This is a genomic window from Kitasatospora sp. NPDC086009 (assembly GCF_044540385.1).
Classification (GTDB): Bacteria; Actinomycetota; Actinomycetes; order Streptomycetales; family Streptomycetaceae; genus Kitasatospora.
Genome location: NZ_JBITSA010000025.1, coordinates 1 through 52,798 on the forward strand (window position 1 = coordinate 1; position 52,798 = coordinate 52,798).

59 protein-coding genes (1 of these 59 cut by a window edge) are annotated in these 52,798 nt (G+C 74.5%); 32 read left to right on the top strand and 27 right to left on the bottom strand.

What is annotated here, in order from left to right; genetic code table 11:
* The first annotated feature begins 334 nt into the window (after positions 1 to 334).
* Positions 335 to 769 (top strand): hypothetical protein, encoded by a 435-nt coding sequence (locus ACIF6L_RS35065; RefSeq protein ID WP_329486969.1) that lies wholly within the window; start codon positions 335 to 337, stop codon positions 767 to 769.
* Positions 770 to 914: 145 nt separating this feature from the next.
* On the opposite strand, the gene ACIF6L_RS35070 is transcribed toward ACIF6L_RS35065, so the two are convergent.
* Together ACIF6L_RS35070 and ACIF6L_RS35075 are read right to left on the bottom strand one after the other, a co-directional pair.
* Positions 915 to 1,877: an electron transfer flavoprotein subunit alpha/FixB family protein gene (locus ACIF6L_RS35070; protein ID WP_396492646.1), complete on the bottom strand. Its 963-nt coding sequence runs from the start codon at positions 1,875 to 1,877 to the stop codon at positions 915 to 917.
* A 50-nt stretch (positions 1,878 to 1,927) separates the two neighbouring features.
* The gene (locus tag ACIF6L_RS35075; protein WP_329490785.1) at positions 1,928 to 2,713 is read right to left on the bottom strand and encodes an electron transfer flavoprotein subunit beta/FixA family protein; all 786 of its coding nucleotides are present in this window, start codon (positions 2,711 to 2,713) and stop codon (positions 1,928 to 1,930) included.
* A gap of 390 nt (positions 2,714 to 3,103) precedes the next feature.
* Here ACIF6L_RS35075 and ACIF6L_RS35080 point away from each other — a divergent pair, with 390 nt between their 5' ends.
* Both ACIF6L_RS35080 and ACIF6L_RS35085 read left to right on the top strand, forming a co-directional pair.
* The gene (locus tag ACIF6L_RS35080) at positions 3,104 to 3,472 is read left to right on the top strand and encodes a PadR family transcriptional regulator (protein ID WP_329486972.1); all 369 of its coding nucleotides are present in this window, start codon (positions 3,104 to 3,106) and stop codon (positions 3,470 to 3,472) included.
* Entirely contained in the window at positions 3,469 to 4,056 is a 588-nt protein-coding gene (locus ACIF6L_RS35085) for an HAAS signaling domain-containing protein (protein ID WP_396491649.1), read from the top strand. The genes ACIF6L_RS35080 and ACIF6L_RS35085 overlap by 4 nt, the downstream gene beginning before the upstream one ends.
* Here ACIF6L_RS35085 and ACIF6L_RS35090 read toward each other — a convergent pair.
* The 4 genes from ACIF6L_RS35090 to ACIF6L_RS35105 form a co-directional block, all read right to left on the bottom strand.
* Positions 4,053 to 4,871, bottom strand: a complete 819-nt coding sequence (locus ACIF6L_RS35090) for a family 1 encapsulin nanocompartment shell protein (protein WP_396491650.1) — start codon at positions 4,869 to 4,871, stop codon at positions 4,053 to 4,055. The two genes, ACIF6L_RS35085 and ACIF6L_RS35090, sit on opposite strands and share 4 nt — an antisense overlap.
* Positions 4,868 to 5,971, bottom strand: coding sequence for a Dyp-type peroxidase (locus ACIF6L_RS35095; protein WP_396491651.1), 1,104 nt, complete (start codon positions 5,969 to 5,971; stop codon positions 4,868 to 4,870). The genes ACIF6L_RS35090 and ACIF6L_RS35095 overlap by 4 nt, the downstream gene beginning before the upstream one ends.
* Positions 5,972 to 6,259: 288 nt before the next feature.
* Positions 6,260 to 6,892: an FMN reductase gene (locus ACIF6L_RS35100; RefSeq protein WP_396491652.1), complete on the bottom strand. Its 633-nt coding sequence runs from the start codon at positions 6,890 to 6,892 to the stop codon at positions 6,260 to 6,262.
* A complete protein-coding gene (locus ACIF6L_RS35105; RefSeq protein WP_396491653.1) occupies positions 6,889 to 7,995 on the bottom strand; it encodes an LLM class flavin-dependent oxidoreductase in 1,107 nt (368 codons plus the stop codon). Before ACIF6L_RS35105 ends, ACIF6L_RS35100 begins: the two co-directional genes overlap by 4 nt.
* A gap of 261 nt (positions 7,996 to 8,256) precedes the next feature.
* Here ACIF6L_RS35105 and ACIF6L_RS35110 point away from each other — a divergent pair, with 261 nt between their 5' ends.
* Positions 8,257 to 9,018, top strand: coding sequence for a PP2C family protein-serine/threonine phosphatase (locus ACIF6L_RS35110; RefSeq protein ID WP_396491654.1), 762 nt, complete (start codon positions 8,257 to 8,259; stop codon positions 9,016 to 9,018).
* 90 nt (positions 9,019 to 9,108) lie between these two features.
* On the opposite strand, the gene ACIF6L_RS35115 is transcribed toward ACIF6L_RS35110, so the two are convergent.
* The gene (locus tag ACIF6L_RS35115) at positions 9,109 to 11,610 is read right to left on the bottom strand and encodes a collagenase (RefSeq protein ID WP_396491711.1); all 2,502 of its coding nucleotides are present in this window, start codon (positions 11,608 to 11,610) and stop codon (positions 9,109 to 9,111) included.
* Positions 11,611 to 12,066: 456 nt separating this feature from the next.
* Entirely contained in the window at positions 12,067 to 12,639 is a 573-nt protein-coding gene (locus ACIF6L_RS35120) for a DoxX family membrane protein (RefSeq protein WP_329486979.1), read from the bottom strand.
* A gap of 221 nt (positions 12,640 to 12,860) precedes the next feature.
* Between ACIF6L_RS35120 and ACIF6L_RS35125 the strand changes: the two genes are divergently transcribed.
* Both ACIF6L_RS35125 and ACIF6L_RS35130 read left to right on the top strand, forming a co-directional pair.
* Positions 12,861 to 13,454: a TIGR03086 family metal-binding protein gene (locus tag ACIF6L_RS35125; protein WP_380390568.1), complete on the top strand. Its 594-nt coding sequence runs from the start codon at positions 12,861 to 12,863 to the stop codon at positions 13,452 to 13,454.
* Between the two features lie 116 nt (positions 13,455 to 13,570).
* Positions 13,571 to 14,032: a hemerythrin domain-containing protein gene (locus ACIF6L_RS35130; RefSeq protein WP_329486981.1), complete on the top strand. Its 462-nt coding sequence runs from the start codon at positions 13,571 to 13,573 to the stop codon at positions 14,030 to 14,032.
* A gap of 67 nt (positions 14,033 to 14,099) precedes the next feature.
* On the opposite strand, the gene ACIF6L_RS35135 is transcribed toward ACIF6L_RS35130, so the two are convergent.
* The 6 genes from ACIF6L_RS35135 to ACIF6L_RS35160 form a co-directional block, all read right to left on the bottom strand.
* Positions 14,100 to 14,888, bottom strand: a complete 789-nt coding sequence (locus ACIF6L_RS35135) for a VOC family protein (RefSeq protein ID WP_396491655.1) — start codon at positions 14,886 to 14,888, stop codon at positions 14,100 to 14,102.
* Positions 14,889 to 15,123: 235 nt separating this feature from the next.
* Complete coding sequence (locus ACIF6L_RS35140; protein WP_396491656.1) at positions 15,124 to 15,939, bottom strand: class I SAM-dependent methyltransferase; 816 nt, start codon at positions 15,937 to 15,939, stop codon at positions 15,124 to 15,126.
* A gap of 52 nt (positions 15,940 to 15,991) precedes the next feature.
* Positions 15,992 to 17,044, bottom strand: a complete 1,053-nt coding sequence (locus tag ACIF6L_RS35145; protein WP_396491657.1) for a dipeptide epimerase — start codon at positions 17,042 to 17,044, stop codon at positions 15,992 to 15,994.
* Positions 17,041 to 18,180, bottom strand: coding sequence for a pyridoxal-phosphate dependent enzyme (locus ACIF6L_RS35150; protein ID WP_396491658.1), 1,140 nt, complete (start codon positions 18,178 to 18,180; stop codon positions 17,041 to 17,043). Before ACIF6L_RS35150 ends, ACIF6L_RS35145 begins: the two co-directional genes overlap by 4 nt.
* On the bottom strand, positions 18,177 to 19,028 hold the full coding sequence (locus ACIF6L_RS35155; protein ID WP_352296037.1) for a Rossmann-like domain-containing protein: 852 nt from the start codon (positions 19,026 to 19,028) through the stop codon (positions 18,177 to 18,179). The genes ACIF6L_RS35150 and ACIF6L_RS35155 overlap by 4 nt, the downstream gene beginning before the upstream one ends.
* On the bottom strand, positions 19,025 to 20,371 hold the full coding sequence (locus tag ACIF6L_RS35160; protein ID WP_396491659.1) for an ATP-grasp domain-containing protein: 1,347 nt from the start codon (positions 20,369 to 20,371) through the stop codon (positions 19,025 to 19,027). The genes ACIF6L_RS35155 and ACIF6L_RS35160 overlap by 4 nt, the downstream gene beginning before the upstream one ends.
* Before the next feature lie 179 nt (positions 20,372 to 20,550).
* Here ACIF6L_RS35160 and ACIF6L_RS35165 point away from each other — a divergent pair, with 179 nt between their 5' ends.
* From ACIF6L_RS35165 to ACIF6L_RS35185, 5 genes are all read left to right on the top strand, one after another.
* On the top strand, positions 20,551 to 21,108 hold the full coding sequence (locus tag ACIF6L_RS35165) for a GNAT family N-acetyltransferase (RefSeq protein WP_396491660.1): 558 nt from the start codon (positions 20,551 to 20,553) through the stop codon (positions 21,106 to 21,108).
* Between the two features lie 135 nt (positions 21,109 to 21,243).
* Positions 21,244 to 21,909, top strand: a complete 666-nt coding sequence (locus ACIF6L_RS35170) for a TetR/AcrR family transcriptional regulator (RefSeq protein WP_396491661.1) — start codon at positions 21,244 to 21,246, stop codon at positions 21,907 to 21,909.
* 123 nt (positions 21,910 to 22,032) lie between these two features.
* Positions 22,033 to 23,553: an MFS transporter gene (locus tag ACIF6L_RS35175; RefSeq protein ID WP_359811282.1), complete on the top strand. Its 1,521-nt coding sequence runs from the start codon at positions 22,033 to 22,035 to the stop codon at positions 23,551 to 23,553.
* A gap of 254 nt (positions 23,554 to 23,807) precedes the next feature.
* Entirely contained in the window at positions 23,808 to 25,418 is a 1,611-nt protein-coding gene (locus ACIF6L_RS35180) for a cytochrome bc complex cytochrome b subunit (protein ID WP_396491662.1), read from the top strand.
* Between the two features lie 79 nt (positions 25,419 to 25,497).
* Positions 25,498 to 25,938 carry a PPOX class F420-dependent oxidoreductase gene (locus ACIF6L_RS35185; RefSeq protein ID WP_352296051.1) on the top strand — a complete coding sequence of 147 codons (441 nt, stop codon included), beginning with the start codon at positions 25,498 to 25,500 and terminating at the stop codon, positions 25,936 to 25,938.
* A gap of 156 nt (positions 25,939 to 26,094) precedes the next feature.
* Here the strand turns inward: ACIF6L_RS35185 and ACIF6L_RS35190 are convergent, their stop codons facing one another.
* Positions 26,095 to 26,298: a hypothetical protein gene (locus tag ACIF6L_RS35190; protein ID WP_359839378.1), complete on the bottom strand. Its 204-nt coding sequence runs from the start codon at positions 26,296 to 26,298 to the stop codon at positions 26,095 to 26,097.
* Positions 26,295 to 26,564 carry a DUF1876 domain-containing protein gene (locus ACIF6L_RS35195; RefSeq protein WP_329486993.1) on the bottom strand — a complete coding sequence of 90 codons (270 nt, stop codon included), beginning with the start codon at positions 26,562 to 26,564 and terminating at the stop codon, positions 26,295 to 26,297. Before ACIF6L_RS35195 ends, ACIF6L_RS35190 begins: the two co-directional genes overlap by 4 nt.
* 157 nt (positions 26,565 to 26,721) lie before the next feature.
* Between ACIF6L_RS35195 and ACIF6L_RS35200 the strand changes: the two genes are divergently transcribed.
* The 3 genes from ACIF6L_RS35200 to ACIF6L_RS35210 all read left to right on the top strand — a co-directional run bounded on the left by ACIF6L_RS35200 (position 26,722) and on the right by ACIF6L_RS35210 (position 29,030).
* Entirely contained in the window at positions 26,722 to 27,594 is an 873-nt protein-coding gene (locus tag ACIF6L_RS35200; protein ID WP_396491663.1) for a YndJ family protein, read from the top strand.
* Positions 27,591 to 28,145 (top strand): DUF1990 family protein, encoded by a 555-nt coding sequence (locus tag ACIF6L_RS35205; RefSeq protein WP_396491664.1) that lies wholly within the window; start codon positions 27,591 to 27,593, stop codon positions 28,143 to 28,145. The genes ACIF6L_RS35200 and ACIF6L_RS35205 overlap by 4 nt, the downstream gene beginning before the upstream one ends.
* A 258-nt stretch (positions 28,146 to 28,403) precedes the next feature.
* Entirely contained in the window at positions 28,404 to 29,030 is a 627-nt protein-coding gene (locus tag ACIF6L_RS35210; protein WP_396491712.1) for a hypothetical protein, read from the top strand.
* A gap of 80 nt (positions 29,031 to 29,110) precedes the next feature.
* Here the strand turns inward: ACIF6L_RS35210 and ACIF6L_RS35215 are convergent, their stop codons facing one another.
* The 3 genes from ACIF6L_RS35215 to ACIF6L_RS35225 all read right to left on the bottom strand — a co-directional run bounded on the left by ACIF6L_RS35215 (position 29,111) and on the right by ACIF6L_RS35225 (position 31,083).
* Entirely contained in the window at positions 29,111 to 29,869 is a 759-nt protein-coding gene (locus ACIF6L_RS35215; protein ID WP_359810764.1) for a zf-HC2 domain-containing protein, read from the bottom strand.
* Complete coding sequence (locus tag ACIF6L_RS35220) at positions 29,866 to 30,420, bottom strand: sigma-70 family RNA polymerase sigma factor (RefSeq protein ID WP_396491665.1); 555 nt, start codon at positions 30,418 to 30,420, stop codon at positions 29,866 to 29,868. Before ACIF6L_RS35220 ends, ACIF6L_RS35215 begins: the two co-directional genes overlap by 4 nt.
* Before the next feature lie 72 nt (positions 30,421 to 30,492).
* Positions 30,493 to 31,083, bottom strand: a complete 591-nt coding sequence (locus ACIF6L_RS35225; RefSeq protein ID WP_396491666.1) for a hypothetical protein — start codon at positions 31,081 to 31,083, stop codon at positions 30,493 to 30,495.
* Positions 31,084 to 31,306: 223 nt separating this feature from the next.
* On the opposite strand from ACIF6L_RS35225, the gene trxA reads away from it, so the two are divergent.
* The gene (trxA, locus tag ACIF6L_RS35230) at positions 31,307 to 31,696 is read left to right on the top strand and encodes a thioredoxin (RefSeq protein WP_352296069.1); all 390 of its coding nucleotides are present in this window, start codon (positions 31,307 to 31,309) and stop codon (positions 31,694 to 31,696) included.
* 156 nt (positions 31,697 to 31,852) lie between these two features.
* On the opposite strand, the gene ACIF6L_RS35235 is transcribed toward trxA, so the two are convergent.
* Positions 31,853 to 32,509 carry a TetR/AcrR family transcriptional regulator gene (locus tag ACIF6L_RS35235; protein ID WP_396491667.1) on the bottom strand — a complete coding sequence of 219 codons (657 nt, stop codon included), beginning with the start codon at positions 32,507 to 32,509 and terminating at the stop codon, positions 31,853 to 31,855.
* 168 nt (positions 32,510 to 32,677) lie between these two features.
* Between ACIF6L_RS35235 and ACIF6L_RS35240 the strand changes: the two genes are divergently transcribed.
* On the top strand, positions 32,678 to 34,261 hold the full coding sequence (locus ACIF6L_RS35240) for an APC family permease (protein ID WP_396491668.1): 1,584 nt from the start codon (positions 32,678 to 32,680) through the stop codon (positions 34,259 to 34,261).
* A gap of 18 nt (positions 34,262 to 34,279) precedes the next feature.
* Here the strand turns inward: ACIF6L_RS35240 and ACIF6L_RS35245 are convergent, their stop codons facing one another.
* A complete protein-coding gene (locus ACIF6L_RS35245; RefSeq protein WP_359810757.1) occupies positions 34,280 to 35,239 on the bottom strand; it encodes a YafY family protein in 960 nt (319 codons plus the stop codon).
* 131 nt (positions 35,240 to 35,370) lie between these two features.
* Here ACIF6L_RS35245 and ACIF6L_RS35250 point away from each other — a divergent pair, with 131 nt between their 5' ends.
* The 5 genes from ACIF6L_RS35250 (at position 35,371) to ACIF6L_RS35270 (ending at position 40,436) form a co-directional block, all read left to right on the top strand.
* Positions 35,371 to 36,135 carry an alpha/beta fold hydrolase gene (locus ACIF6L_RS35250; RefSeq protein ID WP_396491669.1) on the top strand — a complete coding sequence of 255 codons (765 nt, stop codon included), beginning with the start codon at positions 35,371 to 35,373 and terminating at the stop codon, positions 36,133 to 36,135.
* Between the two features lie 253 nt (positions 36,136 to 36,388).
* The gene (locus ACIF6L_RS35255) at positions 36,389 to 36,853 is read left to right on the top strand and encodes an OsmC family protein (RefSeq protein WP_329487004.1); all 465 of its coding nucleotides are present in this window, start codon (positions 36,389 to 36,391) and stop codon (positions 36,851 to 36,853) included.
* The gene (locus ACIF6L_RS35260) at positions 36,850 to 38,289 is read left to right on the top strand and encodes a dihydrolipoyl dehydrogenase family protein (protein WP_396491670.1); all 1,440 of its coding nucleotides are present in this window, start codon (positions 36,850 to 36,852) and stop codon (positions 38,287 to 38,289) included. Before ACIF6L_RS35255 ends, ACIF6L_RS35260 begins: the two co-directional genes overlap by 4 nt.
* Positions 38,290 to 38,455: 166 nt before the next feature.
* Positions 38,456 to 39,550: a WD40/YVTN/BNR-like repeat-containing protein gene (locus ACIF6L_RS35265; protein ID WP_396491671.1), complete on the top strand. Its 1,095-nt coding sequence runs from the start codon at positions 38,456 to 38,458 to the stop codon at positions 39,548 to 39,550.
* 106 nt (positions 39,551 to 39,656) lie between these two features.
* A complete protein-coding gene (locus ACIF6L_RS35270) occupies positions 39,657 to 40,436 on the top strand; it encodes a GNAT family N-acetyltransferase (RefSeq protein ID WP_396491713.1) in 780 nt (259 codons plus the stop codon).
* 23 nt (positions 40,437 to 40,459) lie between these two features.
* On the opposite strand, the gene ACIF6L_RS35275 is transcribed toward ACIF6L_RS35270, so the two are convergent.
* Positions 40,460 to 41,344: an EamA family transporter gene (locus ACIF6L_RS35275; protein ID WP_396491672.1), complete on the bottom strand. Its 885-nt coding sequence runs from the start codon at positions 41,342 to 41,344 to the stop codon at positions 40,460 to 40,462.
* 53 nt (positions 41,345 to 41,397) lie between these two features.
* Here ACIF6L_RS35275 and ACIF6L_RS35280 point away from each other — a divergent pair, with 53 nt between their 5' ends.
* Both ACIF6L_RS35280 and ACIF6L_RS35285 read left to right on the top strand, forming a co-directional pair.
* Positions 41,398 to 42,261 carry a MurR/RpiR family transcriptional regulator gene (locus tag ACIF6L_RS35280; RefSeq protein WP_396491673.1) on the top strand — a complete coding sequence of 288 codons (864 nt, stop codon included), beginning with the start codon at positions 41,398 to 41,400 and terminating at the stop codon, positions 42,259 to 42,261.
* Between the two features lie 223 nt (positions 42,262 to 42,484).
* A complete protein-coding gene (locus tag ACIF6L_RS35285; protein ID WP_352297176.1) occupies positions 42,485 to 43,519 on the top strand; it encodes a LacI family DNA-binding transcriptional regulator in 1,035 nt (344 codons plus the stop codon).
* Between the two features lie 27 nt (positions 43,520 to 43,546).
* Here the strand turns inward: ACIF6L_RS35285 and ACIF6L_RS35290 are convergent, their stop codons facing one another.
* On the bottom strand, positions 43,547 to 44,335 hold the full coding sequence (locus ACIF6L_RS35290; RefSeq protein ID WP_396491674.1) for an alpha/beta fold hydrolase: 789 nt from the start codon (positions 44,333 to 44,335) through the stop codon (positions 43,547 to 43,549).
* 121 nt (positions 44,336 to 44,456) lie between these two features.
* Here ACIF6L_RS35290 and ACIF6L_RS35295 point away from each other — a divergent pair, with 121 nt between their 5' ends.
* From ACIF6L_RS35295 to ACIF6L_RS35305, 3 genes are read left to right on the top strand one after another with little or no spacing between them, the layout of a single operon-like run.
* A complete protein-coding gene (locus ACIF6L_RS35295; protein ID WP_396491675.1) occupies positions 44,457 to 45,053 on the top strand; it encodes a hypothetical protein in 597 nt (198 codons plus the stop codon).
* The gene (locus ACIF6L_RS35300; protein WP_329487015.1) at positions 45,050 to 45,496 is read left to right on the top strand and encodes an SRPBCC domain-containing protein; all 447 of its coding nucleotides are present in this window, start codon (positions 45,050 to 45,052) and stop codon (positions 45,494 to 45,496) included. The genes ACIF6L_RS35295 and ACIF6L_RS35300 overlap by 4 nt, the downstream gene beginning before the upstream one ends.
* Positions 45,493 to 45,882 (top strand): ArsR/SmtB family transcription factor, encoded by a 390-nt coding sequence (locus ACIF6L_RS35305; RefSeq protein WP_396491676.1) that lies wholly within the window; start codon positions 45,493 to 45,495, stop codon positions 45,880 to 45,882. Before ACIF6L_RS35300 ends, ACIF6L_RS35305 begins: the two co-directional genes overlap by 4 nt.
* 24 nt (positions 45,883 to 45,906) lie before the next feature.
* Here ACIF6L_RS35305 and ACIF6L_RS35310 read toward each other — a convergent pair whose 3' ends face one another.
* Positions 45,907 to 46,419, bottom strand: a complete 513-nt coding sequence (locus ACIF6L_RS35310; protein WP_396491677.1) for a GNAT family N-acetyltransferase — start codon at positions 46,417 to 46,419, stop codon at positions 45,907 to 45,909.
* A gap of 87 nt (positions 46,420 to 46,506) precedes the next feature.
* Between ACIF6L_RS35310 and ACIF6L_RS35315 the strand changes: the two genes are divergently transcribed.
* The gene (locus ACIF6L_RS35315; RefSeq protein WP_396491678.1) at positions 46,507 to 47,634 is read left to right on the top strand and encodes a hypothetical protein; all 1,128 of its coding nucleotides are present in this window, start codon (positions 46,507 to 46,509) and stop codon (positions 47,632 to 47,634) included.
* Positions 47,635 to 47,787: 153 nt separating this feature from the next.
* Positions 47,788 to 48,765 (top strand): hypothetical protein, encoded by a 978-nt coding sequence (locus ACIF6L_RS35320; protein WP_396491679.1) that lies wholly within the window; start codon positions 47,788 to 47,790, stop codon positions 48,763 to 48,765.
* An 80-nt stretch (positions 48,766 to 48,845) separates the two neighbouring features.
* Here ACIF6L_RS35320 and ACIF6L_RS35325 read toward each other — a convergent pair whose 3' ends face one another.
* Complete coding sequence (locus ACIF6L_RS35325) at positions 48,846 to 50,066, bottom strand: glycosyltransferase (RefSeq protein WP_396491680.1); 1,221 nt, start codon at positions 50,064 to 50,066, stop codon at positions 48,846 to 48,848.
* 248 nt (positions 50,067 to 50,314) lie between these two features.
* Here ACIF6L_RS35325 and ACIF6L_RS35330 point away from each other — a divergent pair, with 248 nt between their 5' ends.
* The gene (locus ACIF6L_RS35330) at positions 50,315 to 50,500 is read left to right on the top strand and encodes a hypothetical protein (protein ID WP_396491681.1); all 186 of its coding nucleotides are present in this window, start codon (positions 50,315 to 50,317) and stop codon (positions 50,498 to 50,500) included.
* Between the two features lie 31 nt (positions 50,501 to 50,531).
* Here ACIF6L_RS35330 and ACIF6L_RS35335 read toward each other — a convergent pair whose 3' ends face one another.
* Both ACIF6L_RS35335 and ACIF6L_RS35340 read right to left on the bottom strand, forming a co-directional pair.
* A complete protein-coding gene (locus ACIF6L_RS35335; protein WP_396491682.1) occupies positions 50,532 to 51,434 on the bottom strand; it encodes a cation diffusion facilitator family transporter in 903 nt (300 codons plus the stop codon).
* A gap of 1 nt (position 51,435) precedes the next feature.
* Positions 51,436 to 51,708, bottom strand: coding sequence for a metalloregulator ArsR/SmtB family transcription factor (locus tag ACIF6L_RS35340; protein ID WP_352297190.1), 273 nt, complete (start codon positions 51,706 to 51,708; stop codon positions 51,436 to 51,438).
* Between the two features lie 210 nt (positions 51,709 to 51,918).
* Between ACIF6L_RS35340 and ACIF6L_RS35345 the strand changes: the two genes are divergently transcribed.
* From ACIF6L_RS35345 to ACIF6L_RS35355, 3 genes are all read left to right on the top strand, one after another.
* On the top strand, positions 51,919 to 52,119 hold the full coding sequence (locus ACIF6L_RS35345; RefSeq protein ID WP_396491683.1) for a hypothetical protein: 201 nt from the start codon (positions 51,919 to 51,921) through the stop codon (positions 52,117 to 52,119).
* A gap of 41 nt (positions 52,120 to 52,160) precedes the next feature.
* A complete protein-coding gene (locus ACIF6L_RS35350; protein WP_329487023.1) occupies positions 52,161 to 52,538 on the top strand; it encodes a YciI family protein in 378 nt (125 codons plus the stop codon).
* A gap of 72 nt (positions 52,539 to 52,610) precedes the next feature.
* A protein-coding gene (locus ACIF6L_RS35355) for an RNA polymerase sigma factor (protein WP_396491684.1) crosses the window boundary here: on the top strand, positions 52,611 to 52,798 show its beginning. Its footprint extends 1,087 nt past the window's final position; the window shows 188 of its 1,275 coding nt (coding positions 1-188); the start codon lies at positions 52,611 to 52,613; its stop codon lies off the right edge, out of view.

Below are 52,798 nucleotides of genomic sequence, written 5' to 3' on the forward strand. Positions count from 1 at the left end.
CCGCCGCGAACGGAGCGATCTTCGCCTCGGCCAGCGAACGCACCGCCTCACGCAGCATCTCGTGCTCCTCGGAGATCCGGAAGAGATCGAAGTCCTGGCTCATGATCGGCACTCCTGTTTCGCGACGGTACTCAGTACCCTTCATTATGCATGCGCGTAGCAAAAAGGGAACTCAGTGCCTTCCCAGGGCGGTACTGAGTTCCCTATCCTTTTGCTGGCGTACGGAGGCCGTATCGCGGACGTACGCCGAGGACACACCCCGGCCGCCCGCCGGCCGTACGCCGGCGACGCACAGCGAGCCGGCAGCCCAGTCCGAGTGCAGGGAGATGACACCGTGGTCCACTCAGCCATCGACGCCGACATCGACAGCACCCCGCTGTACTTCCAGCGCTGTACGTGGTGCAGCAACCCGACCTTCCAGCGGCTGCTCTGCCCCACCTGCGGCTCCACCGACCTGCGCCTGGAGCGCAGCCAGGGCACCGGCGTGGTGCGCCGGTGCGCCGTCGAGCAGGCCAGGACGCCCCTGGCCCGGCAGAAGTCGCTGATCCGGATGGCCGAGGGCTTCGACGTCTGGTGCATCGTCAGCGGTCTGCGCAGCACCGTCCCGGTGGGCACCCGGGTCCGGCTGACCCCGGCCCCCGACTCCGACCAGCCGGAGCTCACGCTGCTGCCGCAGGAGGAGCCCGAGCGGGTGCAGCCCGTCGAGCCGCGCCCGCTGCCGCCGAACCAGGGCGGCTTCACCCAGCACCTGGCGGCCTGCGCCGAGTAGTCCGCACACGTGCCGCGGGCGTCGCGGAGCAGGCCTGGACCACCTGCGGGACGCACGCCGCGCGGGGCAGCAGCGGATACGCCGGAGGGCGTGGCACCGGGTACTCGGTGCCACGCCCTCCGGCGCGTCGTGCTCGGTCGTGCGGTCAGCCCTTGCGGGCCTGGACCTCGCCGGTGAGCTGCGGCAGCACGGCGAAGAGGTCGCCGACCACGCCGTAGTCCGCCAGCTCGAAGATCGGGGCCTCCGGGTCCTTGTTGACGGCCACGATGGTCTTCGAGGTCTGCATGCCGGCCCGGTGCTGGATGGCACCCGAGATGCCGTTGGCCACGTACAGCTGCGGGGAGACCTGCTTGCCGGTCTGGCCGACCTGGTTGCTGTGCGGGTACCAGCCGGCGTCGACGGCGGCGCGCGAGGCACCGACGGCCGCGCCCAGCGCGTCGGCCAGCTCCTCGACCACGCCGAAGCCGGCCGCCTCGCCGACGCCGCGGCCGCCGGAGACCACGATCGCGGCCTCGGTCAGCTCCGGGCGCCCCGAGGAGACCCGCGGGGTGCGCGAGGTGACCTTGGCGGCGTTGCCGGTGAACTCGACGGTGACGTTCTCCACCGCGCCCGCGGCCGGAGCGGCCTCGGGGGCCACCGCGTTCGGCTTCACCGTGATGACCGGGGCGCCGTTGCTGACGCGCGAGTCGACGGTGTACGAGGCGGCGAAGACGGCCTGGGTGGCGACCGGGCCGTCGGCGCCGGCCCGGAGGTCGACGGCGTCGGTGATGATGCCGGAGCCGATCCGCAGCGCGACCCGCGCGGCGACCTCCTTGCCCTCCCCGGAGGAGGTGACCAGCACCGCCGCGGCACCGGTCGCCTTGGCGATCTGGGCCAGCGCGTCCACCTTCGGGACGACCAGCTGGTCGGCGAACTCCGCGCCGTCCGCGACGTACACCTTCGCCGCACCGAACTCGCCGGCCTTGGCGGCCAGGTCGGCCGCGGCCGCACCGGCGCCCAGCACGACCGCCGACGGCTCGCCGATCCGGCGGGCCAGGGTCAGCAGTTCGAGGGCCGGCTTGCGGACCGCACCGTCGGCGTGGTCCACCAGGACGAGAATCTCAGCCATTGCTCAATGTCTCCGTACTTCGCTGTGGGCTCGTGATGGGGGGCGGAGGCTCAGATGAACTTCTGCTCGGCGAGGAACGCGGCGAGCTGCTTGCCGCCCTCACCCTCGTCCTTGACGACCGTGCCGGCCGTCCGCGCCGGACGCGCCGTCACCGACTCCACCGCCGTCCACGCACCCGCCAGACCGACCTCACCGGCCTCGATGCCCAGATCGTCCAGGTCGAACGACTGCACCGGCTTCTTCTTCGCCGCCATGATGCCCTTGAACGACGGGTACCGCGCCTCACCCGACTGGTCCGTCACCGACACCACCGCCGGCAGCGCCGCCTCCACCAGCTCCGTCGCCGCGTCACCGTCACGACGGCCCTTCACCACACCGCCCTCGACCGACACCTCCGACAGCAGCGTCAGCTGCGGCACACCCAGCCGCTCCGCCAGCAGCGCCGGCAGCACACCCATCGTGCCGTCCGTCGACGCCATACCACCGATCACCAGGTCGAACCCGGTCTTCTCCAGCGCCTTCGCCACCACCGCCGACGTCCCGATCACATCCGTACCGTGGATGTCGTCGTCGTTCACGTGCACGGCCTTGTCCGCACCCATCGACAGCGCCTTGCGCAGCGCGTCCTTGGCGTCGTCCGGCCCCACCGTCAGCACCGTCACCTCGGCATCGCCGTGCGCCTCGGAGATCCGCAGCGCCTGCTCCACGCCGTACTCGTCCAGCTCCGACAGAAGGCCGTCCACACCCTCCCGGTCGGTGGTGTGGTCGTCCGCGAAACGACGGTCACCCGTCGCGTCCGGCACGTACTTCACACAGACAACGATCCTCAAGCTCATGAGCGGTTCTCCTGATACGGGTGCACTGGTCCATGGCCTCAGGTCATGCCCAGGGTACTGAGTGCCAAGTCCGGCCCGGCCGCGCCGCACGCGGAGCGGGCGCCACCTGGACCGGCATGCCGTGTCGGCTCTCTTCGACTGGCGTCAGAGGCTCGCCTCAGAGAATACGGCACTCAGTACCCCGCGTAAAGGAACTCAGTACCCTTCGCCCGTCGCCGGGGAGCCCGGGGGCACCCCGGGCGCCCGCGAGCATCGTCCAGGACCCCGCGCGGAATCCACCGGACCCTCCGGGCGGGCCTCCGCCGGGGCCACCCGTCCGGCGGCTCCCGACCGGGCCGGACGCTCGCGGCGTGCTGCGGCCATCACGCCCTGCGTGCTACCTTGCTTTGCATGGTAGCTGGCAATGCAAGCATCCCCGCGGCGGACGGGCCCGTGGCGAGCCAACTCCGCAAGGGGGTGCTGGAGTACTGCGTCCTGGCCCTGCTCCGGGACGGACCCCGCTACGGCGTGGAGCTGCTGGCGGAGCTCGCCCGGGTCGAGGTGATGGCCACCAGCCAGGGCACGATCTACCCCCTGCTGTCCCGCCTCCGGCGGACCGGGCTCGCCGACACCCACCTGCGGGACTCCGAGAGCGGGCCGCCGCGCAGGTACTACACGCTGACCGACGCCGGCCGGAGCGCGCTGGAGGAGTTCACCACGAGCTGGCCCTCCTTCCGCGCCGCCGTCGACCACTTCCTCACCCCTGGAGAGACGCCGTGACGGACACCCTCGCCCACCCCCTCGTACGGGACTACCTCTCCTCGGTCGAGGCGCTGACGGCCGCGCTTCCCGAGCTCCACCGCCGGGAGCTGCTGGCGGACCTGCGCGAGCACATCGAGGTGGCACTGGCGGACGCCGGCCACCTCGACGGGGGCGGCGTGCGCGGCGTACTGGACCAGCTGGGGGCGCCCGGCGAGATCGCGGCGGCCGCGCTGGCGGAGGAACCGGGCGACGACCGGCCGGTGCCGGAGAGCGGCGGGCGGACCGCGGTCACCGCCGCCCTGATCGCCGTACCGCTGCCGGCCGCGCTCGTCCCGGTGATCGGGGCGCCGCTGGGACTGGTCGCCGCGGTCGTCGGGCTCGTCCGGTTGTGGAAGTCCCCGCAGTGGTCCCGGCGGGAGAAGCGGGAGGCGACGCTGCTCGCGCTCTCGCCCGTCCTGGTCCTCCCGGTGGTCGCGGCAGTGCTCTCGGTGGTGCTCGGTGGCCTGAGCGCGCGCACGGTGACGATCGCGCTCCTGGTGACCCTGGCCCTCCCGGTGGTGGCGGCCGCCCGGCTGGTCCGCTCGGCCGCCCGGCTCCGCTAGGGCAGGTCGGACAGGCTCCGGCCGACCAGGGCGACGGCGGCCTCGGCCGTGTAGAGACGGAAGGTCAGCGACTCCTGGAGGTAGAGGTCGACCGAGTCGGCGGTGTGGGAGAGGTAGCCGACCGAGATGTCCTGGCCCAGGACGAGTTCGAAGTCCCCGCCACGGGCCGACAGCAGGAAGGCGCCCTCGATGGCCGGGGCCCAGATGATCTCGCCGTCGAGAAGCCGGGCGATGTGCGCCGCCACCGGGTAGCCGTGGTCGCTGGTCTCGCTGACCGCGGTGAAGGCGTCGGCGCCGAGCAGCAGCGCGTAGGGCCCGCCGACTCCGGCGAGGCGCAGCGCGGAGAGCGCCCTCGCCACCGCGTTCGGGTATTCGCGGACGTCCGCCGGGAGCTGGATCGCCGGGTTGCTCGCACCGGCGCGGATGCCCTCGATGGCGGCGGCCCGGTACCCCTCGAAGACGGCGCGGTCCTCGGCGAGGGCGATGGTGCGGGCCGCGTCCTTGACCGGCTGCCAGTCGGAGTCGCGGGAGCCGCGCTCGACGTCGTCGACGGCGGCGCGGCTGACGGTGAAGGGTACCTGGAGCTCGACGACGGGCTGGGAGTCGCGGGCGTGGGCGAGCACCCCGTCGGCGGGCGGGGTGATGCCGGTCAGGTGGCCGGTGCCGACGGCGGCGAGGGTGGTGCCCTCGGGGCCGCTCAGGTCCACCACCCGGCGGCCGGCGATGTGGAGCTTGAAGGTCTGCCGGGCCTCCTCCTCGATCTCCTCCCAGGCCGCGGCGGAGACGGGGGCCAGGTCGCGGTGCAGATTGCTCATGACGGAGGGGTCCCTTTCAGGCTGCCGATGCCGAGCGAGCCGTCGGCGGCGGAGGGGGCGGTGGCGGTACTGGCGGTGTCGGTGGCGGTACTGGCGGTGGCGGTACTGGCGGCGGTGACCTCGGCCGGGGCGCCGGCGGGAGCGGGCGCGGCCGGCGGCCCGTCGAGGAACTCGGCGGTCGGGACGAAGAAGAGCGAGCCGGTCACCGCCGTGGAGAAGTCGAGCAGCCGGTCGTGACTGCCCGGCGGGCGGCCGACGAACATGTTGCGCAGCATCTCCTCCGTCACCTCGGGCGTGCGCGCGTAACCGATGAAGTACGTCCCGAACTCGCCGCCGCCGTCGAAGGATCCGAACGCCATGTTGAAGCGCATGATCTGCCGCTCCTCACCGTCGGGGCCGGTGATCGTGGTGAGGGCGACGTGCGAGTCGGCGGGCTTGGTCGCGTCGTCCAGCTCGATGTCGGTGAGCTTGGTGCGGCCGACGGCCCGTTCCTGCTGCTCCACCGGGAGGGTGTTCCAGGCGGTGAGGTCGTGCAGGTACTTCTGGACGACGACGTAGCTGCCGCCGGCGAACCCCGGGTCCTCCGCGCCGACCACCACGGCCGCCGCGGCCGCCCGCCCCTCGGGGTTCTCGGTACCGTCGACGAAGCCCAGCAGGTCGCGGTCGTCGAAGTAGCGGAAGCCGTGGACGGAGTCGACGACGGTGGCGGCACCGGACAGCCGGCGGGTGAGCTGGCCGGCCAGTTCGAAGCAGAGGTCCAACCGGGTGGCCCGCAGGTGGAGCAGCAGGTCGCCGGGGGTGGCGGGGGCCCGGTGACGGGCGCCCGCCACCTCCCGGAACGGGTGGAGCCCGGCGGGCCTGGGGCCGGCGAAGAGGCGGTCCCAGGCGTCGGAGCCGATGCCGGTGACGCAGGTCAGCCCGGCGTCGGGGGCCCGGAAGCCGACCGAGCGCCGCAGGCCGGCGAGGTCGGGCAGCAGGTCGCGGACGGCCTGCTCACCGCCGGGGTCGATGGTGAGCACCAGGAAGATCGCGACGTTGGTCAGCGGGGTGAGGACGGCCTGCGGCTCCCCGGCGGGCGCGTTCGGGCTGTCGGGCGGCATGACGGTCTCCACCTCAGGGTTCCCGCGTGCTTCCCCGCCCGGTCCGGCGGTCCGCGACCGGACGGCCGGCGGGGCGGAGCGGCTCCGCGCTCGGAGCATGACGGACCGGCAGTGATCTGATCATGTGTACGATTACACCGCATAGTGGACATTAGGGCGCGATCAACACGCACCCGTCCGGCCCAGCGCCACGGCCCGGCGGACGCCCCCGTAAGGGGCGGCCCACTCGGCCCGCCCCTCGTCCCGCTCCGGCTCTCGTCCCGCTCCGGCCGTCGCCCGTTCGTGCCGTCAGGCCCGGAGGGCGGCCAGTTGCTCGGCGAACGGCACCACGGCCGGCGTGTCGGCCGGTGACGGCGCCGCTGTCGGCGGGCGGCCGGCCAGCAGGGTGGCCAGCTCGCCGGCCGCCCGGTCGATCCGGCCCTGCAGGCCGTCGGTGTGCCGGTCCCCGGTCGCGCCCCAGTCGTCCGTCGCCGCGTACACCGCGGTGGGGACGACCACCGAGCGCAGGTAGGCGAAGAGCGGCCGGACGGCGTGCTCCAGGGCGAGCGAGTGCCGGGGAGTGCCGCCGGTGGCGGCGATCAGCACCGGCTTCCCGGCGAGGACGTCGTGGTCGATCACGTCGAAGAAGGACTTGAACAGGCCGCTGTAGGAGGCGGTGAAGATCGGCGTCACGGCGATCAGGCCGTCGGCGCGCGTCACCGCCTCGACCGCCTCGCGCAGGGCCGCACCCGGGAACCCGGTCACGAAGTTGTGCGCGATGTCGGTCGCGAGGTCCCGCAGTTCGATCACCGTGACGTCCACCGCGCCGCCTGCCGCGCCGAGCTGACGGACCGTCGCCTCGGTCAGCCGGTCGGCCAGCAGGCGCGTCGAGGACGGCTTGCTCAGCCCGGCGGTCACCACCGCCAGTCGGTACGTGCTCACTCGGCCACCTCCGTCGTCTCCTGCTGCGCGGCGAGTGCGGCCGCGACCCGGGCCGCGTGCGTCGGCCCGTCCGGGACGCCCGCCGGGCGGCCCTTGGCGAACTCCTCGCGCAGCACCGGCACGACCTCCTCTCCCAGCAGGTCCAGCTGCTCCAGCACGGTCTTCAGCGGCAGGCCGGCGTGGTCCATCAGGAACAGCTGGCGCTGGTAGTCGCCGAACGACTCGCGGAAGGTCAGCGTCTTCTCGATGACCTCCTGCGGGCTGCCCACGGTGAGCGGGGTCTGCTCGGTGAACTCCTCCAGCGAGGGGCCGTGGCCGTACACCGGCGCGTTGTCGAAGTACGGGCGGAACTCGCGCACCGCGTCCTGCGAGTTCTTCCGCATGAACAGCTGGCCGCCGAGCCCGACGTAGGCCTGTTCCGCCGTGCCGTGCCCGTAGTGGGCGTAGCGCTCGCGGTAGAGGTCGACCAGCTTCTGGAAGTGCTCCTTGGGCCAGAAGATGTTGTTCGCGAAGAAGCCGTCACCGTAGTAGGCGGCCTGCTCGGCGATCTCCGGGCTGCGGATCGAGCCGTGCCAGACGAACGGCGCGACGCCGTCCAGCGGGCGCGGGGTGGAGGTGAAGGACTGCAGCGGGGTGCGGAAGCGGCCCGACCAGTCCACCACGTCCTCGCGCCACAGCTGGTGCAGCAGCGCGTAGTTCTCGACCGCCAGCGGGATGCCCTGGCGGATGTCCTTGCCGAACCACGGGTACACCGGGCCGGTGTTGCCGCGGCCCATCATGAGGTCGACCCGGCCGTCCGCGAGGTGCTGGAGCATCGCGAAGTCCTCGGCGATCTTCACCGGGTCGTTCGTGGTGATCAGCGTGGTCGAGGTGGAGAGGATGATGCGTTCGGTCCGCGCGGCTATGTAGCCGAGCATGGTCGTCGGCGAGGACGGCACGAACGGCGGGTTGTGGTGCTCGCCGGTCGCGAAGACGTCCAGGCCGACCTCCTCGGCCTTGCGGGCGATGGCCACCATCGCCTTGATCCGCTCATGCTCGGTCGGGGTGCGGCCGGTGGTCGGGTCGGGGGTGACGTCGCCGACGGTGAAGATTCCGAACTGCATGCTGCTCACCACACTCCTGGTGAATCCCGGGGCGCGGGATCCGATCGTCAAAGTTTCAACCACCTTAGCACCGGCCGATCCGCCGGTATTCCCCTGCGCGCCCCGCGGGCCGCCCAGGACCGCACGGGTGCGGGGCCGTACCGGCACACGGGCCGGGCAGGCCTTGAGGGCCCCGGGGCGGACCGGGCGGTTTCCCGGGCCGGCGGGACAATGGGAGGAGCAAGGACGGCCGACCCGGAGTCCCGGAAGGGCGGCGAGCCGATGGCGGCCTACATCGCGGTGAGCGCGCTGAGCCACGAGGGCCTGGTGCGCGAACACAACGAGGACAGCCTGACGGTCGGGCCGTGGACGCTCTGCGCGACCGTGACCGGCAACCCGCAGACCCTGCTCTTCCCGACCGGACCGCCCTGCGTGGTCGCGGTGGCGGACGGGCTCGGCGGGCACCCGGGGGGCGAGGTGGCGAGCGCGCTGGTGGCCCGGCGGCTGGCCACCGCCGGGCCGGGCCTGGAGGGCGAGGAGACCGTCCGGGAGGCCCTGCAGTCCTGCAACCAGGCGGTGTACGCCGCGGCGACCGAGGATCCGGAACTCGCCGCGATGGGCACGACGGTGGCGGGTGTGGTGCTGCTCCCCGAGCGGATCGTCGCCTTCAACGTCGGCGACAGCCGGGTCTACCGGGTGGAGCGGGACGGCCTGCGGCGGATCAGCGTGGACGACAGTCCGCCGCCGGCCCCCGGGCGGCGGACCACCTCGCTGATCACCCAGTCGCTCGGCGGCTCGTTCGGCCTGACCTTCGTCGAACCGCATGTGCGCGGCATGCCGCTGGCGGTCGGTGACCGGTACCTGGTGTGCAGCGACGGCCTGACCGATCCGGTGCCGGAGGAGGAGCTGTCGGCGCTGCTGACGGGCTCCGCCGAAGGATCGGAACGGGCCGACGGGCGCGCGGTCTACGACCTCTGGAGGGCGGCGATCGAGGCCGGCGGGCCGGACAACATCACGATGGCCCTGGTCCGGGTCGCCGGGTAGCCCCGGCGCGATCAGCCGCCGGGCCCACGCGGGAGGCCCCGGCGGAGCGCCGCACGCGCTCCCCCGGGGCCTCCGGTCATCCGGGGCCGATCAGAACTCGGCCTTGATGTTCGCGCCGCCGAAGCCCTGCTGGGCGTAGAGGCTGGCGTAGACGTAACCCGCGGGCGGGTTGTCGATGGTGAGGGTCTCGGTGTTGTTGGAGGCGTTGACCGACCGGGCCGTGTAGGCGTTGGTGTACGCCCACGAGGCGGTGTTGAAGTAGAGGTCGGCGTTGCCGGTGCCGCCGGTGCTGGTCAGCTTCAGCTGCTTCGTCCCGGCCGGGATGTAGAGGTAGAAGTGGGCGTAGTTGCCGGTGGTCGCCGCCAGGTTGCTGCGCCGGCAGTTCCGGTCGAGCAGGCGGGTGTCGGCGGCGGAGCACTCGGGCATCCGCGAGACGGTGACCGCCCGGCTGGTGCTCGCGGTGGCGCCCTTGTCGTCGGTCACGGTCAGGGTGACGGTGTAGGTGCCGTCCGCGCCGTAGGTCTTGGTCGGGTTGGCGGCGGTGGAGGTGGTGCCGTCACCGAAGTTCCACGCGCGGGAGGCGATCGTGCCGTCCTTGTCGGTGGAGCGGTCGACGAAGGTGACGCTCAGCTCGCCGGTCGCGGTCGTGAAGGCCGCTGTGGGCGCCTGGTTGCCGCCCGGGTCGGTGCCGGTGCCGCAGGAGCCGGCCGCGCAGGCGGTCAGCCAGGCGTCGAAGTCGGCGTTGTAGCGGGTGCCGATGGTGGAGGTCAGGTAGCCGCGGGCGCCGTTCCAGTCCCCGGCGCGGTACTTGGCGAGCACCGCGTCCATGTCCGCGCGGTGCTTCTCCAGCATGTAACGGACGGCCAGGTAGCCCCAGTTGTAGACGCGGGTCTGGTCGGCGTTGTCGTACGTGGTGTCGAAGAGCGTGCTCAGGCTGTAGGTGTGCAGGCCGGCGGCGGACATCGCCGCGTCGTACGACACCTTGCGGTACGAGTAGGAGACGTACTCGGCGAAGCCCTCGACCCACCAGACGGTCGGCGTGGTCATCCCGGCGTTGAAGTCGCCGGCCATGTCGAACCGGCCGTCCAGGTAGTGGGTGTACTCGTGATTGAGGTTCCAGATCTGGAAGTCCGGACGCACCCACTCGGCCTCGTAGGCGAGGAAGCGCGGCTGGTTGCCGACCGCGGCCGGGTCGCCCTCCAGGTACATGCCGCCGTTGTTGGTGTTGATGCCGTAGATGATCGCGGCGAACACGCCGTAGTCGAAGCGGCCGTGGAAGACCACGACCTCGATGGTGGTGTTCCGGTCGTTGGCCACCGGGCCGCCGTCGCGGACCACGGAGTGGAAGTAGGCGTCCTGGCCGGTCAGGCTGGTACAGGCGGTGGACAGCTGGGTGGAGTCCAGGGCCTGGGCGAGGATCTTGATGCTCGGGCTGCAGGTGTAGCTGACCGTCAGATTGGCCGCCTTGAGGCGGTTGGCGGCGTCGCAGGTGCCGTAGTACGAGCAGTTGGCGGCGTCGTAGGCGGCCGTCATCTCGGCGGCGGCGGCCCACTGGTAGGCGGTGCGGCCGCCGACCGATGACTGGTCGACCAGGCCCTTGACCAGCGGGCGGTCCTTGGCCTGCAGCGGGGCGTACTGGAGGAAGCGGCCCATCTCGCGGGTGGCGTTGTAGACCAGGAAGCCGTAGTCACCGCCGAGCAGGGCGTTGTTGGCGCCGGCGAAGCCGTACAGCGAGTCCAGCACGCTCGGGTCGGCCTGGACGGCCGAGACGAACGCGGGGATCTGGTGGCCGCGCCACAGCACGGTGAAGACGCCGTTGAGGGCGTTCCCCATCCCGGCCGGGTTGTGGGTGGCGGCGTTGTAGTCGGCCAGCATGCGCTTGACGACGTACAGGTAGCGGACGTTCTCCTGCGCGCTGTCGATCAGTACGACGGCCTCGCCCAGCGTGCCCGAGTTGTCGGAACTCACGTCACGCGAGTGGGAGTTGGCGAAGAAGGTGTCCAGCGCGCCACGGATCGCGGTCTGCAGGGCGGTGCCGTAGGTGCCGACGTCGGCGGGGTGGTACCACTGCACGAAGTAGCCCGCGCGCAGGAAGAGCACCAACTGTCCGGCGGAGGTGGTGTTGTTGCCCGGGTAGGCGGCGGCGGTGTCGCGCAGGGCGTTGGCCACGGTGACCATCTGCGCCTCGCGGAAGGCCTTGTTGGCGTCGGTGCCGGTGAGCGTGAACAGCTGGTTGACGCAGCCGAGTTCGGCGGACTTGATCTGCTGGACCAGGGCGCTGCCGGTGCGGCTGGTGAAGTCGCCGACGTTGCAGGCCGCGGCGGTCGCGGCGGCGGACTGCTGCCCGGCGGACTTGGCCGACGTGGCGGCCGCCCCCGTCGAGGCGGCGTCCGCGGGCGCGGTGGCCGAGAGCGGGGCGCGGTCACTGGCGGGGACGGACCGGTTCTGGCCGTCGCCCTGCGCGGCGGCGCCGATGCCGGGCTGCGGGGCCGGACCGGCCGCCGTGGCCGACGGGGCGCCGCCGGGCTGGGGCGGGACCGGGGCAGGGGCGGCCTGGCCGCGCGGGGCGAACAGGCCGAGCGCCAGGAGCATCGCCAGGGCGATCGTCACCAGCCTGGCCAACTGAGGCAGTGGTGAAAAAGGTCGTGCGGTTCTCACGTGGGGGCCTCCGGGCCTTCTTCAACCGCGCTGGGGAGACGCGGCCTTGACGGGAGTGAGGACCGTTGCGACGGCGCCGTGGGGTGGCTCCGTCGTGCACACGGTGGGGAGTGTGACATGTACAATGGCATACATCACATGACGTGTGAAGCCCCTGGACACCGGCCTTCGGGCCGGACCCCGGGGCAGGCTCCCCGGACCGGTGACGACGAACGGCCGTTGGGCCGAGGAAGTCGATTCCTCGGCCCAACGGCCGTTCTCCTACCGGGAGCTGAGCGGCCGGCAGCCGCGCACGTCACCGTGCGGGCCGGACGGCCCCTCGGGTCCGGGCAGGTCAGGCAGGTCGGACGGATCGGGCGGTCCGCCCCCCGGACCCCGGACCCGGGCGGATCACTTGCGCAGCAGCAGGATGACGCCGGCGGTGACCAGGCCGACCACCACCGCGGCCGCGCCGTACGCGAGCCGGTGCGCGCGCAGGACGGGCAGGAAGCGGTCCACGGCGTACCGGCCGGGCCCGGTCAGGGCGAGCGCGGCGGCGCCGGCGGTGAGCAGCAGCTCGTACTCGCTGCCCTTGGGCGCGAAGAAGCCGCCGCCCCAGGTGACGGCGAGCGCGTTGACCATGGTGCCCAGGATGGCGGCTGCGGCCAGCGGGGTCAGCAGGCCGGCGGCGAGCGCGAGGCCGCCGAAGGTCTCGGTGAGGCCGGCGACCACGGCCATGGCGTCGCCGGCCGGGTAGCCGCTCATGGTGAAGAACTGACCGGTGCCGTCGAGGCCACCGCCGCCGAACCAGCCGAACAGCTTCTGACTGCCGTGCGCGGCCATGGTCAGGCCGAGCGCGAGGCGCAGCAGGAGCAGGCCCGCGTCATAGGCGTGCGGCGAGGTCAGCGCGGGCTCGGGGGCTGCCCGGCCCGGGAGGACGGTGGCGGTGGTGGGGGCGGTCGTGCTCGGGCTGGTGCTCGGCATGCGCGTCTCCATCGATCGGGGTCGGTCGAAGCAAAAGGGTCACGGACGGTTACGGACGAACCGGTCGTTCAAATTCGAACCGCCGCCGTTCGACCGTACCTGGGAGTTCGAATTTGAACAACCGGCGCGAGTGCGGGGAGTGAGCGAACGGGCACGCGGACCGGCCGACCGGTACGTGGCAACCGGTCGCGCCCGGCCGGGCACCGGGGCAGGGTGGAGGCATGGCTCACACGGAATTCCAGCGACCGGCCCGGCCCGGCACCCCGTACGCCGAGGCGCTGGCGGCCTTCGGCGAGCGCGTCCGGCTGGTCGGGCCCGACCGGTGGGACGCGCCCACTCCGTGCACCGACTGGTCGGTGCGGGACCTCGTCAACCACCTCACCGGTGAGCAGCTCTGGGTGCCCGAGCTGCTGATGGGCTCGACCGTCTCCGAGGTCGGCGGCCGGTTCGACGGCGATGTCCTCGGCGCCGACCCGGCCGCCGCCTGGACGGCCGCCGCCGAGGCCGCCCGCACCGCGTTCGAGGTGCCCGGCGCCACCGAGCTGACCGTCCACCTCTCGTTCGGCGACGCCTCCGGTCAGTACTACCTGGACCAGCTCACCGCCGACACCGTCGTCCACACCTGGGACCTCGCCGAGGCGATCGGCCACGGCACCCGGCTGCCGGACGGCCTGGTGGAGTTCGCGCTCGGCGAGCTGGCCGGGTACGGGGACCTCTCCGGCAGCGGAGTGTTCGACCCGCCGCTGCCGGTGCCGGACGGCGCGAGCCCGCAGACCCGGCTGCTCGCCCTCGCCGGCCGCCGCGACCGCCCCTGACGTGACACCCAGGGTCCCCGGCCGGTCACCCGGGGTGGTACGACCGGCCCGACCGGTGCCGGACGCCGGATACTGGAGGTGTTCGGGGGGATCACCGGACGAGAGGCGGGCGCGCCATGAGCCGCAGGCCTGACATCCTCGGCGAGTTCACCGCCGACCACCGGGCGGTGACGGAGCTGCTCGCCCGGATCGAGGCCGCGCCGGACGGCGCGCCCGAGCGCGGCGAGCTGGTCGGGCAGCTGACCGACCTGCTGTTCGCCCACTGCGCCGCCGAGGAGGAGTACCTGTTCCCGGTCGTCCAGCACGATGTGCCGGACGGCGGGGCGGTGGTGTTCACGAGCATCCACGAGCACCTCGCGATCGGCCAGTACCTCTCCGACCTGCAAGGGGTCGGACCGGGCGAGCCGGCCTTCGCCACGCTGTACCAGGGCCTCGCCGACGCCGTCCGCCGGCATCTGGCGGTGGAGGAGGAGCAGGTCTTCCCGCTCGCCCGGAAGGCGCTGCCGGCCGCCGCCCGGGCCGAACTCGGCGAGCGGCTGCGGGCCGGGCGGCGGGAGGCCGCCGAGCCGGGGCCGTAGCCGCGCCGGCCGGTCAGGGCCCGCCGCGGGCCCGAGGGCGCCCGGCGGCCCTACGGCGGCGCGGGCCTCAGGCCTTCGGACTGATCACCGCGAAGCGGCCGCCCTCCGGGTCCCGGAGGCGGGCCACCCGCCCGTACGGCGAGTCGAAGGCCGCCCCGAGGGCCGAGCCGCCGAGTTCCTCCGCCCGGGCGAGCGCCGCGTCGGTGTCCGGCACCGAGAACGACACCTCCCAGTGCGGTGACAGCCCGGTCGGGCCGCCCGCCTGCTCCCTGGCGAGGGCCGCCACGCTGTGGCCCTCGGCCCGCAGCACCACCCGGTCGTGCTCCCAGCGCACCTCGAAGTGCTCCGGATCGCGGCCGTCCCAGCGGAACACCTCGCCGTAGAAGAGCGCGGCCGCGAACGGGTCCGGCGTGCGCAGCTCGATCCAGACCGGCGCGCCCGGCAGGTCCAGGCGCCGGGCCCGGCCCAGCGGGCCCTCCCAGATCCCGAACACCGCGCCCGCCGGGTCCGCGGCGAACGCGACCCGCCCGGCGTCGAAGGCCAGCGGGCCCACCGCCAAGGTCGCGCCGCGCTCACGGACGGCGTCGGCGGCGGCATCGGCGCTCTCCGTCCCGAAGTAGCTGGTCCACGCCACGGGCATCTGCCAGGCACCGCCGGCGACCCCCAGACCGGCCACCGCCTCGCCGCCGGCCACCGCGTGCACGTACGGGCCGAAGCGGTCCGGTCCGGGCTCGAACTCCCAGCCCAGCAGCGGCCCGTAGAACGCCTTCGCCGCGTCGAGATCACGCGCCATCAGGCTCACCCAGCACGGAACGGCCGCCACGCAGCGCACCTTGGCGGTCTCACCGCTGCCCATCGCGCACCTCCTCGGCGCCCGGCCGCCGGGCCCCTCCCGACTCCCACGGCCTACCGGCCGCCCGGGCGGGTTCAGCCTAGGCCGACATGCCGACCCGGGCACGCCGCGGCGCGCAGGGGCGACGGCGCTCGCGCGGCCCGCCGGGCGTGCGGCTACCGCCCGGGCGCGGGCGGCTACCCGGCGTGACGGCGCCGCTCGCGTCCTGCGGGCCGGGTCGGCCGGAGGGCGGGTGCGGTCACCGGCGCCTCCCCCGCCGGTCGCCGACCGGGCCCTGGAGCCGGGCGACCAGGTGGAGGCGGTCGTCCGCCGCGGTGTCGGCGGGCCGGGCGCCCTCGGTCCAGGGCGGTTCGGTGCGCGGACCGGGCCGGTCGTAGAGGTCGAGGACGGTGAAGCCGTGGGCGGCGAGCAGACCGCGCAGCTCCTGCGGGAAGAGCAGCCGCCAGGCCGAGTGCTGCACGACGGCCGGGGCGCCGTCGTCGCTCGTCCAGGTCCGGGTGCGGCGCAGCAGCTGGGCGGCGTGGTCGATCCGGAGCACGGTGTGCGAGGTGTGGGTGACGCCGTCGTGCGTGACGCGGTCGGTGCGCGGGGCGTCGAGGAGGTCGGTGCGGCCGAGGAAGAAGGCGCCGTTGCGCAGCTCGGCGACCAGCAGGCCGCCCGGGCGCAGGTGGCGGCGGAGCCGGCCGAACAGCGCGTCGAGGTCCTCGTTGGTGTGGCAGTAGAGGAGGGCGCTGTCCAGGCAGAGGACGGCGTCGAAGCGTCCGGGCAGGCGGAAGGTCCGCATGTCGCCGACGTGGTAGGCGGGCCCGGGGTGGTGGGTGCGGGCGTGCCGGATCATCGCCTCCGAGCTGTCGACGCCGGTCACCGCCCGCCCGGCGGCGCGGTGCAGCCAGCCGGCGTCCCGGCCGGTACCGCAGCCGAGGTCGAGCACCTGGGGCCCGGCGCGGTGCTCGCGGAGCACCGACTCGGCCCACCGGGCGGCGACGAACCCCGGGTCGGGGAAGCGGAGTTCGTAGAGCTCCGGGGTGTCGGTGAGCAGGTTGTGGCCGGTCATCGGGCCTCGCTGGGGAGTGGGCGGGCGGGGGCGGGCGGCGGCCGGTGGCGCGTCATCGCCCGGCGGCCGGGGCCGGGCGGACGCCGAGCCCGGCCCGGGCCGGGGTGCGGACGATGCCGTCGCCGCCGCCGATGCCCTGCCAGGGGTCGTGGGCGAGCAGCAGGTGCCCGTCCAGGTCGATCCAGCGGGCCCGGTCGGCGAGGTGGACGGCCGGGGCGATGCCGAGCGAGCTGGCGACGAGGCAGCCGAGCATCAGCTCGGTGCCGCTGCCCCGCAGGGCCGCCCGGATGCGCAGCACCTGGTGCACGCCGCCGCATTTGGCGAGCTTGAGGTTGACCCCGTGGACGCGCCCGGCGAGCCGGCAGGCGTCCTCGTAGCCGACGGCGTCCTCGTCGGCGATCACCGGGACCGGTGAGCGTTCGGCGACGGCGGCCAGCGCGTCCGGACGGCCGGGGGCGATCGGCTGCTCGACGGCCTCGACGCCGGCGGCGGCGAAGGCCGGGAGGAGCCGGTGGGCCTGTTCCTCCGTCCAGGCGCCGTTGGGGTCGAGCAGCAGCCCGGCCCCGGGGGCGGCCTCGCGGACGGCGCGGACCCGGGCGAGGTCGTCCGCGGGATCGGCGGAGCCGGCCTTGACCTTGAGCACGGTGAACCCGGCGGCGGCCAGCCGGGCGGCCCGGTCCGCGGCCCGGTCGGGCGGCTCGATGCCGATGGTGCGGGCGGTGGCGACGGCCACCGGCTCCGGCCGGCCGAGCAGCCGGTGGACGGGCTCACCGGCCCGCCGGCCGGCCAGGTCGAGCAGGGCGGCCTCGACGGCGGCCAGCACCCCGGCCGACAGCTCCTTGAACGGGGCGGCGCCGAGGCGGAGTTCGGCGAGCGCCTGGTCCGGATCCGGCAGGCGCTCCAACGCCGGTCGCAGCTCGGCGAGTTCACGCCGGATGAGCTCGGTGGGCTGGCGCAGGTAGCCGCTGGCGACGGCCTCGCCGCGGCCCGTGAGGCCGTCGTACCGCAGGGCGACCAGGACGGCGTCGCGCTCGGCGGTCACCGAGCGGGAGATCCGCAGCGGTTCGGCGAGCCGGAGCCGTACGGTGCGTACGTCGAGCCTCATCGGCCCTCCCCGGGGCGGTCCGTGGGGTCGGGGAGGGCCGGGCGGTCGGGGCGGTCGGGGCGGTCGGGGCGGACGGCCGGGCCGCCGTGCCCGGTGCGCCAGCGCGCCCAGCCGGTGACCTCGACGGCGGCGGGGTGCGGGATCTCGATCGGGCGCGGCGCGGCGTGCTCCGCCCCCAGCCCGTGCCGCCGGCAGAACGCGTCGTCGTAGACGGTGCCCAGGTAGCGGTGCGGACCGTCGGGGAAGACGGTGGCGACGGCGGCGCCCGGCTGCACCCGCGCGGCCCAGGCGGCGACCAGGGCGACGGCGCCGGTGCTCCAGCCCCCGCTGACGAAGGCCCCGCGGGCCAGCCGGCGGCAGGCGTCCACGGCCTCGGCCGGGCCGACCCAGTGGATCTCGTCGAAGGCCTGGTGGGCGACGTTGCGCGGGTGGATCGAGCTGCCGAGTCCGCGCATCAGCCGGGGCCGGGCGGGCTGGCCGAAGATGGTCGAGCCGACCGAGTCGACGCCGATGATCCGCAGGGCCGGCCAGCGGCGGCGGAGCGGTTCGGCCAGCCCGGCGCTGTGGCCGCCGGTGCCGACGCTGCACACCAGCACGTCCAGGTGGTCGAGCTCGGCGGTGATCTCCCGGGCCATCGCCCGGTAGCCGGCCGCATTGTCGGGGTTGTTGTACTGGTCGGGCCAGTAGGCGCCGGGGAGTTGGTCGAGCAGGGTGCGCAGCCGGGCCAGCCGGGCGGCCTGCCAGCCGCCGTGCCGGGCCGGCCGGTCGACGAGCTCCAGCCGGGCGCCGTAGGAGTGGAGCAACTGGCGCATGGACGGTTCGAGTTCGGCGTCGCCGACCAGGACGACGGGGTGGCCGAGGGCCTGACCGGCGAAGGCGAGGCCGATGCCGAGGGTGCCCGAGGTGGACTCCACCACCGTGGCGCCGGGCCGGAGTTCACCGCGTTCGTGGGCGCCGCGGAGTATGGCGATGGCGGACCGGGCCTTCATCCCGCCGGCGCCGAGGCCCTCCAGCTTGGCCCAGAAGCCGGGGTGCGGGTGCGGCAGCGGGGTGCTGATCCGGGCGAGCGGGGTGCGGCCGAGCAGCGGCAGCAGGTCGGGGTTGCCGAGGGCCGTGGGGGCGAGCAGCGTGGTCACCGGCCACCGCCGTCCGCCCGGCCGGCCGGCGGGTGCCCGCCGTACAGGTGGAGCGGGCTGGGGCCGCCGTCGAGCCAGAAGAAGGGGTAGGGCTCGGCGCTGACGGCGCTCACGCCGTCGCCGAGCAGCCGGGGCAGCACGGCGCTGCCGGTCTGGGCGAAGAGCACCAGCGGCTTGCCGGTGGCGCGGGCGTGCGCGAGCAGCGGGTCGAGCGTGCCGTTGCCGAGGGTCATGCCGGAGGCGAGGATCGCGTCGCACTCGTCGAGCCGGGCGGACGCGTCGGGGTGGACGGTCTCGCCCCACTCGGTGGTGCCGCCGACGAGGTCGCAGGCCAGGTACCCGAGGCCGCGCGAACGAAGCTGCTCCAGCAGGGAGTTGACCACGCCGACGACCAGCACCCGGCCGGTCGTCGCGGCCGGGAGCAGGCCGACGACGGCGCGCGCCCGGGCCCGGGACTTCGCCAGCGAGTCACCGGCCGGAACGGTCACCGGCCGGGCGCCGTGAGCCGGGCCGTGCGGGCGGCAACGCATCAGGTAGGCGTCGAGCGCGGCGACCCGGACCGGTACGAGCGGGTGGTCGAGCAGTTCGGCGACGGACGCGCCGACGCAGTCGGTGAGCGCCTCGGCGGGCAGCTCGCCGGGTTCGACCGCGCAGGAGCCGACGGCCGCGCCGAGGCGCAGGCTGAGCACCTCGTTGCGGTAGCCGCGGGCGCGTCCGGCGTGCCGCACGGCCTGCGTGGTGGTGAAGGCGAGGGCGATCCGCTGCCCGGCCGGGTCGGGCCCGTACGCTCCGGCGCGGGCCCGCCCGGCGATCCGGTCCAGGGCCGTACCGGGGAGGGTGGTGGTCATCCGGACACCGCCGCCCCGGCGGCGCGGTCGGACCGGAGGGGTGCGGGCGGGCCCTTCGACCCGGCGGGCCCCGCGTCCGGGCCGTCGGCGGTGCAGCGGGGGATCAGCCCGGCGATCAGCCGCTCGGCCTCCCGGCGGGCGCCGGCGCCGGCGGTGTCGGTGGTCATCACATGGCCGAGGTACTCGTTGTTGCTGGTGGCGGGCCGGACGTCGCGCCCGGGGGCGGCGAGGGCCAGCTCGACCACGGCGCCGTCACGCCGGACGGCCGGTTCGCCCTCGAAGCCCTCCAACAGGCCGGCCTGCCCCTCCACCGGGACGAGGAAGGCGATCGCGGCGCTGCTGACCCCGGTGCGGTGGACAGTCAGGTCGGGACGGCGGCCGAGCGCGAGGTCCACGCAGGCGGCGGCGAGGTCGACGCCGGTGACCCGGCGGACCAGCTCGGTGATCCGGTTGCCGGCCGGGCGGGGGTTGACCTCCACCACCCGTGGCCCGGTCGGGGTCAGTTTGATCTCGGTGTGCGCGACGACCCGGTCCAGGCCGAGGGCGGCCAGCGCGGCGACGGCCGTCCCGGCCGCGGCGGCCGTGTCTTCGGCGCTCAGCACGGCGGGGAACATGTGGCCGGTCTCGACGAAGGCGGGCGCACCGCCGACGCTCTTGTCGGTGACCCCGACCACCACGGTGTCGCCGTCGGCGCAGACGGTCTCGACACTGACCTCCGGGCCGGTCAGCAGTTCCTCCAGCAGGACGACGGAGGCCCGGCGCTGGCCGCGGGCGTTGACCGGGAAGGCCTCCAGGGCCCGGAGCGCGGAGGCCAGTTCGCGTTCGTCCGCGACCGCGCGGACGAGCATCCCGGCGCAGAGGTCCACCGGCTTGACCACCAGCGGGAAGCCGAGCTCCCGGGCGGCGGCCAGGGCCTGCTCCCGGTCGGCGCAGAGCGCGTACGCGGGCCCGGGGACGCCGGCCGCGGCGAGCGCGCGGCGGGTGAGGTCCTTGCGGCAGGCGGCGGCGACGGCCTCGGGTGCCGGCCCGGGCAGCCCGAGCCGGCGGGCGACCCGGGCGACCAGCGGCAGGTAGTAGTCGCAGGAGGAGATCACCCCGTCGAAGCCGAGCACCCCGTGCAGCCGCTCGACGTACGGGAGCAGGGCGGCGGGATCGTTGGTGTCGGCGGTGAGCACGTTCTCCGCGGCGAGCAGCGGGTGCGGGCCGTCGGTGGGCGCCTCCCGCAGGTAGTGGTGCAGGTCGCGGGTGAGGAAGGTGAAGCGGTGGCCGCTCTCCCCCAGGGCCCTGGGCAGCAGTCTGCTCATCGAGCCGACCCAGCTTTCGATCACCAGCAGATGCGCCACGGATCTCCCTCTCGACGACGCGCGCGGCAAGCCGGTCCGACGTGCCGAAGGCGACCGTAACGGCATTCGTTTTCATTTTCAACACGCTCGCACGGCTCCTCCGACAGAGCGTCAGATGACATTCGTTTTCAGGTACGGTGACGGGGACCCAGCCCCGACCCGACCCGTGGAGCCCTCCGATGGACCGTCCGGATGCCTATGTGATCAGGCACGCCCTGCCCGAGGACGTGCCCGGCGCCCGCCGGCTGATCCTGGACACCTTCTACCGCGAGTTCGGCTACGGCTACGTCCCCGACTGGCACGCCGACGTGGTCGACCTCCAGGCGCACTACCTCGACCACCCCCGGCACGCCCTGCTGGTCGCCACCCGGGCCGGCGAGGTGGTCGCCACCACCGCACTGCACTCCCGCGGGCCAGTCCACCCGCCGCACCCGCGCGAGCTGGCCGAGCGCTACCCCGACGGCACCACCGCCCAGCTGGTCCGGGTCTACGTCCGGACCGAGCACCGCCGGCACGGACTGGCCCGGGAGCTGGTGCGCCGGGCATGCGAGTTCGCCGTGGACGAGGGCGGCTACCGGCACCTCTACCTGCACACCAACGCCGCCGTCCCGGGCGCCGAGGCGTTCTGGCGCAGCCTCGCCGAGGAGGTCCACGACGCCCGCCCGAGCGGCGAGCACGGCCCCGGGGTGGCCACCGTCCACTTCGAGATCCCGCTGCGCCGGCCGGCGCGGGTCTGACGCCGCGCTTCCACCCTGCGGGTGAATGTGATGCAGGTCACATCCAGCGGGGAATTTCCGGGGACCGAATCCCCGTTTGCTCCTTCGTAGGCCTAAACGGGGAAAGTTTCCCCGCTATGCTGGGAGGAGCGAGAAGTGAGCAGCACCGTCACCGCGGCGACCCGCACCGCGGAGCCCGTCCGCACGCCGAAGCTGCGCGCGGACGCGACTCGCAACCGTGAGCGGATCCTGCTGGCGGCGCGGGACGCCCTCGTCGAGCACGGCGCGGACGCGCCGCTGGACGAGATCGCCAAGCGGGCCGGCGTGGGCAACGCCACGCTGTACCGGAACTTTCCGGACCGCTCGGCGCTGATCCGCGAGGTGGCGCTGCTCATCAAGGGCCGTATCCTGGCCATCGCCGAGTCGGCGACGGCGGAGGCTTCTGGCCCGTTCGACGCCCTCCAGCGGTTCGCGCACGCCACGGTCGAGGAGAAGATGGGCGCCCTGTGCCCGATCCTCACCAACCGGGTCGACCCCTTCGATCCGGACCTGACGGACGCGCGCGAGCGACTGGTGACCGCCGTCGATGACCTTATGGCACGCGCCAAGGAGGCCGGCGAACTGCGGCCGGACGTCGACCCCGGTGACCTGTTCATCGCGATGAGCCAGCTCACCCGCCCCCTGCCGGGCACCTCCTGCCAGTTCCTGGACGGCTTCGTCCACCGGCACCTGCAGCTGTTCCTGGACGGCCTGCGGGCGCCCGCCCGCTCGACCCTGCCCGGCCGGGCCGCGACCTTCGAGGACTTCCACCCCGAGCACTGACCCGCAGCGCCGAGCGCTGACCGACGGCCCGCCGGTCCACTGCCGCACCGGCGGCCGGGGCCGACCGTGCCCGCCCGACTTTCCCCTGATCCTTACGCACCGCACCCCGAAGTGAGTACTCCCATGCCAAAAACCGACGCCCTGCCGGCCACCCAGCCCGATCCGCGGCGCTGGAAGGCCCTGATATTCATCGGCCTCGCCCAGCTGATGGTCGTCCTCGACGCCACCATCGTGAACATCGCCCTGCCGTCGGCCCAGAAGGACCTCGGCATCACCGACGGCAACCGCCAGTGGGTGATCACCGCCTACGCGCTGGCCTTCGGTGGCCTGCTGCTGTTCGGCGGCCGGATCGCCGACCTGTGGGGCCGTAAGCGGACCTTCGTGGTCGGCCTGACCGGCTTCGCCCTCGCCTCCGCGCTGGGCGGCGCCGCCGCCAACACCGCCATGCTGCTCGGCGCCCGCGCCCTGCAGGGCGTGTTCGGAGCCCTGCTCGCCCCGGCCGCGCTCTCGCTGCTGGCCGTGATGTTCACCGAGGCCAAGGAGCGCGCCAAGGCGTTCGGCATCTACGGCGCCATCGCCGGCGGTGGCGGCGCGATCGGCCTGATCCTCGGCGGCCTGCTGACCGAGTACATGAACTGGCGCTGGACCTTCTTCGTCAACATCCCGTTCGCCGTGGTCGCCGCCGTCGGCGCCGTCATGGTGATCCGCGAGCCCGCCCAGGGCCGCAACCGCAACCGCCTGGACATCCCCGGCGTGCTGCTGGTCACCACCGGCCTGGTCTCCCTGGTCTACGCCTTCACCCGCGCCGAGTCGGACGGCTGGAGCTCCGGCACCACGCTGGGCCTGTTCGCCGCCGCCGCCGTGCTGCTGGCCGCGTTCGCCGTGGTCGAGATGAAGGTCAAGGCGCCGCTGCTGCCGCTGCGGGTCGTCCTGGACCGCAACCGCGGCGGGGTCTACCTGTCGCTCGGCCTGGCCGTGATCGGCATGTTCGGCCTCTTCCTCTTCCTGACCTACTACCTGCAGATCGTGCTCGGCTACAGCCCGGTGCTCACCGGCGTCGCCTTCCTGCCGATGGTGGCGGGCATGATCACCGGCTCGACCCAGATCGGCGCCCGGCTGATGACCCGCGTGCCGGCCCGCTACCTGATGGCGCCCGGCTTCCTGGTCGCCTCGGTCGGCATGCTGATCCTGACCCAGATCGGCCTGGACACCTCCTACCCGGCGCTGATCCTGCCCGGTCTGATCCTGATGGGCCTCGGCATGGGCACCGCGTTCATGCCCGCGATGAGCCTGGCCACGCACGGTGTCGAGCCCCGCGACGCGGGTGTCGCCTCCGCCATGGTCAACACCTCGCAGCAGGTCGGCGGCGCCATCGGCACCGCACTGCTGAACACCATCGCGGCCAGCGCCACGGCGACCTGGCTGGCCTCCCACGCCACCGCCGTGACCAGCCCGGCCGCGGCCCAGGCGGCGCAGTTCCAGGGCATGGTGCACGGCTTCTCGACCGCGATCTGGTGGTCCTTCGGCATCCTGGTCGCCGCCGCGGCGATCGCCTTCACCCTGATCAACGCCGGTCGCCCCGACCAGGCGGCGACGGGGTCGGGTGCGGTGGAGAGCAACGAGGTGCCGGTGCTGGTGCACTGACCCTCCGGGGTACACACAAAGGGTGCGTAGCGGCCCGTCCGGTGTTTCGACACCGGGCGGGCCGCTCGCCGTTTCCGGGGTGTCGCTTGCGGGCGGCCGTTTCCGGGGCGTCGCTTCCGCGCCGCTCGCCGATTCCGGGTCGCCGTGGAGACGACAGCGGCACCCCGGGTAGAAACGGGGAGCGGGCCCCGTTTACTCTGGTCCCAGCTCGAAGCGGGGAACGATCCCCGCTTCATGGACCGAGGTGCGTGGAAATGACCCGGAATCAGAACCCCGGACGCGGCCGGCGGGCCGCCGACTGGGCGGACGGCCGGCTGGGGGTCTACACCCTGGCCAGGGCGAACGTGCGCAAGATCTTCCCGGACCACTGGTCCTTCATGCTGGGCGAGATCTGCCTCTACACCTTCGTCATCATCATCCTGACCGGCGTCTGGCTCACGCTGTTCTTCAAGCCCGGCATGGGCGAGGTGATCTACGACGGCTCGTACGTCCCGCTCAAGGGCGTGCCGATGTCGGAGGCCTACGCCTCGACGATGGACATCAGCTTCGAGGTCCGCGGCGGGCTGCTGATCCGGCAGATCCACCACTGGGCGGCCGTGGTGTTCGTCGCGGCGATGTTCGTGCACATGATGCGGGTGTTCTTCACCGGGGCGTTCCGCAAGCCGCGCGAGATCAACTGGCTGTTCGGCTTCCTGCTGCTCTTCCTCGGCCTGCTGGACGGCTTCTTCGGCTACTCACTGCCCGACGACCTGCTCTCGGGCACCGGCATCCGCTTCGTCGAGGGCGTGGTCCTGGCCCTCCCGCTGGTGGGCAGCTACGTCCAGATGTTCCTGTTCGGCGGCGAGTTCCCCGGTCACGACATCGTGCCGCGGTTCTTCACCGTCCACGTGCTGCTGATCCCCGGCATCATGCTCGGCCTGCTGGTCGCGCACCTGATCCTGGTCTTCTACCACAAGCACACCCAGTGGGCGGGCCCCGGCCGGACCGAGCAGAACGTCGTCGGCATGCCACTGATGCCGGTCTACCTGGCCAAGGCCGGCGGGTTCTTCTTCCTGGTCTTCGGGATCATCGCGCTGATGGCGGCCGTCGCCTCGATCAACCCGATCTGGGCCTACGGCCCGTACCGCCCCGACCAGGTGTCCACCGACGCGCAGCCGGACTGGTACATGGGCTTCGCCGAGGGGCTGATCCGGGTGATGCCCGGCTGGGAGGTCGGCCTGTGGGGGCACACCCTCAACCTGGGCGTGCTGATCCCGTTCACGCTCTTCCCGGTGATCCTCGGCGCGATCGCGGTCTACCCCTTCGTCGAGTCCTGGCTGACCGAGGACGCGCGCGAGCACCACCTCCTGGACCGCCCGCGCAACGCCCCCGTGCGCACCGCACTCGGCGCGGCCTGGATCGCGCTCTACCTGGTGATGCTGATCGGCGGCGGCAACGACCTGGTCGCCACCCGTCTGCACCTGTCGCTGAACTCGATCACCTACGCCGTCCGGGTGGGGTTCTTCGTGGTGCCGGTGGTGGTCTTCGTGATCACCAAGCGGTGGTGCCTGGGCCTCCAGCGGCGCGACCGGGACAAGGTGCTGCACGGCCGGGAGACGGGCCTCATCAGGCGGCTGCCGCACGGCGAGTTCACCGAGGCGCACGCCCCGCTCGCGCCGGCGGAACTGCACCGGCTGACCGCCCACGAGCAGCCCCGCCCCCTCGAACTACCGGCCCCGGTGGACCAGAATGGGGTGGCCCACCCGGTCGGCGCGCTCACCCGCGTCCGCGCGAGGCTCTCCCGCGGCCTGCACGGCGAGGGCGCCAGGATCCCCCGGCCGACCGCCGAGGAGTACCACGAGATCACCGGCGGCCACGGTCACTGAGCCGCCCGCTCCGGCGCCGCGGCACCGGCCCGCGACCGCGGCAACGGACCGCGCCCGGCCCCTGGACAGGGAGGACATCGTGCACGACCGTACCGACCGGCTGGCCGACACCAGATACCTCCTGCTCACCACCTTCGACGAGGACGGCAGCCGGCTGCGCTCGGCGATCTGGGTGGTGGCGGACGGCACGGCGCTCGGCATCTGGACCCCCGCCCACTCCGGCGAGGCCGAGCGGATCCGCCGCCACCCCCGGGTGCTGGTCGGCCCCTGCGACGCCCACGGGCGCCCGACCGGGCGCCAGCTGCCCGCGCGGGCGACGGTCTGCGACCCGGACGACACCGCGCGCTACCGCACCTCGCTGATCAACAAGTACGGCATGACCGCCCTGATCGCACTGGCCCGCAGCCGGTTCCGGCTCGGCCTGTCCGGGACGGTCGGCATCCGGATCACGCTCAGCCGGGTGGAGCAGCGGCTGGTCGGGCCGGAGTGGCAGCTGCCGACGTCGTACTGCCCGAACTGAGAGGCCGCGAGGCGGGCGCGGCGGTGCCGGGACCGGTCACAGGACTGGTCCCGGCACCGCCGTCGTCCGTGGGACTACGCCCGTGGGTTCGCCTGCGCCCGTGGGTTCGGCTACGCCTGTCGGGTCGCCTTCGTCCTCGGGCCGGACGGGCCCGGCTCAGCCCACGTCGTCCGGAGCCGTGGCGAGGTCGCCCGGCTCGCAGGCCTCCCGGCCGGTCCCGGCGTGCACGACACGCACGGCCCGGTCGGGACCACCCGGGACGACCTGCTGCTCCCGCCCGCAGCGCGGACAGATCAGCGGGATGCGGGCCCTTCTGGGCTCCTCGGCCCCGGAGCCGGCACCGACCTGCGGCGCCGTCACGACAGCGGGTGGGACGGGACGGGACTGGCGTCCTGGATCTCGCCGTGGGCCTTGGTGAGAAGCTGCGAGGCGAGATCGTTGAGCGCCCGGGCGGCGGCGACCTCCTCGCCGACCCGCAGCTGCTCCGGGTCCGACGGGTGGCGGCTGGTGTAGCCGTGGGCGCGGATTTCGGTTCCGTCACCGAGTCTCAGCAGGGCGGCGGCGGCCGTCCGCGCCCCCTCCTCACGGAACTCCATCTCGATGTGCCAACCAACGAGTGTCTGCATGGCGGATCACCTCCAGAGATTCCTTCTCCAGAGTGCGCCGCCTGCGGCGCGAGCACCAGGGGAGGCGGCTCCAGCTCGACTTGAACACGTTCAAGTGCGCCGCGTACAGTCACTGGCGCAAGGCTTTGAACGTGTTCAAGGAAGGGGTGCGGCCACCATGGGCAGAGGCACCGCGGAGCTGGTCGACCTGCTGGTCCTGCTCGGCATGGGCGCCGTGATCCCGCTCGGCCTGACCCTGATCGACGAGCCCGGGCTGGCCCGCGTCCGCCGGCTCTGGCCCCTGGCCGCCGTCCCCGGCGCACTGTCGCTCTGGCTGCCGCGCGGCGGCCTCGCCACCGGCTGCGCCGCACTCTACGCGCTCGGCACCCTCGCCCTGGCCGCCCACGCACCGGCCCGGCTCGCCCGCATTCGCTCGCTCGCGCCGCGCGAGATCGCCGTGCTCACCGCCCTCGCCACCCCCTCGGTGGCCGGGCTCGCGCTGGTCGCCGAGCGCTCGGGCCACGAACTCCTCGGCTTCGACCTCGACATCCTGGCGCTGACCGTGCCGCACTTCCACTACGCCGGGTTCACCGCCGCCCTGGTCGCCGGGCTGGTCTGCCGGGCCGCGCCGGAGAGCGCCGCCGCCCGCTGGGCCGCGCTCAGCGTGCCGCTCGGCACCCTGCTCGTCCTGGCCGGCTACTTCGTCGACGACTGGGCCGAACTCGCCGGAGCCGTCGTGCTCACCACCGGGATGTGGCTGGTCGGCCTGCTCACCTGGCGGGACCTGCGCACCCGCACCGCCGACCGGCCCGCAGCCGTCCTGCTCGGGACCGCCTCCGCCGTCCTCGCCGCGACCATGCTGCTCGCGCTCTGGTGGGCGCTGGGCGAGGCCTCCGGCGTCGCGCACCCCACCCTCACCTGGATGGCCGCCACCCACGGCGTCGGCAACGCCCTCGGCTTCGCGCTCTGCTCGCTGCTCGCCTGGCGCCGCCTCGCCCGACCTCAGGCGCCGACCGCGCGCCTCCCCCACCCGAAGGAAGCCCTGCGATGAACCGCCCCCGGGCCACCGACCTCAACTACCCCGAGACCGGCGCCAGCACCACCCCCGACCGCCCGCTGCCCGGCGGCTACCACCACCTCCGCCACCGCGCCCTGATCGGCCACGGCCGCGCCGCCCTGGAAGCCGCCGGAGCCGCCGTGCTCGACTGGCGGATGCACCGCGCCGCCGGCGTCCGCATCGCCGCCGAAGCCACCCGGGCCACCCCCGGCACCGCCGTCACCTGCGCGATCGGCCTCGGACCGGTGCGCGCCGCCGCCCCCTGCCGGGTGATCTGGAGCGCGGACGGCCCCGACCGCTTCGGCTTCGCGTACGGCACCCGGCGCGGGCACCTCGCGGTCGGCGAGGAGACCTTCCTGGTCGAGATGGGCCCCGACAAGGCCGTCTGGTTCACCGTGAACGCCTTCAGCCGCCCCGACCGCTGGTTCGCCCACCTCGCCGGCCCGCTGCTCCCGCTGGGCCAGCGGCTCTTCGCCCGACGCTGCGCCCGCGCCCTGACCCGGATCGCCGCAGCGGCGGAACAGCGGGCGTCGGCGGGGCGGTAGCCGGGGGCGGGGGACGCGACGCACGGTCGGCGTTCCGGACCGGCCCGGGTATCCGCAGCCGGCGGGCTCAGGCGAGGCGGTAACCGCAGGTGCCGGCCGCGACGCATGACCGGACCGGAGCGGCAGCGCCCGCCGGGAGCGGCGGACACCGGCCGGCGTGCCGGATCGGCCCGGGGCAGCCGAAGCCCCGGGGGCACGACCCCCGACAACGGGGCGCCGTCCCGAGCGGGGGTCCGTCAGACTCGCCCGGTGATCGAGATGCAGCCCGTCCTGGAGACGCCCGGCCGCGACGGCTTCGACCTCTGGCCCGTCGGCCCGTACGAGCCGTACGGCTTCCTCCCGCTGGGCGCCGCGATGAGCCCGGCCGACGTCGGTACGGCGGTGATGCAGATCGCCGACCACAACGAGGCCGAGCCCGGCCCCGGTGAGGAACCGGCCGGGTCCGGCGACCCGGCCGGCCGGTTCCTGCACGGCCTGCTGACCTCGGAGTACCCGGTCGCCCCCGGCGGCTTCCGGGTCTTCGCCCCGGCCACCGGCACCGTCCTTCGTCCGGGCTGCTGCAACGGGCTGGAGGAGTGGCGGGACTGGTACGAAGTCCTGGACGGCGACGGGTTCGCCCTCTTCGGCCACGACCCCACTCCGGAGGCCCGGCGCGAGGGCACGCTCGTGCGGCTGACCCCGGACAGCGCCGTCCGGGACGGTCCCGGCATCGAGCTGCCGCTCGACGGACTGCGCCGCCTCGTCACCGCAGCGGCGGACGAGCTCGCCGCCTTCCTGCGGCTGGCCGACGCCTGGGCCGCGGACCACTGTCCCGACCGCCGCACGCCGCTGGTGGCCGCCCTCGCCCGCGCGGTGGGCCTGGGCGCGGACACCGAGGAGGCGTAGCACCGGCCCCCCGACCCCGCCGCCCGCCCGACCACCCGGGGGGGCGTGGGCGCGCGGGCACCGGGGAGGCCGCGCCCGGGTCAGGCCGGGTGGACCGGGACGGTGACCAGGACGGTGGCGCCGTCCAGGGTGCGGACCTCGAAGTGGTCGATGTCCGTGGGCTGGAGGCCCGTGCCGCCGGTGGTCCGCAGGGCGGCCGGGGCCGCGCCGGTGGTGCCGTAGCCGGCCGCGGGGACGCTCCAGCTGGTCACCGTCCAGCGCTCCCCGGTGTGCGAGACAGCGACCAGGTCGCAGCTCAACGGGCCCTGGACGTTGGAGAGTTCGAGGCTCACCTGGCTGCCCCACCCCTTGCCGTCGACGCCGACGACGGCGTGCGCGCCGGTGGTCGGGTCGGTGGCGGTGAACTGCTGGGCCGCGACGGCGACCACGCCGGGCGTGGAGTCCGCGGTGACCACGACGGCGGTGACGGCCGGACCGGCGACCACCAGGACCGCGGCCGCGGCGACCAGGACCAGCCGCCGCACCCTCCCCCGCCGTCGGCCTGCCGAGACCTCGGCGACCAGCCGGTCCAGCAGTCGCCCGTCCGGCCGGGGCGCCGGCCCTGCCGGATCGATCCCGGCGGCCTCGGCGGAGGCCGCGTACTCGGCCAGCAGCGGCTCCACGAAGCCGAGTTCGGCCACCTCCCGGGTGCACTGCGGGCAGCCGGCCAGGTGCGCCGCGAACGCGTCGCGCTCGGCCGGTTCGAGCAGGCCGAGGAGGTAGCCGCCGACGTCCAGGTGCTCGCCGCCGGCGGTGTGGCCCTGCTCGGAGCCGGTCGGTCCGGGCTCGGACGATGTCACGATGTCACTCCCCGTTCCTCCAGCGCGAGCTTCAGCGAGCGCAGCGCGTAGAACACCCGCGACCGTACGGTACCGGCCGGGATGCCGAGTTCGGCGGCCGCCTCGTTCACCGAGCGGCCCTTGAAGTAGGTCTCGACGACGATCTGCCGGTGCGCCTCCGAGAGGTCCCCGAGCGCCTCCGAGATGGTCATCAGCCGCAGTGCGCGGTCCAGTTCGTCCTCCGCGGGCAGCAGCTCCAGCGGTGCCGGGTCGACCTCGCGCGGGCGGGCCAGACTGCTGCGGTGGCCGTCGATGACGATCCGCCGGGCGACCGTGACCAGCCAGGGCCGCAGCGAGCCGCCGCCCGGGTCGAGCCGGTCGATGTTGCGCCAGGCCCGGACCAGCGTCTCCTGCACCACGTCCTCGGCCCGCTGGCGGTCCCCCGCGACCAGGTGGAGGACGAAGCCGAAGAGCGGCCCCGCGTGCTCGTGGTACAGGGCTCGCATCAGTTCTTCGTCCGGGGCGGCGGCGCCGCGTGCGGGCGCACCGCCACCGCGGTGCTCGTCGGTCACGACGCCATTTTCGCGCACCCGTACCTCCGGGTCGAGGGTTCCACGTCCGGTCCGGACCGTCGTCGGGGCGGGTCAGTAGCCACCGCCGGGGGCGGCCGGCGTGCTCGGGGCGGAACTCGCGGCGCCCGCCTTGCCACCCGCCGGGGTCAGCGCCCACCAGGTGCCGCCGACGCCCTGGCCCTTGGTGTCACCGGGCTGCTTGTCGGGCGCGTAGCGGTAGGCCGGCCAGCCGTTCAGGGTGAGCTGCTTGCTGCCGTCGGCCCGGGTGACGGTGCCGACCAGCTTGCTGTCGATGCCCTTGACGGTGACCGAGCCGTCGGCCGGCGCGGGTGGCCAGATCGAGGCGCAGTTGCCGTTGCAGTTGGACATCGGGGGCTGCGCGGTGTCCTGGTCGAAGCGGTAGAGGGTGAAGCCGGCGCTGTCGGTCACGATGGTGCCGAGCTTGGGGTCGGCGGCCGTCTTCAGGGTGGCGTCGGCGGGGGCGGCGGGGCTGCTCGGCGTCGCGGGCGCGGTCGGGGCGGCGCCGGAGCCGGCGGGCGTGGCGGACCCGCCGCTGCCGGAGCCGGACGACCCGCACCCGGCCACCAGGGCGCCCACGGCGATCCCGGACGCGGCGAGCACGGCGATCCGACTGGTACGGGTGGTGCGACTGTTGCTGCGCATGGGTGCTTCTCCCCCGGCTGGACGCGCACGGCCGCTCGGACACGGGCCGCGCTGTTCGTACCGCGCTGACGCGGACACCCACCAGTACGGGCGCCGACGGCGGAGCACTCAACGCCCGGCCGGGAAATCCGCGGGAGGGGGCTCCGGAATAGTGCGCGGACGGTCGCGGTTGTGCCGGGCAGATGGCCTGGACCGCCACCCCCGGAAGGGCAGGAACCGCGAGATGAGCAACACGGTCGAGCTGACCAAGGAGAACTTCGACGACATCGTCCCTGGCCAGGACGGTAAGGACTTCGTCTTCATCGACTTCTGGGCGGCCTGGTGCGGCCCGTGCCGCCAGTTCGCCCCGGTCTACGAGAAGGCGGCCGAGCGCCACTCGGACCTGGTCTTCGCGAAGGTCGACACCGAGGCGCAGCAGGAGCTGGCCGCCGCGTTCGGCATCCAGTCGATCCCGACGCTGGCGATCATCCGCGAGGGCGTGCTGGTGTTCTCGCAGGCGGGCGCGCTGCCGGAGGCCGTGTTCGAGGATCTGATCGGTCAGGCCCGCAAGCTGGACATGGCCGAGGTGAAGCGCAAGGTCGCGGCCGAGCAGAACGGCGGCCCGGAGGCCTGAGCGCGGCCGTCGGGGCGGCCGGTCGGGCGGGCGGAGCCGCCCGGGCCGGTCGTACGGCGGCGCGGGTGACTCCGCGACGGTAGGCCCGGGTGGCGAGTGCCCCCGGGCCCGTCGCCGTTGCGGGCCGTCGTCACGCTGTCCGCCGGGGCGCCCCGGTCAGGGCGTGGGCAGCCGGGCCGCGAGGCCGTCCAGGAGCAGGCGCAGCGCGAGTTCGAAGCCGCGCTCGTCCAGCCCGGGTGCCCCGGAGCCGGGCCCGCCGCCGCGTTCGGCGGCGGCCTCCAGCGCACCGGCGAGGGCCGGGTAGCGGGGCCGGTACTCGGCCGGCGGGCGGGTGAAGCCCGCGGTGAAGGTCTCCAGCGCGGAGCCGAGCACCAGGTAGTCGACCGCGGCGGCGACCTCGGCGGCGTCGGCGGGCGCCAGCCCGGCCCGGCCGAGCGCCCCGAGCAGGGCCTCGTAGCCGAGCAGTTGGAGGTCGGCCCCGACCCGGCGGCGGGCCAGCAGCGCGATGGTGTGGGGGTGGCGCAGGAAGGCGGCGCGGTAGCCGCGGACGTAGGCGGTGAGGCCGGTCCGCCACTCCCGGTGATCGGTGCCGTCGAGCGGCCCCAGGTCGATCTCGGCGTTGACGAGCTCGGCGAGCCCGTCGATCAGGTCGTCCTTGCCGCTCACGTGGTTGTAGAGCGAGGCCGCCTTCACGCCCAGCCGGTCGGCCACCGCGCGCATGGTGAGGCCGTCGGAGCCCTGCTCGTCGACCACGGCGAGGGCGGCCCTGGCGATGATCTCCCTGCTCAGCAACGCCCTGGTCGGTCGTCCCACGCTCGTCGTCCCTCCCTGCCGGCTGCGTCGGCCCCACGGTATTACAGCCCGGTCTCGACTCTTCCCTTGCCCCGGGTGAGGGGTTACCGTCCCTGACTAACAAAGTTAGTTTTCTGTGGCGGGCCCGTCCGAGGGGCTCACCACGGGTGACGGCAAGGTGGACGCCCCATGACCGACAACCTCCCGAGAGCCCGCGGCGGCGTGACGCCCGGCGGCCCGGGCACCGCTCCCTCCGGCGGCAGCCCGACCGGCGACAGCGGTGCGGCCCGGTCCGACGCCGAGCGGCTCGCCGCCCTCGGCTACCGCCAGGAGCTGCGCCGCAGCCTCGGCGTGCTCGGCAACATCTCGATGGGCTTCGCCGTCGTCTCCCCGGTGGTCGGCCTCTACGCCGTCGGCCAGGTCGGCCTCGGGGTGGCCGGCGGCGCCTGGGTCTGGGCGCTGCCGGTCTGCCTGCTCGGCCAGATGCTGGTGGTGGCGGTCTACTCCGAACTCGCCTCGCAGTGGCCGCTGGCCGGCGGTGCCTACCAGTGGAGCCGGCGCCTCACCGGGCCGACCTTTGCCTGGCTGACCGGCTGGATGTGGCAGTTCGCGGTGATGTTCGCCAACACCACCGTCGCCTACCTCGCCTCGCCCTGGTTCTTCGCGCTCTTCGGAGTGACCCCGACACCCGCGCAACTGGTGCTGGTGTCGGCCGCGTTCCTGCTCGCCTGCACGCTGGTCAACGCCTACGGCGTCAACGTGCTGCGCCGGTTCGTCTCGCTGGGCATCGCCGCCGAGACGGTCGCCTCCGTGCTGGTGGGGCTCGCGCTGCTGCTGCTCTTCCGGGCGCACGGCTTCGGCCTGGTGACCGACCTCCTGGACGCCCCCGCCACCGCCGGGGTCTCCACCGGAGCGGCCTTCCTGGCCGTGATCGCGGTCGGCGGATGGGCGTTCATCGGCTTCGACGCGTGCGTCTCCACCGCCGAGGAGACCAAGGACGCGAGCCGGCAGGTCCCGCGGGCGATGTGGTGGGCGCTGATGAGCGTCGGCGTCGTGGTGATCCTGAACGCCGTCGCCGTGGAACTCGCCCACCCCGACCCGGCCGCCGTGGTGCGCGGGGAGGACCTCGACCCGGTCACCACCGCCGTCACCTCGGCCTTCGGCGACTGGTCCGCCAAGCCGTTCGTGGTCGTCGTGCTGATCTCGTTCACCGCCTGCCTGCTGGCCTCGCAGGGCGGCGCCGCCCGCGGCCTCTACTCGCTGGCCCGGGACGGCGTCTTCCCGTTCGCCGGCCAGGTCCGCAGGGTCAACCGGCACCGGGCGCCGATCGGCGGGCTGGTCGCGGCGACCGTGGTCAGCTCCGCCGCGCTGCCGCTGGGGCTGGAGTCCACCGCTATGGGCAGCCTGATCACCTTCGGCACGGCCGCGACCTTCCTGCCGTTCTTCCTGCTCAGCGTGGCCGCGCTGGTGGCCAGGCTGCGCGGCGTGTGGCGGCCGTCCGGCCAGGTCTCGTACGGGCGCGCCGGCACGGTGATCAACGCCCTGGCGGTGCTGTGGACCGGGCTGGAGGTGGTCAACATCTGCTGGCCGCGCAGCATCCTGGCGCCGCCCGGCGCGCCCTGGTACCAGGTGTGGGCCGCGCTCCTGGGCGTCGGCCTGGTGACCCTGGCGGGCGTCGGCTACCTGCTGGTCCGGCGGCCGCAGCGGCTGATGCGCGGCGGGGCCTCCGAGGACCGGCCGGTCACGGACGAGCTCGCGCCCGCCGTGCACTGATCCGGTGCCCGGGCCCGCTCACCCCTGCTCGGCCCACCCGGCGAGCCGGGCGGCGAGCGCCCGGACCTCCGTGCGCAGCGCGTCCGGGCGCAGGACGGTGAACGGCCGGCCCAGCCCGGCCAGCATCACCGCGAACCCGTCGAGGTTCTGGGCCCGGGCGCGCAGCAGGACGCGGCCGTCGTCCGCCGCGGTGAGCGTCCCGACCACGGGTGGGATCCGCTGCCGGGCCTCGTCGAGGGTGGTCGTGAGGAGCACCTCCACCTCGTGCGTCCACGGCACCGAGGCCAGCGACTCCACCACCCGCTGGACCGGGTCGAAGTCCTCCGGCGGCTCGAAGGGCGTCCCGCTCGGCTCCGCCGTCCCGATCCGGTCCAGCCGGAAGGTCCGCAGCTCGCCGCTGCGGTGGTCCAGCCCGGTGGTGTACCAGCGGCCCGAGTGGAAGACCAGCCCGTACGGGTCGAACTCGCGCTCGCTAGGGACGCCCAGGCGGTCGCGGTAGGCGAGCCGGACGCGGCGCCGGCGGCGGGCCGCCTCGGCGAGCGCGAACAGCGCGGCTCCGGCCGGACTCGGGCCGGCGGCGGGCGCCGAGGTCAGCCCCAGGGTCTGCTCCACCGCCTCGACCCGCTCGCGCAGCTCCGTCGGCAGCACCCGCTGGATCTTGGCCAGCGCCGACTCGGCGGCCTGCTCCCCCACCGACAGCCCCGACCGGCGACCGGCCAGCAGTCCGAGCACCACCGAGGCCGCCTCGTCCGCGGTGAGCATCAGCGGCGGCAGCCGGAATCCGGGGCGCAGCCGGTAACCGCCGTAGCGGCCGCGGTCGGCCTGCACCGGGATGCCGAGGTCGGCCAGCCTGGCGGCGTACCGGCGCACCGTGCGCTCGTCCACCTCCAGGCGGGCGGCCAGCTCCGGGCCGGTGAGGCCGGGCCTGGCCTGGAGCAGCTCCAGCAGGGCCAGGACCCGGCTGACCGGGTGGTTCATCGGCTCCCCCTTCGTCGGCCGGCCGGCCCGTGCCGACCCGGCCGGGATCCGGAATCAATCCGGGCGAGATCTGTCCGGCTCCGATCCTAGAGTCGGTCCTGACGGATTCCCCCCGGACAAGGAGTGGTCCCATGAGTACCTTCGTTCTCGTTCCCGGTTTCTGGCTGGGCGCCTGGGCGTGGGACGACGTCGCCCGCCCGCTGCGCGAGGCCGGGCACACCGTCCACGCGGTGACCCCGGCCGGGATGGCCGAGCGTGCCGCCGAGCCGGGGCCCGAGGTCGGCGTGGAGACCCACATCGCCGACCTCACCGACCTGCTGACCCGCGAGGACCTGTGGGACGTCGTCCTCGTCGGCCACAGCGGCGGCAGCACCGCGGTCACCGGTGCGGCCGACCGGATGCCCGAGCGGATCCGGCGGGTGGTCTACCTCGACAGCGGTCCCGTCCCCGACGGCGCCGCGCTGGGCGACCTCTGGGAGCCCGAGCACCGGGCCCACGTGCTGGCCACCCTGGTCGACGGCCGCCACCCGTTGCCGTCCTGGGAGGAACTCGCCGCCGCCGGCAGCAGCGCGGACGGCCTGGACGAGGCCGCCCGCGCCGCCGTCCGCGAGCGCGCCACCGACCAGCCGGCCGCCACCTTCACCGAGCCGCTGCGGCTGACCGGCGCCGGGGCGGACCTGCCGAAGGCGCTGATCTCCTGCTCGTTCCCGCTGGAGCAGGTCCGCGCCATGATCGCCTCGGGCCATCCGTACTTCGCGCAGCTCGGCGGCCCGGAGTGGGAGCTGCGGGAGCTGCCGACCGGGCACTGGCCGATGTTCTCCCGGCCGGCGGAGACGGCGGCGGTGCTGGCGGAACTCGCGGAGCGGGTGGGCCCGGAAGGCTCCGCGGCCCGGTGATCGTGGGGGCCCGGTGGTCGTAGGCCCGGTGATCGTGGGGGCCCGGTGATCCGCCGGCCCGGGCGGGGTCGGCGCGCCGCTGTGCGCGGCGGCCCGGCCCGGTGATCCACCCTCTGCGCGCCCGGGTGCTTGCCCCTCAGCGCACTCGCCCGCGTGTTCGGCTGCGCGCGGCGGGCCGGGCGGCGCAGGATGGGCACGGCGCCCGTGTCCCTCCGGGCGCCCGTGCCACCGAACGAGAGCGAGGCCGCCCGCCATGAGCCAGACCCCGACCAGCACGACCGGCGCCGAGGCGGCCGCGGCGCCGCCGAGGTTCCGGCGGGTCACCACCGCCGAGGTGACCGGCAGCGGCGCCGACGTGCCGTTCCACGTCGACGTGCTGGCCGGCACCCACCCGCTGACCGCCGACGAGCCGGTGCGCCGCGGCGGTTCGGACACCGGGCCGGAGCCGTTCGCGCTGCTGCTCTCCGCACTCGGCTCCTGCACCGCGATCACCCTGCGGATGTACGCGGCGCGCAAGGAGTGGCCGTTGGAGGCCGTCCGGGTCAGGCTCGACTACGAGACGGACGGGCAGCACGGACGGGTCTCGCGCCTCGTCTCGCTCACCGGCGCCCTGGACGACGACCAGCGCGCCCGGCTGCTCGACGTCTGCGAACGCACGCCCGTGACCCTGGCCCTGCGCGCCGGGGTGACCATCGACACGACGGAGGACCGCACGTGACGACCACCCCCGAGGAGTACGACGTCATCGTGGTGGGCGCCGGCCCGACCGGCGAGAACGTCGCCGACCGGACCGCCGCCGCCGGGCTCCGCACGGTGATCGTGGAGGCCGAACTGGTCGGCGGTGAATGCTCCTACTGGGCCTGCATGCCGAGCAAGGCGCTGCTGCGCCCGGTGGCCGCGCTGGCCGGCGCCCGCGCGGTGGCCGGTTCGCGGGAGGCCGTCGGCGACCGGGCGCTGGACGCGGCCGCCGTCCTGGCCCGGCGCGACTCGTTCACCTCGCACTGGCAGGACGACGGCCAGGTCCAGTGGCTCCGTGACACCGGCATCGAGCTGGTCCGCGGGCACGGCCGGCTGGCCGGCGAACGGGCGGTCACGGTCGAGGCGGAGGACGGCACCGAGCGGCTGCTCACCGCCCGGCACGCCGTCGCGGTCTGCACCGGCAGCCGGCCGGTGCTGCCGGAGGGCGTCCCCGGCCTGGCCGAGTCCCGGCCGTGGACCAACCGGGAGGCGACCGGCTCGGCCACCGTGCCCGGGCGGCTGGCGGTGGTCGGCGGCGGCGTGGTCGGCGTGGAGCTGGCCACCGCGTGGCGCGCGCTCGGTTCGCAGGTCGTCCTGTTGGTGCGCGGCGACGCGCTGCTGCCCCGGATGGAGCCGTTCGCGGGCGAGCTGGTCGCGGAGGGCCTGCGGGCCGCCGGGGTGGACCTGCGCTTCGGCGCGGCGGTGGCCTCGCTGGAGCGCGTCGACGGCGCCGGGGTGACGCTGGTGCTGGACGGCGGCGAGCGGCTGACCGCCGACGAGGTGCTCTACGCCACCGGCCGGGCCCCGCGCACGGCGGACGTCGGCCTGGAGCAGGTCGGCCTGAAGCCGGGCACCTGGATGGAGGTGGACGACAGCTGCACCGTGCTCGGCGTCGACGGCGACTGGCTGTACGCGGCCGGGGACGTGAACCACCGGGCGCTGCTCACCCACCAGGGCAAGTACCAGGCCCGGATCGCGGGTGCGGCGATCGTCGCGCGGGCCGAGGGGCGGGCACTGGACACCGCGCGCTGGGGCGCGCACGCCGCGTCGGCCGACAGCGCCGGAGCGCCGCAGGTCGTCTTCACCGAGCCGGAGGTGGCGGCCGTCGGTCTGACGCTGGAGGCGGCCGAGCGGGCCGGGCTGCGGGTCAGGTCGATCGACCACGACCTCGGTGCCGTCGCCGGCGCCTCGCTGTACGGCGACGACTACCGGGGGCGGGCCCGGGTGGTCTTCGACCAGGACCGTCAGGTACTGGTGGGTGCCTCCTTCGTCGGCCCCGGGGTGGCCGAGCTGCTGCACTCGGCCACCGTCGCGGTGGTCGGCGAGGTGCCGATCGACCGGCTCTGGCACGCCGTGCCCGCGTACCCCACGATCAGCGAGGTGTGGCTGCGCCTGCTGGAGGGCTGCCGGGGCTGAGCTCCGGTGCGGCGGCCGGCGCCGCCCGGGTGGCGCCGGCCGCCGCACCGCTCCCGGCACCTCGCCGCGTCGGCGTGGCAAGGTGTGGCCCCGGGCGGGTGGCGGGACACTGACCCGTGGAGGGGTGTCCGGTGGGGGCCGTTGCGCCGAACAGGTGGTGGCCGGTATGACCGAGGTGTTGTTGGCCGTCGGGACGGAGAAGGGCCTCTTTCTCGGCCGCAGCCGATCCCGGGCGGACTGGCAGTTCAGCGGGCCGCACTTCCCGATGAACGCGATCTACGCCGTCTCGATCGATCGCCGGGGCGGCCGGACCAGGCTCCTGGTCGGTGCGGACAGCAGCCACTGGGGCCCGTCGGTCTGGCGCTCCGACGACCTCGGCGCGAGCTGGTTCGAGCCGGCGAAGCCGGCCGTCCGCTTCCCCGAGCACACCGGAGCGTCGCTCACCCGGGTCTGGCAGCTCCAGCCGGCCGGTGAGGAGGCGCCCGGCGTGGTCTACGCGGGCACCGAACCGGCGGCGCTGTTCCGCTCCGAGGACGGCGGCGAGACCTTCGCCCTGGTCGAGCCGCTCTGGAACCATCCGCAGCGGTCCGAATGGGGCGCCGGGTACGGCGGCCAGGGGCTGCACACGGTCCTCACCGATCCGCGCGACCCCGGACGCCTGCTCGTCGCCGTCTCCAGCGGCGGCCTCTACCGGAGCAAGGACGGCGGCGCGAGCTGGGAGCCCTCCAACACCGGGCTGCGCGCGGAGTTCTTCCCGGAGGAGAGCCAGTACCCCGAGTTCGGCCAGTGCGTGCACAAGATCGCACCGGACGCCGTCCGGCGGGACCGCCTCTACCTGCAGAACCACGGCGGCGTGTACCGCAGTGACGACGCGGGCGCGAGCTGGCGCTCCGTCACCGACGGCCTGCCCGCCGACTTCGGCTTCGCCGTCGCCGCCCACCCGCGCCGGGCCGACACCGCCTACCTCTTCCCGCTCGGCGGCGCCGGCGACCGGATCCCCCCGGGCCGCCGCTGCCGGGTCTACCGCACCGAGGACGGCGGGGACAGCTGGCAGCCGCTCGCCAACGGTCTGCCGGGCGAGGACCACTACGGCGTCGTCCTGCGCGACGCCCTGCGCACCGACGACGCCGAACCGGCCGGGATCTACTTCGGCAACCGCACCGGCGAGGTCTACGGCAGCCCCGACGAGGGCGAGAGCTGGTCGCTGCTGCTCTCCCACCTGCCGGACGTGCTCTGTGTCAGGGCGGCGACGGTGTCGTGACCGGACCGGGCAGGCAGACCCCGGCCACTTGATCCACGAACGGCCGCCCGACGAGCATGGCGGAGGCAGGACGGCTCTCGGAGATCGGATGGACCGCGTGACAGAGATGGAACCCGACTGGGAGTTCGGGCGCGACGCCGACGGCCTTCCGGTCGTCCGCTACCAGCGCGGCGAGCGGGAGGGCCGGCCCTGGGCCGGTCTGCTGGAGGTCATGGGCCCGGGGACGCCCGGGGGCGAGGCCGTGAGCGCCGTCGACCCGGTGGAGTTCGTGCTGACGGACATGTCGGGCTGGGTCGTCTCCAGCCGGGTGGGCTTCGGCGAGCGGTTGCGGCGCCGCGGGGCCCGCCCGCTCCGGCTCGGGCACACCATGCTGCGCGACCTCGCCGGTGATCCGCCGCCGGCCGGATGGCCGGACTGGGCGCGGACCCCGCTGCGGGAGGGGTACCGCAGCGTGCCGTGCGACCGCCCCGCCGAGGAGCTCGCCCCGGCGCTGGGCGCCGCGTTCGGCCCCGGCCACCCCGACCACCGCCCCGACCACGACGAGCGGACCTCGCGGGAGGAACTGCGCAGCCTGCTGGCCGGCGGGGTGGTCGGCCCCGTGCTGCCGTCCAGCGCCCTGGTCGTGGACGCGGACGACCGGGTCGTGGCCGGCGCCGTCGTGACCGACTACGAGGGCCTGCCCTGGATCGCCCATGTCTTCCGGCACCCGGAGCTCGGCTACCCGGGGCTCGGCCGCGACCTGATGCGCCGGGTGATGGCCGACCTCGCCGGCCGCGGGAACCCCGGGATGGGGCTGGCCGTCACCGAGGGCAACGCGGCCCGCCGGCTGTACGAGTCGCTCGGATTCCGGCTCACCAGGAGCACGCTGACGGTCATCGTCCCCTGAGCCGCCCGGTGCTCGCCCGGCCGCTACGGACGGGCGAGCTCCAGCACGGCGATCCCGGCCAGGACGGTGGCGCTCGCGGTCATCCGCAGCCGTCCGAGCCGTTCGCGGAAGACCACGGTCGCGATCAGCGCGGCGATCACGATGCTCGTCTCGCGCAGCGCGGCGACGGCCGCCAGGCTGCCCCGGGACTGCGCCCAGACCACCAGCCCGTAGGCGGTCAGGGAGAGCACCCCGCCGACGATCCCCACCGGCACCACCGGGCCGGCCCCGACGAGCAGGCCGCGGCCCCGGCGGATCCGGGCGATCAGCGCCAGGCACGGCCCCTGGAGCAGGAAGAGCCAGGCCACGTAGCCGCCGACGGTGCCCGCGTGCCGGACCCCGCTGCCGTCCAGCACGGTGTACGAGGCGATCATCACGCCGGTACCGGCGGCGGCGGTGAGAGCGGGCAGCTGCGCCCGCCCGGGTATCCCCCGGGCGAAGGCCAGCCCGATCAGGCCGCAGGAGATCACCAGCACGCCCAGCAGCTCGCCGCCGCCCAGGGCCTGGCCGAGCACCGTCACGGACAGCACCGCCACCAGCAGCGGCGCCGAACCCCGGGCGATCGGGTACATCTGCCCGAAGTCGCCGAGCTGGTAGGCGCGCAGCAGCAGGAGCTGGGAGGAGACCTGCATCGCCACGGAGGCGAGGAGGTACGGCCAGGCCCCGGCGGCCGGCAGCGGGTTGAGCGCGACCAGGACCACCGCGCAGGCGGTGCAGGTGAGGTTGATCAGGGCGAAGCCGACCAGCTTGTCCCGGATCCGGTGGGCCAGCCCGTTCCAGACGGCGTGCAGGACCGCCGCGGTGAGGACGGCGACCGGCACGGCCGCCGCCGACCCACCGCTCGGCAGCGCGGACGCGATTGCGGGCATGGCGAAGCTCCCCCCCGACGGGCTGGAATGGAATTCCACGCTACTCTAGATCCATGGAAGAGCGTTCCGAATTCTCGCCACTGGAATCCCAGCTGGCCGCCCACATCCGCGCCCGCCTCGGCGAGCTGCGCGGCACCGAGGCGCGCGTCGCGCAGGTCGTCCTCGACCGGGGGGCCGATCTGGTGCACCTGAGCGTGAGCGACGTCGCCGAACTGGCCGGCACCGCCTCCTCCTCCGTGGTGCGGGCGTGCCAGCGGCTCGGCTTCAAGGGTTACCAGGAGCTGAAGATCGCGGCCGTCCGCCAGACCCCGGCCCCCGCGCCGGACCCCTCGGAGGAGGCGGACCCGGCGGCCCGCGCGCTGACCGACACCGTCCGCGCCGCCCGTGAGGCACTCGACGGGATCGCCACCACGCTGTCCGCGCAGGCCCTGCGGGCGGCGGCCGAGCTGCTGAACGCGGCCGACCGGGTCGTCCTGGTCGGCACCGGCCTCTCCGGCGCGGTCGTCCTGGACGCGGCCTACCGCCTGCGCGCCCTGGGCATCCCGGTCGACGCCCCCGCCGACCCGCTCACCGCGCAGCTGGCCGCCGCCGGGCTCCCGGCCACCGGGGTCTGCCTGGCCGTCAGCCACACCGGCGCGTCACCGACCGTGGTCGACACCGCCCGCCGGGCGCGCGACGCCGGCGCGAGCGTCGTCGCGCTCACCAGCTACGCCCACTCGCCGCTGAGCGAGGCCGCCACCCACACACTGGTCGCCGGCGGGCAGGACCTCGTCTTCGGCCTGGAGACCACGGCCAGCCGGCTGGTCCACCTGGCGGTGGTCGACGCGCTGACGCTGACCCTGCTGGCCCTGCGGGGGGAGGCAGCGGAACGCGCGCTCAACCTCTCGGCGGACGTGACGGCCGATCACACCTACTAGCGCCGGACGGGCACCCGCGCCGGGGCGGGTGCCCGTTCAGGCGGGTGCCCGTGCCGGGCGGGTCAGGCCTCCGAGGCCGGCCCGACCATCGCGCCGCCGCCCTCCGGCCGCGGGGGGCCGGCGGCGGCCGGACGCCCCCGGGGGGCCGGCGCGTCCGGACTCCGGACACCGGTCGGTCCGGCGTCTTCGGGCCTGGTCAGCGGTGATGTGTAGGCTCGCGGGCATGGCAAGGGTGACGCGGGACGACGTGGCGCGGGCGGCGGGAACGTCGACGGCGGTGGTCAGCTATGTGATCAACGACGGACCACGACCGGTGGCCGCGGCCACCCGCGCCCGTGTCCTGGCGGCGGTCGAGGAGCTGGGGTACCGGCCGAACCGGGTGGCCCAGGCGATGGCCCGCCGCCGGACCAACCTGATCGGCATGGTCGTGCCGGACGCCCGGCAGCCGTTCTTCGCCGGGCTCGCGCACATGGTCGAGCAGGCGGCGGCCGAGCGCGGCCGACTGCTGCTGATCGGCAACTCCGACTACGCCGACGAGCGGGAGGCGCACTACATCCGGGCCTTCCTCGGCATGCAGGTGGACGGGCTGATCCTGGTCACCCAGGACCCGTCCGTCCCCGGGGTGGCCGGGTTCGAGGCCACCGACGGCACCCCCGTCGTGCTGCTGCACCACCGGGCGGAGACCGAGACCGGCGCGGCCGTGGTCGCCGACGACGACGGCGGCGCCCGCGAAATGGTGCGCCACCTGCTGGCCCACGGGCACGCCGACGTCCACTGCTTCGGCGGGACGTTCGCGCTCAGCCCGAACGACCCGGTGACCTCGCGGACCGCCGGCTGGGCGGCCGCCCTGGCCGAGGCCGGGCTGCCCACCGACGGCCGGCTGACGCCCGCGCCCTTCGACCGCGTCCGGGCCCACGCCGAGGCCCTCGCCCTGCTGGCCCGGCCCGACCGGCCGTCCGCCGTGTTCTGCGCGACCGACGACCAGGCGATCGGACTGCTGCGCGCCGCCGACGACCTGGGCATCCGGGTGCCGGAAGACCTCGCGGTGGCCGCCTTCGACGACATCGCCGAGGCCGTCATCGCCGGGCCGCCGCTCACCACCGTCGCCACCGCGCAGGGCGAGATGGCCCGGGCCGCCGTGGACCTGGTGCTGACCGCCAAGGCGAACGAGCAGCCCGTCCCGGCGGGCGCGCACACCTTCCCCGCCCGTCTGGTGATCCGCCGCTCCTGCGGCTGCCCGGGGGCGGCGGCCGCCTGAGCCGACGAGCCGCCCCGGAGCCGTCGTTCAGCTCCCCGCGGCCTGCGCGGCGGCGAGGAGGCCGGCGCCGGCGCCCAGGAAGTCGACCAGCAGCGCGTTGACCTCGTCGGGCCGCTCCAGGGCGGGCAGGTGGCCGGCCCAGGGCAGGTCGAGGCGGCGGGCACCGGCGATGCGCTCGGCGAGGCGGTCGGCGATCCGACCGAAGTCGGCGAAGTCGTGCGCGCCGGTGACCAGCAGCGTGGGCGCCGTGACGGCGGCCGGGTCGGTCTCGACCCGGATCTGCGGGAAGTCCTCCTCGGCGGCCAGTTGGACGTCGAAGGCGTGCCGCTGCATCCGGCGCACCTGCTCCCTGACGGCCTCGCCCGCCTCGGGACCCAGCCAGGTCCGCACGTTGAGCTCGGTCGCTCCGGCGATGTCCCCCGCCTCGATCAGCGCGTCCTCGCGCTCGCCGAAGGCGCGGAGTTCGGCGCTCGGTTCCTGCCCGGCGAGCGCGGTGCAGAGCAGCGCGAGCGCCGTCACCCGGTCCGGCCATCGCGCCGCCAGCGCCAGCGCGACCCGGCCCCCGCCGGACGCCCCGACCAGCGCCGCACGCTCGATCCCGAGCCCGTCCAGGAGGTCCAGGACGTCCCGGGCGTTGTCGTACGGCCGGTCCGGGACGGGCGTCCCGCCGAAGCCCCGCAGGTCGCAGCGGACCACCCGGAAGCCCGCTCCGACCAGGGCGGGCACCTGCCCGTCCCACATCCGCCGGTCGCAGACCGTGGAGTGCAGCAGGACCACCGCCGGGCCGCTCCCGGCCACCTCATGAGAAATGATCATTGCGCCACCCTACGGATCGACCGGGCACGGCACACCCGATTTCGCCCCCGCACCGGCGGGCTCCGTCGGCGGCGTGCCCTACGGTGACCCCGTCCGCCCGCCCTGACCCCGGAGGTCCCCCGTGGCCCGGCTCCTCGTCCGCCCCGGCATCGACCCCGACGAGCCCGACGTGCCCGTCGTCGCCCTCCTCGTCGACCCCGACGGCCCGCCGGCCGAGCGCGCCGTCGCCCGGCTCGGTACCCACTGCCACGAGGGCGACGGCGTGCTCCACCTGGTGCGGACCGACGGTTGGGCCGAGCGCGCCCTGGCCGGTGAGCGCCTGGTGGTCGAGGTCGCCGTGTACCCGGCGCCGCTCGACCGGGCCGGCGTCGACCTCGCGGCCTTCACCGGCCGCTCGTCCGTCGACCCGGAGGCCGTGCTGGTGCTCCGGGCCGGGGCCGCGGTGGAGCCGGAGCTGTACGCGCGGGCGGCGCCCGCGACGGTGGTGTTCACGGCGGGCCCGGACGAGACGCTCGACGACCTGCTCGCCGGCGGGGAGGCCTGGCCGATGGTGCTCGCGCCCCCGCCCGAGCACCGAGCGCCGGACACCGGGGCGCGGGCCGTGGGCCGCCCGCCGTCGAAGGCCGCATCGACGCGCAACTCTCCGGTTGCACTTGGCCGACCCACGTGCAACTCTGGGGTTGCACACAGTTGGCAGCGACGAAGGAGTTCCCCATGAGTGAGGACCGGATCGAGCGCGAGACCCTGATCGCGGCATCCCCGGAGCTGGTCTGGACCCTGGTGGCCCAGCCCGGGTTCTGGGTGGCCGAGGAGGCAAGCCTGGCCGGCACGGTGGCCCGCGAGGGCGAGTCGATGGTGGCGAAGAACCCCGAGTACGGGGTCTTCCCGGTGCGGGTCGAGAAGGTCGAGCCGCCGACCTACCTGGCCTACCGCTGGGCCAGCGCCTTCCCCGGCGAGGACCTGCGCGAGGACAACAGCACCCTCGTGGAGTTCACACTGACCCCGGAGGGCGCGGGGACGCGGCTGCGCGTGGTCGAGAGCGGGTTCGCCGCCCTGGCCGGCTCCGAGGAGCTGCGCGGCAAGGCGGTCGAGGACAACTCCGGCGGATGGCCCCAGGTGCTCGACGCGCTCCGCAAGCGCGCCGAACAGCCGCCCGCGTGAGCGACGGTGACCGCGGCGGCGCCGAGCCGGTCGACGGTGTGCTCGCCGCCCTCGCCGACCCGACGCGGCGTCAGCTGCTGGACCTGCTGGCCGAACGGGGCGAGGCCACCGCGACCACGCTCGCCGAGCGGCTGCCCGTCTCGCGGCAGGCGGTGGTCAAGCACCTGGCCGTCCTGGACGGTGCCGGGCTGGTCACCGCCGCCCGGGCCGGCCGCGAGGTGCGGTACGCGGTCCGGCCCGCGGCGCTCGACGCGACGGCCCGGTGGATGGCGGCGCTCGCGACCGACTGGGACCGACGGCTGGCCGCCATCAAGCGCCTCGCCGAAGCGGCCGAGGCCGCCGAGCAGGAGGCCCGGCACGCACCGCGGCCGCCGGACGCGCGGTAGGGCCCGTGGCCGGGGCCCCGGCCACTACCGGAGTTCGTCGGCCAGCAGGTCCATCAGCAGGTTGTCGTGCCAGCTGCCGTCGGAGCCGCGTTCGTACTGGCGCATGATGCCCACCGGGCGGAAGCCGACCTTCTCGTAGCAGCGGATCGCCGCCGCGTTGTCCGCCGCCGGGTCGATGATCAGGCGGTGGTAGTGGTGGTCGGCGACGAGGTGGCGGGCCAGCGTGCGGACGGCGTCGGTGCCCAGGCCGCGACCGTGGCGGGCCGGGTCGAGGTAGATGTCCATGCCCGCGTGGCGGTACTCGTCGTCGTTCTCGGCGTACCACTGGATGGCGCCGGCCACCTGACCCTCGACCAGGATCGCCAGGGTCTCGGTGCCCGGCTCCTTGAGGTCGGTGGCGACGGCGTCGGCGAGATCGGCGCCACCGCGCCAGCGCGCGAAGACCTCGGGCGTGCCGCGGATGGCCACGAGGGCCGGGATGTCCGCCTCCGCGGCGGGGCGGAGAGTGACCTGGGCGCCGTACAGAATCGTCCCCATATAGGGCATGTTTGCATGGAAAAGGGTGTTCGGCGAGCCTTTTTCGACGTTGCATTCACCCCCTCCCACCAGGGATGATTCGCCGCCGTGACCCATTTCCTGCTCATTCTCGTGGCCGTTCTCGTCTACTTCGCGGTGAAGAAGTCCCGCGCCACCAAGTCCGTGGAGTGGGCCAGGCACCGGTTCGATCCGGCCGCCTTCGGCCTCGTCCCCCGCGAACGGCTCGACCCGCGCCGGTCCGGGCCGCCGGTGCCGGAGGAGCGGCGCCAACGGTCCCAGGCGATAGCCGACGCGGCCTGGGGCGGGGACTGGCGGCCCGCCGCCGCCCACGTCGAGGCGGCCGGCCAGGACTGGGAGGAGCGCTGGTCGCGGCTGGAGCTGCTGGCGAGCATCGCCAACGAGGACGACGCCTGGCTGACGGCCTGGCGCGCCGCGGACCCGGACAGCTGCGACGCGGCCACCCTGGAGGCCAAGCAGATGGTGCACCGCGCCTGGGCGATCCGCGGTTCCAAGTACGCGCACGAGGTGCCCGCCGAGGACATGGCGAAGTTCCGCGAGCTGCTGCCCGCCGCGATCGAGGCGGCCCGCCGCGCCGCGCTGCTGGCACCGCGGGACCCGGCTCCGTGGGTGGTCATGGTGACGACGGCGCGCGGCGCGCAGTACACCCCGGAGCAGTTCGAGCCGCTCTGGGCCGGACTGGCCGAGCGGGCCCCGCACCACTACGAGGCGCACTGGCAGGGCATGCAGTACTGGTGCGCCAAGTGGTTCGGCTCGGACAAGCAGATGCTGGCGTTCGCGGAGCGGGCGATGGACCACGCTCCGGCCGGGAGCCCGCTGCCGGGGATCTACCTGCACGCGCTGTCCGAGCTGGAGAAGCGCAAGACCCTCGGGTCCACGCTGGCCGGGGAGAAGGCCAAGGAGCGGCTGAAGGCGGTCGCGACGGCGCTGGCGGCCGTCCCGGCGGACGACGAGCGGCTGCCGATGCTGCGCCACCTGCTCGCCTACTACTGCGGCAAGGCCGAGTTGCCCGCGGAGGCGCTGGAGCAGTTCCGGCTGATCGGCCGCTGGTGCGGCGCCGAGGTCTGGGCCGACCAGGGCGATCCGGTGACGGCCTTCGACCTCGCGCGCGGGTTGGCCGTGAAGCTCTCGGAGGCGCCCCCGCTGCCGCCCGAGCTGCGGCCCACCAAGGACACGGATCATCACTACAACGGGTAATCATTTCAGTTCGTACCGTGCTGACCGGCCGTCATTTGGGTGTACCGTGACCGCCAGAAGCGGATCGCCCCCGAAGAATGGGGCGAGCCCGGCAACGTGTTAGCGCACGCGGCCGGGCTCTTCATACGCCGAGTGGTAAGGCCTCCACTGACGATGCTCCTGCATGCTATCGCGCCGTCGCGCGACTTCACCCAGATTGCCAACTCCTTGGTGTGGGACGACGAGTTGTCGGACTCCGCCTTTCGACTCCTTGTACGAGCCCTGGCACTGGGCCCGGCGAAGGCCCGCGCCACCACGGTGACGGCCCTCGCCGCCGGGCTCTCCGGCGGGCGCGTCACCACCGATCGCGCCCGCCGCCAACTCGCCCGCGCGGGACTGCTGCACACCACCCGGCGGCGCGGCGCCGCCGGGCAGGTGCGAACCGAATCCCTGCTCTCCAGCGTGCCGTTGGGCGCGGCGGAGGCGGAACGGTTGTTCGACGGACAGTTCGAGCGGGCGGGGCGGTCCGGCCCCGGCGTCCCGCCGGATGCCGGGAAACGTCGCCGCGGGTCGTCGTCCGTCCGGTCCTCCGGCACCGCCCTCCCGGGGGTGACACCCAGGGTGAACACCTCCCCCCTCCCTCCCCCGCCGGCCCTCGAACCCGCCGTCACCTGGGGTGAGTTCACCGAGCACGGGTTCGGCGAGGGCGGGTCCACCGATGCCGAGCGGGCGCTGCTGGAGCTGCGGCGGATCGACCCCCGGCTGACCCTGGGGGCCCGCGAGGTACGGCGGTTGGCGCCCCTGGCCGCCGAGTGGCTGGCCAGGGGAGTGAGTTCGGCCGCCCTGCGCGCCGCGCTGACCAGCGGACTGCCGGACCAGGTCAAGTCTCCTGCCGCCCTGGTGCGTTGGCGCCTGGAGGGCAAGATGCCCGCCCCGCTGGAGCCGAGCACCGTGACGGCACCCGTCTGCTGCGACTCCTGTGACCGTGCCTTCCGCCCGGTGAACGGCGAACACCGCTGCGGGGACTGCCGCACCCGCGCCGCCGCCCGCACCGCCTCCTCCACCGCCCACACCGCGGAGCCCGCTCCCAGCACCTCGCGGCGGGTCGACTGGCGCACCCTGGTCGCCCAGATCGGCGCGGCGACGGGGTAGTGGCGGCAGGTGGAGTGGAGTGGCGGCAGGTGCAGTGGCGACGGGTACTGGCGACGGGTACTGGCGACGACGGCGGGCCGCTACCGCCCGAGGCCCTCCACCAGCAGCTCCGCGGCCACCGCCGCGCCGTCGGTGCGGAACGCACCGGCCACGGCCGCAGCCCGCTCACGGACCTCGGGGGCCAGCGCCACCTTGAGCGCCGCCGACAGCGACTCGGTGGTCGGCGTCGGCCCGTCGTGCTCCGCGCCGATGCCCAGACCGACCACCCGGCCCGCGAAGTACGGCTGGTCCCCGCCCTGGGCCACCACCACCTGGGGCGCACCCGCCCAGGTCGCCGTCGTCGTGGTGCCCGCGCCACCGTGGTGCACGACGGCCGCCACCCGGCGGAACAGCGCCTGGTGGTTGACCTCACCGACGACGAAGCAGTCGTCCCGGTCGTCGGCCGACCCCAGGTCGGCCCAGCCACGGGAGATCACCGCACGGCGGCCCTGCGCGCGGACCGCCTCGACGACCGCCCGGGCGACCTCCTGCGGATCGCGCACCGGAACGCTGCCGAAGCCCACGTACACCGGCGGCGCGCCCGCGTCCAGGAACTCCACCAGGTCGGCGGGGAGCGGGCGTTCGTCCGGCAGGACCCACGCGCCGGTCTGCACCACGTCCAGCTCCGCCGGCCGCTGCCACGGCGCCAGGGTCGGGTCCGTGGCCAGCCACGGCAGGTCGGTGAAGACATGGTCGCGGACGTTGTCCACGGGCAGCAGGCCGATCGACGCCCGGTGGGCGTTGACCACCTCGCCGAACACCTCCTGCGCGTCCACGGCGTCCTGCTCCCAGAGCACCCGGTTGTCGGTCACGTCCGAACGGAGCGGCCGCCCGGGGCGCGGCATCGGCGGGTGGTGCGGGGACGGCAGGCTGACCGGCTGGTAACTCGCGTACACGTAACGGACGCCCAGCTTCTCGGCCGCCGCCCGCACCCCGGCCACCGCCGGCACCAGACCGGTCGCCACCAGCACGTCGCACCCCTCGGCCACCGACATGACGCCGTCGTAGAACGCGGCCACCAGGTCGGCCGCCCGCCGGACCACACCGCCCGGTGACGGCGGCGTCCGCCCGGTCACCAGATCGCGCACCGACTGCCCGGTCGGCACCATCTCCACCCCGACCACCGCCAGCCGCCTCGCGAACTCCTCGTCCGGCGGCGCACAGACCCGCACCTGCGCGCCGCGCTCCCGCAACCGCACCGCGAGCCCGACCAGCGGCTCGACGCCCCCGCGCGAATCGTAGGCGGACAGCACCACACGCATTCAGAACTCCCCTGTGCATCGACATCGGCTTCGACCGCAGATTCTGCGTCATGACCGGGGCCTTGCCGCAAGGCCCCCGGTGCGCTATAAGTTGAGAGTGGAAAGGAGTGGGCACTCCTCCTTCGCCGCTCGTCGCAGCCGAGTTGACGGCCATTCCTTTCTCTTCTCTCCGAGGCGGAGCCGACTCGACGTGTCCGTACCGGGACACGGATTCGCACCGCGGCCGTTGGCCCGCACCGGAGTTGACGGTGGCGCTGGATGGAAGGCGCGCCGACGAAGCCGTCGCTCCCGACGAGCGGGTCGCCGCCGACCTGGCGCGCGTCCTCGGTCCCGGACACCCCGAGACCTTCGCCATCCGCAGGACTCCGGACGTCGTGCGCCGTGGCCGTTCCGAACGCGAGACCTCCGACGCCGGACCGTCCGCCCCGGCGTAGGCGCGCCGGGGCGGACGGTTCCCGAGGGGCGTCAGGCGTGGGCCGCCTCGTCGCACAGGCGGCGGGCCGGTTCCGTCTGCAGCGTCGCGTGGCTGATGCCGAAGTGGTCGGCGGCGCAGCGGCCCAGTCGGGTGAGGAGGTCGGCGGGCGGGTGGGGGTCGGCGACCACGTGGGCGGTGAGGACGGGCATGCCGGAGGTGATCGTCCAGGCGTGCAGGTCGTGGACCTCGCGGACGCCGTCCTCGGCCAGGAAGTGGGTGCGGAGTTCGGCGAGGTCCACGTCCGCGGGGGTGGCCTCCAGGAGGACGCGCAGGGCGTCGCGGCCCAGCAGGTAGGCGCGCGGCAGGATCATCACGCCGATCAGCAGCGAGGCGATCGGGTCGGCGTACTGCCAGCCGGTGAGCTGGATGGTGACGGCGGCGGCGATGGCGGCGACCGAGCCGAGGGCGTCGCCGAGCACTTCCAGGTAGGCGCCGCGCAGGTTGAGGCTGTGGTCCTTGCCGCCGCGCAGCAGGACGACGCCGACCAGGTTGGCGGCGAGGCCGACGAGCGCGACGGTCAGCATCAGGCCGCCCCGGACCTCGACGGGCTCGCCGAAGCGCCGGACGGCGCCGTAGGCGACCCAGGCGAAGACGGCGACCAGGAGGACGGCGTTGGCGAGCGCGGCCAGGATCTCCAGCCGGTAGTGGCCGAAGGTGCGCCGCAGGGTGGGCGAGCGCTGGGCGACCTGGACGGCCAGCAGAGCGAGGGCGACGCCGGAGAGGTCGGTCAGCATGTGCCCGGAGTCGGCGAGCAGGGCGAGGCTGCCGGAGAGCAGGCCGCCGACCACCTGGAGGACCAGCACGGCGGCGGTGACGGTGATGGTCAGCAGCATCCGGCGGCGGTAGGCGCCGCTGACGGTGGCCGGGGCGGCGGGGCCGTGGTTCGCTCCCATGTCAGTGCTCCTTCTCGGGCGGCAGGACGGCGGCGAGCAGGTCCCGCAGGGCGTGGGCGAGGCGGTCGTCGGCCAGGTGGTAGCGGGTGCGGCGGCCTTCGGGGACGGTCCGCACCAGGCCGCAGTCGCGCAGGCAGGCGAGGTGGTTGGAGACGTTGGCCCTGGTCAGGCCCAGCTCCTCGGCGAGGTCGGCCGGGTAGTGCGGGGCGGCGAGCAGGGCGAGCAGGATCCGGCGCCGACTGGTGTCGGCGAGGGCCTTGCCCACCCGCTCCATGGCCGCCTCCTGCGCCTCGGCGGGCAGGTGCGGATCGCGGGGGTTCACGGCGGTCGGTTCCATGACTCCCACAGTACAGCGGTTACTGAATTCAGTAACTACTGAACTGTCGGGAGCGCCAGATGCGAGCCCGCCGCACCCCGGGCCCTGGCAGCTGCGACGGGCGCCGGGCTGAGCAGCCGCGACCAGATCCCGGGCGCGGTCGCCGAGGTGGCCGCCGGCGGCGCGATGGCCGGGGTGAAGGTCGAGGTCGCGGACGGCGCCCTGACCGCCGCGACCACCGCCGAGGCGGCCGCGATCTCGGCCCAGGAGACGACCGCCCGGCGCCCTGCGGTGGCCGCTCCCGGAATCTCCGGAAAGAATTCCGTCGCGGCTGTCGAAACGGCCGCTCCCCGTTCGACGCAGGAGTGAGAGGCGGGGAGAAGCCCCGCCCTCCCGACCGAGGAGTCACCATGCCGCGCTTCATGTCACTGATCCGTATCGACGAGCAGGACGCCCCGGACATGCAGTCGGCGGGTCCGGAGTTCGAGCAGCGGATGGGGGCGCTGTTCGAGGAGATCACCAAGGCCGGGGTGATGCTGGACACCGCCGGGCTGCTGCCGACCGCCGAGGGCACCCGGGTCACCTGGGAGGGCGGGAAGCTGAGCTTCACCGACGGGCCGTTCACCGAGACCAAGGAGGTCGTCGGCGGCTACGCCATCATGCAGTGCAAGGACAAGGCCGAGGCCCTGGAGTGGACCAAGCGGTTCCTGGAGATCCACCCGGAGAGCTGGAAGGTCGGCGCCGAGCTGCGCCAGATCGACGGGAACACCACCCCGCCGGAGGCCTGATCCCCGACCCGCCCGGCCCGCGCCCGGCCGCCGCGCCGCGTTTGCCCCGGTGCCGTCCGGCTGCTCTGATGGGTGGCCGTGACGGAGAGCAGCGCGACCGCGGCGGTCGAGGCCGTGTTCAGGATCGAGTCCCCGCGGATCATCGCCGGTGTCACCCGCATCGTGCGGGATGTCGGCATCGCTGAGGAGATCGCCCAGGACGCGCTGGTCGCGGCGCTGGAGCAGTGGCCCGGGCAGGGCGTCCCGGACCGGCCGGGCGC

Coding starts and splice junctions, on each gene's coding strand:
- ACIF6L_RS35070 (WP_396492646.1), bottom strand. CDS start 1,877: ATGGCTGAGATTCTCGTCCTGGTGGACCACGCCGACGGTGCGGTCCGC.
- ACIF6L_RS35075 (WP_329490785.1), bottom strand. CDS start 2,713: ATGAGCTTGAGGATCGTTGTCTGTGTGAAGTACGTGCCGGACGCGACG.
- ACIF6L_RS35080 (WP_329486972.1), top strand. CDS start 3,104: ATGGTAGCTGGCAATGCAAGCATCCCCGCGGCGGACGGGCCCGTGGCG.
- ACIF6L_RS35090 (WP_396491650.1), bottom strand. CDS start 4,871: ATGAGCAATCTGCACCGCGACCTGGCCCCCGTCTCCGCCGCGGCCTGG.
- ACIF6L_RS35095 (WP_396491651.1), bottom strand. CDS start 5,971: ATGCCGCCCGACAGCCCGAACGCGCCCGCCGGGGAGCCGCAGGCCGTC.
- ACIF6L_RS35105 (WP_396491653.1), bottom strand. CDS start 7,995: ATGCAGTTCGGAATCTTCACCGTCGGCGACGTCACCCCCGACCCGACC.
- ACIF6L_RS35110 (WP_396491654.1), top strand. CDS start 8,257: ATGGCGGCCTACATCGCGGTGAGCGCGCTGAGCCACGAGGGCCTGGTG.
- ACIF6L_RS35115 (WP_396491711.1), bottom strand. CDS start 11,610: ATGCTCCTGGCGCTCGGCCTGTTCGCCCCGCGCGGCCAGGCCGCCCCT.
- ACIF6L_RS35120 (WP_329486979.1), bottom strand. CDS start 12,639: ATGCCGAGCACCAGCCCGAGCACGACCGCCCCCACCACCGCCACCGTC.
- ACIF6L_RS35125 (WP_380390568.1), top strand. CDS start 12,861: ATGGCTCACACGGAATTCCAGCGACCGGCCCGGCCCGGCACCCCGTAC.
- ACIF6L_RS35130 (WP_329486981.1), top strand. CDS start 13,571: ATGAGCCGCAGGCCTGACATCCTCGGCGAGTTCACCGCCGACCACCGG.
- ACIF6L_RS35135 (WP_396491655.1), bottom strand. CDS start 14,888: ATGGGCAGCGGTGAGACCGCCAAGGTGCGCTGCGTGGCGGCCGTTCCG.
- ACIF6L_RS35140 (WP_396491656.1), bottom strand. CDS start 15,939: ATGACCGGCCACAACCTGCTCACCGACACCCCGGAGCTCTACGAACTC.
- ACIF6L_RS35145 (WP_396491657.1), bottom strand. CDS start 17,044: ATGAGGCTCGACGTACGCACCGTACGGCTCCGGCTCGCCGAACCGCTG.
- ACIF6L_RS35155 (WP_352296037.1), bottom strand. CDS start 19,028: ATGACCACCACCCTCCCCGGTACGGCCCTGGACCGGATCGCCGGGCGG.
- ACIF6L_RS35165 (WP_396491660.1), top strand. CDS start 20,551: ATGGACCGTCCGGATGCCTATGTGATCAGGCACGCCCTGCCCGAGGAC.
- ACIF6L_RS35175 (WP_359811282.1), top strand. CDS start 22,033: ATGCCAAAAACCGACGCCCTGCCGGCCACCCAGCCCGATCCGCGGCGC.
- ACIF6L_RS35180 (WP_396491662.1), top strand. CDS start 23,808: ATGACCCGGAATCAGAACCCCGGACGCGGCCGGCGGGCCGCCGACTGG.
- ACIF6L_RS35195 (WP_329486993.1), bottom strand. CDS start 26,564: ATGCAGACACTCGTTGGTTGGCACATCGAGATGGAGTTCCGTGAGGAG.
- ACIF6L_RS35200 (WP_396491663.1), top strand. CDS start 26,722: ATGGGCAGAGGCACCGCGGAGCTGGTCGACCTGCTGGTCCTGCTCGGC.
- ACIF6L_RS35205 (WP_396491664.1), top strand. CDS start 27,591: ATGAACCGCCCCCGGGCCACCGACCTCAACTACCCCGAGACCGGCGCC.
- ACIF6L_RS35210 (WP_396491712.1), top strand. CDS start 28,404: ATGCAGCCCGTCCTGGAGACGCCCGGCCGCGACGGCTTCGACCTCTGG.
- ACIF6L_RS35225 (WP_396491666.1), bottom strand. CDS start 31,083: ATGCGCAGCAACAGTCGCACCACCCGTACCAGTCGGATCGCCGTGCTC.
- trxA (WP_352296069.1), top strand. CDS start 31,307: ATGAGCAACACGGTCGAGCTGACCAAGGAGAACTTCGACGACATCGTC.
- ACIF6L_RS35240 (WP_396491668.1), top strand. CDS start 32,678: ATGACCGACAACCTCCCGAGAGCCCGCGGCGGCGTGACGCCCGGCGGC.
- ACIF6L_RS35245 (WP_359810757.1), bottom strand. CDS start 35,239: ATGAACCACCCGGTCAGCCGGGTCCTGGCCCTGCTGGAGCTGCTCCAG.
- ACIF6L_RS35250 (WP_396491669.1), top strand. CDS start 35,371: ATGAGTACCTTCGTTCTCGTTCCCGGTTTCTGGCTGGGCGCCTGGGCG.
- ACIF6L_RS35255 (WP_329487004.1), top strand. CDS start 36,389: ATGAGCCAGACCCCGACCAGCACGACCGGCGCCGAGGCGGCCGCGGCG.
- ACIF6L_RS35265 (WP_396491671.1), top strand. CDS start 38,456: ATGACCGAGGTGTTGTTGGCCGTCGGGACGGAGAAGGGCCTCTTTCTC.
- ACIF6L_RS35270 (WP_396491713.1), top strand. CDS start 39,657: ATGGAACCCGACTGGGAGTTCGGGCGCGACGCCGACGGCCTTCCGGTC.
- ACIF6L_RS35275 (WP_396491672.1), bottom strand. CDS start 41,344: ATGCCCGCAATCGCGTCCGCGCTGCCGAGCGGTGGGTCGGCGGCGGCC.
- ACIF6L_RS35280 (WP_396491673.1), top strand. CDS start 41,398: ATGGAAGAGCGTTCCGAATTCTCGCCACTGGAATCCCAGCTGGCCGCC.
- ACIF6L_RS35285 (WP_352297176.1), top strand. CDS start 42,485: ATGGCAAGGGTGACGCGGGACGACGTGGCGCGGGCGGCGGGAACGTCG.
- ACIF6L_RS35290 (WP_396491674.1), bottom strand. CDS start 44,335: ATGATCATTTCTCATGAGGTGGCCGGGAGCGGCCCGGCGGTGGTCCTG.
- ACIF6L_RS35300 (WP_329487015.1), top strand. CDS start 45,050: ATGAGTGAGGACCGGATCGAGCGCGAGACCCTGATCGCGGCATCCCCG.
- ACIF6L_RS35310 (WP_396491677.1), bottom strand. CDS start 46,419: ATGGGGACGATTCTGTACGGCGCCCAGGTCACTCTCCGCCCCGCCGCG.
- ACIF6L_RS35320 (WP_396491679.1), top strand. CDS start 47,788: ATGCTCCTGCATGCTATCGCGCCGTCGCGCGACTTCACCCAGATTGCC.
- ACIF6L_RS35325 (WP_396491680.1), bottom strand. CDS start 50,066: ATGCGTGTGGTGCTGTCCGCCTACGATTCGCGCGGGGGCGTCGAGCCG.
- ACIF6L_RS35335 (WP_396491682.1), bottom strand. CDS start 51,434: ATGGGAGCGAACCACGGCCCCGCCGCCCCGGCCACCGTCAGCGGCGCC.
- ACIF6L_RS35340 (WP_352297190.1), bottom strand. CDS start 51,708: ATGGAGCGGGTGGGCAAGGCCCTCGCCGACACCAGTCGGCGCCGGATC.
- ACIF6L_RS35350 (WP_329487023.1), top strand. CDS start 52,161: ATGCCGCGCTTCATGTCACTGATCCGTATCGACGAGCAGGACGCCCCG.